Source organism: Massilia pseudoviolaceinigra (assembly GCF_030846505.1).
GTDB lineage: Bacteria > Pseudomonadota > Gammaproteobacteria > Burkholderiales > Burkholderiaceae_D > Telluria_A > Telluria_A violaceinigra.
In genome coordinates this window covers 227,809-285,479 of the sequence record NZ_JAVCWL010000004.1, presented here as the reverse complement: position 1 = coordinate 285,479, position 57,671 = coordinate 227,809, and the positions used below count along the sequence as shown (strand labels likewise).

General features: G+C 63.5%; 50 protein-coding genes (2 of these 50 only partly in view). 21 read left to right on the top strand and 29 right to left on the bottom strand.

Features of this window, described 5'->3' with window-relative positions; all coding sequences use genetic code 11:
• On the top strand, positions 1-50 hold the end of the coding sequence (locus tag RBA40_RS06125; RefSeq protein WP_306646767.1) for a cation:proton antiporter domain-containing protein. Its footprint begins 1,732 nt before the window's first position; only the last 50 of its 1,782 coding nucleotides appear in the window; its start codon lies beyond the left edge, outside the window; its stop codon occupies positions 48-50.
• Here the strand turns inward: RBA40_RS06125 and RBA40_RS06120 are convergent.
• Positions 47-2,011 (bottom strand): AAA family ATPase, encoded by a 1,965-nt coding sequence (locus RBA40_RS06120; protein ID WP_306646765.1) that lies wholly within the window; start codon positions 2,009-2,011, stop codon positions 47-49. The genes RBA40_RS06125 and RBA40_RS06120 overlap by 4 nt on opposite strands.
• A 452-nt stretch (positions 2,012-2,463) precedes the next feature.
• Here RBA40_RS06120 and RBA40_RS06115 point away from each other — a divergent pair, with 452 nt between their 5' ends.
• On the top strand, positions 2,464-2,601 hold the full coding sequence (locus RBA40_RS06115; RefSeq protein WP_306646763.1) for a hypothetical protein: 138 nt from the start codon (positions 2,464-2,466) through the stop codon (positions 2,599-2,601).
• Between the two features lie 250 nt (positions 2,602-2,851).
• Entirely contained in the window at positions 2,852-3,115 is a 264-nt protein-coding gene (locus RBA40_RS06110) for a PEP-CTERM sorting domain-containing protein (protein ID WP_306646761.1), read from the top strand.
• Between the two features lie 61 nt (positions 3,116-3,176).
• Here RBA40_RS06110 and RBA40_RS06105 read toward each other — a convergent pair whose 3' ends face one another.
• From RBA40_RS06105 to RBA40_RS06095, 3 genes are all read right to left on the bottom strand, one after another.
• A complete protein-coding gene (locus RBA40_RS06105) occupies positions 3,177-3,731 on the bottom strand; it encodes a DUF1697 domain-containing protein (RefSeq protein WP_306646760.1) in 555 nt (184 codons plus the stop codon).
• A gap of 3 nt (positions 3,732-3,734) precedes the next feature.
• Complete coding sequence (gene gstA / locus RBA40_RS06100; RefSeq protein WP_306646758.1) at positions 3,735-4,343, bottom strand: glutathione transferase GstA; 609 nt, start codon at positions 4,341-4,343, stop codon at positions 3,735-3,737.
• A gap of 189 nt (positions 4,344-4,532) precedes the next feature.
• On the bottom strand, positions 4,533-6,161 hold the full coding sequence (locus RBA40_RS06095; RefSeq protein WP_306646757.1) for a sensor histidine kinase: 1,629 nt from the start codon (positions 6,159-6,161) through the stop codon (positions 4,533-4,535).
• A 170-nt stretch (positions 6,162-6,331) separates the two neighbouring features.
• Here RBA40_RS06095 and RBA40_RS06090 point away from each other — a divergent pair, with 170 nt between their 5' ends.
• Both RBA40_RS06090 and RBA40_RS06085 read left to right on the top strand, forming a co-directional pair.
• Positions 6,332-6,685, top strand: coding sequence for a hypothetical protein (locus tag RBA40_RS06090; RefSeq protein WP_306646756.1), 354 nt, complete (start codon positions 6,332-6,334; stop codon positions 6,683-6,685).
• A complete protein-coding gene (locus tag RBA40_RS06085) occupies positions 6,682-7,524 on the top strand; it encodes an HDOD domain-containing protein (RefSeq protein ID WP_306646755.1) in 843 nt (280 codons plus the stop codon). Before RBA40_RS06090 ends, RBA40_RS06085 begins: the two co-directional genes overlap by 4 nt.
• 81 nt (positions 7,525-7,605) lie before the next feature.
• Here the strand turns inward: RBA40_RS06085 and RBA40_RS06080 are convergent, their stop codons facing one another.
• Positions 7,606-7,947, bottom strand: a complete 342-nt coding sequence (locus RBA40_RS06080) for a hypothetical protein (RefSeq protein ID WP_099875234.1) — start codon at positions 7,945-7,947, stop codon at positions 7,606-7,608.
• 605 nt (positions 7,948-8,552) lie between these two features.
• Between RBA40_RS06080 and miaB the strand changes: the two genes are divergently transcribed.
• The 12 genes from miaB (at position 8,553) to RBA40_RS06020 (ending at position 23,898) form a co-directional block, all read left to right on the top strand.
• Positions 8,553-9,914 carry a tRNA (N6-isopentenyl adenosine(37)-C2)-methylthiotransferase MiaB gene (miaB, locus tag RBA40_RS06075; RefSeq protein WP_306646753.1) on the top strand — a complete coding sequence of 454 codons (1,362 nt, stop codon included), beginning with the start codon at positions 8,553-8,555 and terminating at the stop codon, positions 9,912-9,914.
• A complete protein-coding gene (locus RBA40_RS06070; RefSeq protein ID WP_306646751.1) occupies positions 9,911-10,960 on the top strand; it encodes a PhoH family protein in 1,050 nt (349 codons plus the stop codon). The genes miaB and RBA40_RS06070 overlap by 4 nt, the downstream gene beginning before the upstream one ends.
• Entirely contained in the window at positions 10,944-11,408 is a 465-nt protein-coding gene (gene ybeY / locus RBA40_RS06065) for an rRNA maturation RNase YbeY (RefSeq protein WP_306646749.1), read from the top strand. The genes RBA40_RS06070 and ybeY overlap by 17 nt, the downstream gene beginning before the upstream one ends.
• Positions 11,409-11,670: 262 nt before the next feature.
• Positions 11,671-14,007 carry a hypothetical protein gene (locus tag RBA40_RS06060; protein ID WP_306646747.1) on the top strand — a complete coding sequence of 779 codons (2,337 nt, stop codon included), beginning with the start codon at positions 11,671-11,673 and terminating at the stop codon, positions 14,005-14,007.
• Between the two features lie 176 nt (positions 14,008-14,183).
• Positions 14,184-15,788: an FAD-dependent oxidoreductase gene (locus tag RBA40_RS06055; protein ID WP_306646746.1), complete on the top strand. Its 1,605-nt coding sequence runs from the start codon at positions 14,184-14,186 to the stop codon at positions 15,786-15,788.
• 244 nt (positions 15,789-16,032) lie between these two features.
• Positions 16,033-16,911 (top strand): CorC family transporter, encoded by an 879-nt coding sequence (locus tag RBA40_RS06050; RefSeq protein ID WP_306646744.1) that lies wholly within the window; start codon positions 16,033-16,035, stop codon positions 16,909-16,911.
• The gene (lnt, locus tag RBA40_RS06045; protein WP_306646807.1) at positions 16,911-18,467 is read left to right on the top strand and encodes an apolipoprotein N-acyltransferase; all 1,557 of its coding nucleotides are present in this window, start codon (positions 16,911-16,913) and stop codon (positions 18,465-18,467) included. The genes RBA40_RS06050 and lnt overlap by 1 nt, the downstream gene beginning before the upstream one ends.
• Before the next feature lie 103 nt (positions 18,468-18,570).
• Positions 18,571-19,482: a glycine--tRNA ligase subunit alpha gene (gene glyQ / locus RBA40_RS06040; RefSeq protein WP_306646743.1), complete on the top strand. Its 912-nt coding sequence runs from the start codon at positions 18,571-18,573 to the stop codon at positions 19,480-19,482.
• 17 nt (positions 19,483-19,499) lie between these two features.
• Complete coding sequence (gene glyS / locus RBA40_RS06035) at positions 19,500-21,587, top strand: glycine--tRNA ligase subunit beta (protein ID WP_306646806.1); 2,088 nt, start codon at positions 19,500-19,502, stop codon at positions 21,585-21,587.
• A gap of 11 nt (positions 21,588-21,598) precedes the next feature.
• On the top strand, positions 21,599-22,162 hold the full coding sequence (gene gmhB / locus RBA40_RS06030; protein WP_306646742.1) for a D-glycero-beta-D-manno-heptose 1,7-bisphosphate 7-phosphatase: 564 nt from the start codon (positions 21,599-21,601) through the stop codon (positions 22,160-22,162).
• A gap of 96 nt (positions 22,163-22,258) precedes the next feature.
• Entirely contained in the window at positions 22,259-22,951 is a 693-nt protein-coding gene (locus RBA40_RS06025; RefSeq protein ID WP_374710459.1) for a lysophospholipid acyltransferase family protein, read from the top strand.
• Between the two features lie 14 nt (positions 22,952-22,965).
• The gene (locus tag RBA40_RS06020) at positions 22,966-23,898 is read left to right on the top strand and encodes a M48 family metallopeptidase (protein WP_306646805.1); all 933 of its coding nucleotides are present in this window, start codon (positions 22,966-22,968) and stop codon (positions 23,896-23,898) included.
• Between the two features lie 14 nt (positions 23,899-23,912).
• On the opposite strand, the gene RBA40_RS06015 is transcribed toward RBA40_RS06020, so the two are convergent.
• The 10 genes from RBA40_RS06015 to rfbB all read right to left on the bottom strand — a co-directional run bounded on the left by RBA40_RS06015 (position 23,913) and on the right by rfbB (position 33,475).
• On the bottom strand, positions 23,913-24,470 hold the full coding sequence (locus RBA40_RS06015; RefSeq protein WP_306646740.1) for a YcxB family protein: 558 nt from the start codon (positions 24,468-24,470) through the stop codon (positions 23,913-23,915).
• Positions 24,471-24,515: 45 nt separating this feature from the next.
• The gene (waaA, locus tag RBA40_RS06010; protein ID WP_306646738.1) at positions 24,516-25,808 is read right to left on the bottom strand and encodes a lipid IV(A) 3-deoxy-D-manno-octulosonic acid transferase; all 1,293 of its coding nucleotides are present in this window, start codon (positions 25,806-25,808) and stop codon (positions 24,516-24,518) included.
• Positions 25,808-26,788 carry a lipopolysaccharide heptosyltransferase I gene (waaC, locus tag RBA40_RS06005; RefSeq protein WP_306646803.1) on the bottom strand — a complete coding sequence of 327 codons (981 nt, stop codon included), beginning with the start codon at positions 26,786-26,788 and terminating at the stop codon, positions 25,808-25,810. The genes waaA and waaC overlap by 1 nt, the downstream gene beginning before the upstream one ends.
• 22 nt (positions 26,789-26,810) lie before the next feature.
• Positions 26,811-28,193: a phosphomannomutase/phosphoglucomutase gene (locus RBA40_RS06000; protein WP_306646736.1), complete on the bottom strand. Its 1,383-nt coding sequence runs from the start codon at positions 28,191-28,193 to the stop codon at positions 26,811-26,813.
• Between the two features lie 200 nt (positions 28,194-28,393).
• Entirely contained in the window at positions 28,394-28,702 is a 309-nt protein-coding gene (locus RBA40_RS05995; protein WP_099875222.1) for an H-NS histone family protein, read from the bottom strand.
• An 81-nt stretch (positions 28,703-28,783) separates the two neighbouring features.
• Complete coding sequence (locus RBA40_RS05990; protein WP_306621447.1) at positions 28,784-29,878, bottom strand: glycosyltransferase family 4 protein; 1,095 nt, start codon at positions 29,876-29,878, stop codon at positions 28,784-28,786.
• Positions 29,879-30,097: 219 nt separating this feature from the next.
• Positions 30,098-30,988, bottom strand: coding sequence for a dTDP-4-dehydrorhamnose reductase (gene rfbD / locus RBA40_RS05985; RefSeq protein WP_306646734.1), 891 nt, complete (start codon positions 30,986-30,988; stop codon positions 30,098-30,100).
• Positions 30,985-31,530 (bottom strand): dTDP-4-dehydrorhamnose 3,5-epimerase, encoded by a 546-nt coding sequence (gene rfbC, locus RBA40_RS05980; protein ID WP_306646733.1) that lies wholly within the window; start codon positions 31,528-31,530, stop codon positions 30,985-30,987. The genes rfbD and rfbC overlap by 4 nt, the downstream gene beginning before the upstream one ends.
• The gene (gene rfbA, locus RBA40_RS05975) at positions 31,530-32,411 is read right to left on the bottom strand and encodes a glucose-1-phosphate thymidylyltransferase RfbA (RefSeq protein WP_306646801.1); all 882 of its coding nucleotides are present in this window, start codon (positions 32,409-32,411) and stop codon (positions 31,530-31,532) included. Before rfbA ends, rfbC begins: the two co-directional genes overlap by 1 nt.
• 8 nt (positions 32,412-32,419) lie before the next feature.
• Positions 32,420-33,475, bottom strand: a complete 1,056-nt coding sequence (gene rfbB / locus RBA40_RS05970) for a dTDP-glucose 4,6-dehydratase (RefSeq protein WP_306646731.1) — start codon at positions 33,473-33,475, stop codon at positions 32,420-32,422.
• 69 nt (positions 33,476-33,544) lie between these two features.
• Here rfbB and RBA40_RS05965 point away from each other — a divergent pair, with 69 nt between their 5' ends.
• The gene (locus RBA40_RS05965; RefSeq protein ID WP_306646729.1) at positions 33,545-34,396 is read left to right on the top strand and encodes a symmetrical bis(5'-nucleosyl)-tetraphosphatase; all 852 of its coding nucleotides are present in this window, start codon (positions 33,545-33,547) and stop codon (positions 34,394-34,396) included.
• Here the strand turns inward: RBA40_RS05965 and RBA40_RS05960 are convergent.
• The 6 genes from RBA40_RS05960 to RBA40_RS05935 all read right to left on the bottom strand — a co-directional run bounded on the left by RBA40_RS05960 (position 34,393) and on the right by RBA40_RS05935 (position 39,097).
• On the bottom strand, positions 34,393-35,139 hold the full coding sequence (locus RBA40_RS05960) for a lysophospholipid acyltransferase family protein (protein WP_306646727.1): 747 nt from the start codon (positions 35,137-35,139) through the stop codon (positions 34,393-34,395). The genes RBA40_RS05965 and RBA40_RS05960 overlap by 4 nt on opposite strands.
• Positions 35,140-35,224: 85 nt before the next feature.
• The gene (locus RBA40_RS05955; RefSeq protein WP_306646726.1) at positions 35,225-36,547 is read right to left on the bottom strand and encodes a dihydroorotase; all 1,323 of its coding nucleotides are present in this window, start codon (positions 36,545-36,547) and stop codon (positions 35,225-35,227) included.
• The gene (locus tag RBA40_RS05950) at positions 36,544-37,509 is read right to left on the bottom strand and encodes an aspartate carbamoyltransferase catalytic subunit (protein ID WP_099875215.1); all 966 of its coding nucleotides are present in this window, start codon (positions 37,507-37,509) and stop codon (positions 36,544-36,546) included. Before RBA40_RS05950 ends, RBA40_RS05955 begins: the two co-directional genes overlap by 4 nt.
• A complete protein-coding gene (gene pyrR / locus RBA40_RS05945; protein ID WP_099875214.1) occupies positions 37,502-38,020 on the bottom strand; it encodes a bifunctional pyr operon transcriptional regulator/uracil phosphoribosyltransferase PyrR in 519 nt (172 codons plus the stop codon). Before pyrR ends, RBA40_RS05950 begins: the two co-directional genes overlap by 8 nt.
• Positions 38,004-38,345, bottom strand: a complete 342-nt coding sequence (gene ruvX, locus RBA40_RS05940) for a Holliday junction resolvase RuvX (RefSeq protein ID WP_306646799.1) — start codon at positions 38,343-38,345, stop codon at positions 38,004-38,006. Before ruvX ends, pyrR begins: the two co-directional genes overlap by 17 nt.
• A gap of 89 nt (positions 38,346-38,434) precedes the next feature.
• Positions 38,435-39,097, bottom strand: a complete 663-nt coding sequence (locus tag RBA40_RS05935; RefSeq protein WP_306646725.1) for a YqgE/AlgH family protein — start codon at positions 39,095-39,097, stop codon at positions 38,435-38,437.
• Positions 39,098-39,278: 181 nt separating this feature from the next.
• Here RBA40_RS05935 and RBA40_RS05930 point away from each other — a divergent pair, with 181 nt between their 5' ends.
• Positions 39,279-40,733, top strand: coding sequence for a cryptochrome/photolyase family protein (locus RBA40_RS05930; RefSeq protein ID WP_306646723.1), 1,455 nt, complete (start codon positions 39,279-39,281; stop codon positions 40,731-40,733).
• 90 nt (positions 40,734-40,823) lie between these two features.
• Here the strand turns inward: RBA40_RS05930 and RBA40_RS05925 are convergent, their stop codons facing one another.
• The 6 genes from RBA40_RS05925 to RBA40_RS05900 form a co-directional block, all read right to left on the bottom strand.
• Positions 40,824-46,802: a hybrid sensor histidine kinase/response regulator gene (locus RBA40_RS05925; RefSeq protein WP_306646722.1), complete on the bottom strand. Its 5,979-nt coding sequence runs from the start codon at positions 46,800-46,802 to the stop codon at positions 40,824-40,826.
• Positions 46,803-46,829: 27 nt separating this feature from the next.
• Positions 46,830-49,142, bottom strand: coding sequence for a methyl-accepting chemotaxis protein (locus RBA40_RS05920; protein ID WP_306646721.1), 2,313 nt, complete (start codon positions 49,140-49,142; stop codon positions 46,830-46,832).
• A 44-nt stretch (positions 49,143-49,186) separates the two neighbouring features.
• Positions 49,187-49,720: a chemotaxis protein CheW gene (locus RBA40_RS05915; RefSeq protein WP_229413365.1), complete on the bottom strand. Its 534-nt coding sequence runs from the start codon at positions 49,718-49,720 to the stop codon at positions 49,187-49,189.
• Between the two features lie 3 nt (positions 49,721-49,723).
• Positions 49,724-50,095: a response regulator transcription factor gene (locus tag RBA40_RS05910; protein ID WP_054268474.1), complete on the bottom strand. Its 372-nt coding sequence runs from the start codon at positions 50,093-50,095 to the stop codon at positions 49,724-49,726.
• 17 nt (positions 50,096-50,112) lie between these two features.
• Complete coding sequence (locus RBA40_RS05905; protein ID WP_306646719.1) at positions 50,113-50,514, bottom strand: response regulator; 402 nt, start codon at positions 50,512-50,514, stop codon at positions 50,113-50,115.
• 105 nt (positions 50,515-50,619) lie between these two features.
• Positions 50,620-50,823: a rubredoxin gene (locus RBA40_RS05900; RefSeq protein WP_370663816.1), complete on the bottom strand. Its 204-nt coding sequence runs from the start codon at positions 50,821-50,823 to the stop codon at positions 50,620-50,622.
• 56 nt (positions 50,824-50,879) lie between these two features.
• On the opposite strand from RBA40_RS05900, the gene thiD reads away from it, so the two are divergent.
• Positions 50,880-51,722, top strand: a complete 843-nt coding sequence (gene thiD, locus RBA40_RS05895; protein WP_306646717.1) for a bifunctional hydroxymethylpyrimidine kinase/phosphomethylpyrimidine kinase — start codon at positions 50,880-50,882, stop codon at positions 51,720-51,722.
• Entirely contained in the window at positions 51,719-53,008 is a 1,290-nt protein-coding gene (hemL, locus tag RBA40_RS05890; protein WP_306646716.1) for a glutamate-1-semialdehyde 2,1-aminomutase, read from the top strand. Before thiD ends, hemL begins: the two co-directional genes overlap by 4 nt.
• A 50-nt stretch (positions 53,009-53,058) precedes the next feature.
• Here hemL and RBA40_RS05885 read toward each other — a convergent pair whose 3' ends face one another.
• Both RBA40_RS05885 and RBA40_RS05880 read right to left on the bottom strand, forming a co-directional pair.
• On the bottom strand, positions 53,059-55,503 hold the full coding sequence (locus RBA40_RS05885) for a glycosyl hydrolase family 28-related protein (RefSeq protein WP_306646714.1): 2,445 nt from the start codon (positions 55,501-55,503) through the stop codon (positions 53,059-53,061).
• A gap of 131 nt (positions 55,504-55,634) precedes the next feature.
• Positions 55,635-57,671: the 3' portion of a glycosyl hydrolase family 28-related protein gene (locus tag RBA40_RS05880; RefSeq protein ID WP_306646713.1), read on the bottom strand. The gene runs 414 nt beyond the window's last position; 2,037 of the gene's 2,451 nt are visible here — the last part of the coding sequence; the start codon falls outside the window, past its right edge; its stop codon occupies positions 55,635-55,637.

Sequence of the window (57,671 nt, the reverse complement as noted above, 5' to 3'; positions counted from 1 at the left end):
CGTCGTTCCCGCGCAGGCGGGAACGACGGTTTACTGGTTGGTGGTATTAAACCGCGGCAGCCTCGGTACACAGCTTCAGATTACCCAGACGCTGGCTGGCGACGTGAAAGGCCAGCAGATCGCGGCGCTCTTCCAACAGCGCGAACACGGCATCCTTCGACAGCACGTACTGGTCGAGCAAGATATCCTTGATCGACTCGATCACGGCCTTGTAATCGCGGATCGCGCCCAGGGTGTAGCTGTACAACTCGTCCGATTTCTCTTCCACCTGGCGGATCGTGTGCTCGCCGCTGCCTTCGTTCTTCAACTGCGTGTAGTCGATCTTCGAGCGCGAATACATCGACAGGCGGTTGACCATCAGATTAAGCATCTTGGTGGCTTTCTCGATGTCGTTCTGGCTGCCCACGGAAATCCCGCGCGCCCCGTAAAACAGCTCCTCGGCCGCCACGCCGCCGTACAGCTGGATCACGTCCTGCTCCAGCTCTTCGAGCGTACGCAGGGACACATCATCGCCCGACTGCAGCACATACCCCAGCGCGCCGAGCTTGGACACCGACTCGGTGCTGATCTTGAGCAGGTGCGATTTTTCCTTGACCTCTGCCAAGGTCATACCCTGGCGCAGATACGGATCGATCTGCATGAAAAAGTGCCCCAGTTCGTGCAGCGCCACGCGCTCGCGCTGCTTGTGCTTTTCGGCCGTGGTGGCGCGGTCGGTCAGGCCCAGCGTGGCGCGCTCAAAAGCACGGAACATCAGATCGGTATTGATGATCGCCTTTTCCTGGATCGAGATCATGCTGGCGCGTTCGACCACGGTTTCCAGCAGCGCGGGACTGAGGTTAGCCGTCATTTCGGCAACCTGGCCCAGATCGAGATCGTTCCAGTCGACCAGGCCATCCTTCTTGCGGCACAAGAAGTTCTTGAGCAGCGCACCGCGCTCGCCCTTGTTCGGCAGGCGGAAGTTGATCTTGACCGAGAAGCGGCGCAGCATCGCTTCATCCATCTCGACCGAGGCGTCGTCGAAGTTCGAGGCCACGACCCAGATCACGCCGGCGCCCTTGTCGCTCTTGACGCCGTCGAGCAGGCCGAGAAGCGTGTTGGCGGTGTCGTCTTCCCACTTCTTCTCGCCGCGGCCGCGCGGCATGAACAGGGTTTGCGCTTCGTCCAGGAAGATGATGCAGCTGCCGCGCGCACAAGCCTTGCGGTACAGCGCATTGAGCGCCTTGGAGCCGCCACCCACGTAGCCCGATTCGAGCGCCGAACCGGAGGCCTGGATCAGCGGCACATTGAGTTTCTTGGCCAGGTAGCCAACCAGCTTGGTCTTGCCGGTGCCGGCGGGGCCGGTCAGCATCACGTTGAACGGCTTGTCGATGTTGTGCGACTTGTATTCGCTGCGGTTGCGGATCATGTCTTCGAGGTGCAGCACTTCCTGCTTGATGTCGTCCATGCCGATCAGGTCATCCATGCTGCCTTTGAGCTTGTCCGGCATGATGACGGCGGCGCTCATGCCCATGCCGGGGATGCCGAACTTGATCGCGTAGAGAATCAGGAGGATCAGGAAGATATCGAGCGCGTGGCGCTTGAGGAAGGCGAGCGCTTCGGCGCTGGCGACGTTCTGGCCTTCGTCGAGCAGGACCGCCTTGTGCGAGGCCAGGTAGTCTTCCTTGGCGATCGAATACGGAATGGCGTTCTTGAGCAGCACTTCACGCTCCAGGCTCAGGTGCGAGGTGCTCGGCACCTTGATCACGTGCAGCTGGGGCGCATCCTTGAACTTGAAGATGTAGCGCGGCGACTCCGACAGCGGCTTGGCCACCATCAGGTATTCCAGCTTGTCTTTCTGCGAGGCCAGCGCGGTGATGCGCGAAATGTCCTGCGAATGGACCAGTGGGCTGGTGTCCTGCTCGACGTCGGCGTTGTAGATAGCCAAACCGACGAGCAGGACGAACAGGAGTCCGGCGCCGATGCGCACGTAGACATTCTTGAGGGCGAGCTGGAGCTTGGCAAGATTGGGCATGTGGTTACTCTATGAATGGTGGCTGCGGACGGAATTACTATGCAAACATCGTTTCCTGCCGCGCGATGGTAAGGAGCGGCAGTGACAGCGACGTTCGATATCTGGACCATGAGAATTTCCGCAAACCATGTGGCCAATCGATGTCGCCTGACGGTACAGCTGCACGCCGGGCGACGTGGCACCGACATGCTCCTTTGCCATCAGTTTAATGCCTGATGGCAACAGGGATAGGGAACTATACCGCCAAAAAAAAGCCAGGTATACCTTGATCTGCTGAAAAAATTTTGCGACGCAACACCTCTGATCAACTCGACAATGCGTATTGTGGTGGACCTGACAAACATCAAGGCGCGCCCGGGAAATGTCCGTATGTTCGTAACATTTCGTATCAGCCCTTGATGGTAAATCGCGATCATTAGATGATCCTTAAAACCCACGAATGGATTAGTGACATGCGTCGACTCTTCGCTTACTTCGCCGGCCTGTTCGGCGCCCGCCCCCTTGTCGACGACGACCACCTTACCGGTGCGGTCGATCTGTCCGATTCCGCTTACTGCCTGGGATTGCTGTCGCGCGACCGCGAGCCTTAACTCCACGTCAACCCTCGTGTCCTTTTAACAGTTTTCTTGCATTTTGACGCAGTGCAGCATTTACCGAGAAATGTTAATTCCTCTGATCAATAAAACATCAAAAAAACGACGTTTATAGCGGAATGGCTTGGAAATCGGTGGTGAGCGTGGTTAAATACATAGCCCGATGATTCGCATTTACTGCTCATCTGGTTGCAATGCAGCATGAGTAATCCTGCGCTTGCGAAAACCAAAAAGAAGAGGAAACACCGTGAAAAAATACGCAGTCGCAGCAGCTTTCATGCTCGCCCTGGTTGCCACCGCACCGGCGAGCGCTATCGAAGTCGTGGACAATCCACAGGCGGCAGCCGCCCACATGGATTCCCACCCTCAGATGAGCGCCATGGACATGGCCGCGATGCCTGCCCCACAGATGTCGGAATTGCCCGAGCCTGAAGTGTTCGCGATGATGCTCCTGGGTCTGGTACTGATCGGATACCGCGCGCGCCGCGAAAGTGGCGAGAAGTTCCGCTAATTAAAGATTGCACGAAAAAAATCCCGCCGCGTGCGGGATTTTTTTTGCCTGCCGCGCCCCTTCAATCCTTGACGCTGTCGGCGCACAGCGCCTGGAGCTTGCAGACCGTATTCCAGTTGCGCGAGGTCATGCCATCGCCCAGCAGCTTGCCCATCGCCACGGCGATCTTGCTGTCGAGCACCCCAGCTGGACACCACAGGTAAGCGGCCAGATCGGCCACGGCCAGTTGCTCCGGCGCCCAGTCCTGCGCCGCCAGCGGCGCCAGCAAGGCCGGCGCGCCCGGGTCGCTGAACACGAATACCAGCAGGCGCGCATGGTCGTCCGCCACCGGCAGCAGCGGATTGGCGGCGACGATACGGTCGAGCTCGTCGCTGACGAGCACTATCACCCTTGCCGCCACGCCCAGCTTGACCACCAGCGCATCCTGGATCAGGGCCGCCAGCGCCGCCGGCGCCTGGCGCGGGGCATTGAACACCACGTTGCCGCTATTAAGCAGGGTGCGCACCCCGGTGCAGCCCAGTTCGCCGACGAGCTGGCGCAGGTCGGCCATGGCGATGCGCTTGGCGCGGCCGACGTTGATGCCGCGCAGCAGGGCAATATAGCGTTGCCGGGTCATGACTTACTTGAGCAAGCCTTCGTCGCGCAGCGCTTGCTGCACCATGGGACGCGCGCCCACGCGCTTGTGGAACGCTTGTATCAGCGGAAAGGCCGAGAGGTCGAACTTGACGATATTCGCCCAGTTCAGCACGGTAAACAGATAGGCATCGGCCACCGTGAACTGGGCGCCGGTCAGGTACTCGCGCCCGTCGAGCATGCGTTCGACATAGCCGAAGCGCAAGGTCAGGTTGGCGCGCGCATAGCTGGTCAGTTCTTCCCCCGCATTGGGACGGAACAGCGGGCTGAAGTTCTTGTGCAACTCGGTCGAAATGAAATTGAGCCACTCGGCCAGCACGTAGCGTTCCGGGGTGCCGGCGGCCGGCGCCAGTTTTTTCTCGGGAGCGAGGTCAGCCAGGTACTGGACGATGGCCGGGCCTTCCGTCAGCAGCATGCCCTGTTCGGTGTCGAGGGCGGGCACGTATCCCTTCGGATTGATGGCGCTGAAGTCGGCCCCGCTGGCAGTAACCTTCTTTCGCAAATCGACGCTTTCGGTCGTGAATGCCAGCCCTGCTTCGAGCAGGACGATGTGGGGAGAGAGGGAGCAGGCACCGGGACTGAAGTACAGTTTCATGATGGTCCTTTGAGAGGCAAATGGGCGCAGCCAGCATGCTAGGCGCGGGGATGAGGGCGGTACCCGGCACGGGCACGGCCAAAGAATGGCAAGCGTACAATAAAACGAGCGCTCGCGCTTGGGCACGCGCAAGGGTGGCGCTCAGCGCCTGCCGCGGCCGGGGCGACACTCATCCGCAGCAACCGGCTGTCAAGCCTGTACGCCGGGCTCCGCCGGAAGGGCTTCGGCATTGATTCCGTCCTCGGCCTTGGCCCCGGCTCTGGCCTCGGCCTCGCGATCGACCGGCGTCACGCGCGGGATGCGCAGGGTGAAATGGGTGCCCTGCCCCAGGGTGCTGCTCACGGCGATGGTGCCGATGAATTGCTTGACGATCAGGTTGTAGACGATATTGAGGCCCAGCCCGGTGCCGCCCTGGCCGCGCCGGGTGGTGAAAAAGGGGTCGAAGATGCGGTCGAGCGCCTCCGGGGCGATGCCCCTGCCGTCATCCTTGACGTGCAATTCGACCACGTCGCCGTCGAGGCGGGCGCTGATCATGATTTCGCCGGCGGTATCGACCTCGAACGCGTGCTCCACGCAATTGAGGGTCAGGTTGGTGATGACCTGGGCGAATGCCCCCGGATAGCTATCGAGCACGATCTCGTCGGGGCAATTGAGCACCAGCGTGATCGGGGTTTTCTTGAGCTTGGGCTGCAGACTGGAGACAATTTCTTCGATGTATTCGTGCAGGCCGAAGGGGCGGCGCGCCTCGCTGGTCTGGTCGACCGCGATCTGCTTGAAGCTGTGGATCAGGTGCGCCGCGCGGTAGGCATTGTTCATGATCAGGCGCGCGCTTTCGCTGGCCGTCTCGACGTAGCGCAGGATATCCGACTTTTTCAGGCCGGCGCCCTTGACGGCAATTTCCAGCTCGTCGGTGGCAGCCTTGAGCACCGAGGCGCTGGTCAGGGCGATGCCGACCGGGGTGTTGATTTCGTGCGCGACCCCGGCCACCAGGCTGCCGAGCGAGGCGAGCCGTTCAGCCTGGAGCAGGGATTCCTGGGTCTGGCGCAAGTCCTGCAGCGCCTGGGCGGTCTGCTGGGCCGAGCGGCGCGCCGCATCTTCGGCTTCGCGGATGCGGCCGATGGTCGATTTCAGGCGGCGCTGGATCTGGTTGAAGCCGCGGATCACGTCGCCGAGCTCGTCGCGCCGGTTCTCGGGCAATTCCTCGACGTCGTCGCTGCCGCGCGTGGCCAGGTCGAACAGGCCGTCGCGCAATTGCTTGAGCGGTTCGAACACGACCCGCAGCGACAGCGCCAGCGCCGCCACCAGGATCAGGTCGAGCACCAGCACGTCGATCACCTTGCGCATCAGCTCGGACGCGAGGGTCTGGTCGATCTGGGCGCGGCTGAAATTGATCACCACCCGCCCTACCGAGACCGGCTTGATCGAAGCGCTGGCCGAACCGCCCTCCAGAAACACCAGCGGGGCGTCGACCGCCTGGCCGCCCGGCTCCGGGGCGCGTTCGACCGCCACCAGCTTGCCGTCCGGCGCGCGCACCTTGCCCGCGAACAGGCCCACCGAACTGTCGTAGACGCGGATCGACACCACCTCGGGCGGCAGCATTTCGGCCTCGACGATGCTGTCGACCTTGGATTTGTCCAGGTCCCACAGGGCCGATGGAAGACTGATCTGCAAACGCGTGATCACGCCCTTGCGCAAGCGCTGGTTGCTTTCTTCCAGCGCCTTGCCCAGTGAATACTGGGTAAAGCTGCCGGAAATGCTCAGCACCAGGGTGACGATCACCACGAAGAGCAGTTTCAGCCGGCTTTGAATACTGAACATCCGATTCCTCCCGATCACCAGCGTACGCGCGCGATGCATCTCCGAATGTACGGTAAGCCCTTCCCCTTGGCAAGAAATTGAGGTGCATACCTGTGCAAACTAAGGTTTTTGCGTGGCGCACAGCCCCGATCAGCAATGGTAAGATCGTAGCATTACGAGGGAGGATGCCTATGAGCGCAGCTTACCAGCACCTGGCCCTGGCGGAAGTGGCGCCGGGAATGGTTTTGTCCGACGACCTGCTCGACCGCCAGGGGCAAGTCCTGCTGCCCAAGGGCGCCATCCTGACCGACCGCACCATCGCCTTGCTGCCGAGCCACGGCATCGATGCCGTGCCTGTGCTGCGCAGCGGCGCGGCGGTGCCGGCCCCGGCCGCGCCGCGTAGCGCGTCCGACCTGGCGGCCAGCGGGCAGCGCCTGGCCAGGCTGTTTCGCAAGCACCCGCCGGAAGACACGCACGACTGGGCCACCAGCGCCCTGCGCCGCTACGTGGAAGATTACCGCGCCGCGCGCGAGGTCGCCTTGTGAGCGCCATCGTGCTCGACGACGTGCTGCGGCGCCTGGCCGACCTGCCCTCGCTGCCGGCGGTGGTGATGGAACTGCTCACCAGCATCGACCAGGAAGACATCGACATCACGGTGCTGGCCAGAAAAGTCTCGCACGACCAGGCCCTCACGGCCAAGACCCTGCGCCTGGCCAATTCCTCGCTGTACGGCTTGCAGGTGCGCGTGACCACCATCCAGCAGGCGATTACCTATCTGGGCTTCCAGACCACGCGCAACCTGATCACGGCCTCGGCCCTGACCGGCTGCTTCGCCGAGGGCCGCTGCCCCGCCTTCGACCACAAAGCGTTCTGGCGCCACTCGATCGGCACCGCCTGCTGTGCCAAGGTGCTGGCGCGGCGCGTGCGTTTCAACCAGGATTACGCCTTCACGGCCGGGCTGCTGCACGACATCGGGCGTCTGGTGCTGGTGAGCAGCTATCCGGATTTGTATCAGCAGCTCATGCAGTTCCGCGCGGTCAACGACGTGTATGTGCAGGATGCAGAGATGGCGGTACTAGGTGTAGACCATGTACTGGCCGGCGTGGCGCTGGCCGAGCACTGGAATTTTTCGGATACGATGAAGATGGCGATCGCCTTTCATCATGATCCCGGCGCGCCTGATGCAGGCTTGCTGGCCACTATCGTACATGTGGCCAACGCCGTCGTGCATGCGCTCGACCTGGGGAGCGAAGACGACGATCTGGTGCCCGCGGTGTCGCCGGTCGCATGGACCGCATTGGGACTGAACGAAGAATGCTACCTGCAAGTGTTCCGCGAAACCGAACTGCAGTACGAAGAAATCACGATGATCCTGATGGGCTGACCGACCCGCCTCTGCGTGCAGAGGCGGAATCAGGCGCCCCGTTGCGCTGGCATGACAGCTGAAACCGCCATGCCGGAGGACTTAGTGCGCATAGTTACCGGACGTCGATGCGTCTGGTGGCGTGCTTTTTTCCTCGGTCGCCTTTGGACGGCCTTGGGCATCGGACAGGCGATACTTGGTGCGGCGGTCGCCCATCAGGTCGCGCAGGTCGCGAATGCTCATGCCGGTGACTTCGTGCATGCGGATCAGGAGCGAGGCGCCAACCGGCAGACGGTGGTGGCGGATCTTGCTGATGACCGGTGGCGCGACTTCGAGCATGCGCGACAGCGCAGCATCGTTTTTCAGTTGCATCTTGCCAAGCAGAATGTCGAGCAGATGGTTGGGGTTATAACTTTCCTGTGATGCCAGAGCATGGTGTGCCATGATTTACCTCGTGGTGAGTGGTTGAAATAATGCCGTTACGAACTATGTTAAAGACCCATACGCGTCTTAATAAGTTCCCGGAAAATCGCCCTTGAGCGTGATTAAACAGAATAAATCTGATAACTGGCTTAAAAGCACGTTTCCGGATCGTATGCGCTCTGCGCTACTCACTTCCAACGCACTTGAATTGCAAACTAATTATGAGACTCATATGCCTTTAGTACAACTTACCCGCGCATGGGTCTCATTGTTTGAAATCAAGGTATCCGCCGGAAAGCTTGTCACATAGTCATTTCAACACATGGGGATAAATTGTGGCGCACGCAAGAACATTTCTTGTGCTCAGTCCGTTGTTAGGATTCCATCGGAACTCATTGATTTACAAGAAGAAATAGGTAGTGTGCAATGAAGCAATTGTGAAAGATTATTGTGCGAAACTTTTCTCCGCGATACGCAAGAGTGACGGGTGGCTAGCTCGACCGTTGATCGTGCGCAATGAACGGCCCCGCGAAGCATGCGTGTCGCGGGAATGGCCGCCCCCGCTGATTTACGATAAACTGGCAACCCCGCCTGAAACCAGGCTGCAGCGCCACGTTGATCATTCCATGCAGAAAAAAGTCTTCATCAAAACCTTCGGTTGCCAAATGAACGAGTACGACTCGGACAAGATGGCCGACGTGCTCGGCGCTTCCGACGGCCTGGTACGCACCGACACGGCGGAAGACGCCGATGTGATTTTGCTCAATACCTGCTCGGTGCGCGAAAAAGCGCAAGAAAAGGTGTTTTCCGATCTCGGCCGCCTGCGCGAGCTCAAGCTGGCCCGTCCCGACCTGCTGATCGGCGTCGGCGGTTGCGTCGCCTCGCAGGAAGGCGCGGCCATCGTCAAGCGCGCGCCCTACGTCGACATGGTGTTCGGCCCGCAAACGCTGCACCGCCTGCCGCAGATGATGCGCGAGCGCCGCGCCAGCGGCGACGCCCAGGTCGACATCAGCTTTCCCGAAATCGAAAAATTCGATCACCTGCCGCCGGCCAAGGTCGACGGCGCCTCGGCCTTCGTGTCGATCATGGAAGGCTGCAGCAAATACTGCAGTTACTGCGTGGTGCCCTACACCCGCGGCGAGGAAGTCTCGCGCCGCTTCGAGGACGTTCTGACCGAAGTGGCCGGCCTTGCCGCCCAGGGCGTGAAAGAAATCACGCTGCTCGGCCAGAACGTGAACGCCTTCCGCGGCGTCATGGAAGGGGGCGAGATCGCCGACTTCGCCCTGCTGCTCGAATACGTGGCCGACATTCCCGGCATCGAGCGGATTCGCTTCGTCACCAGCCACCCGAAGGAATTCACCCAGCGCCTGATCGACGCCTACGCCAAGATCCCGCAGCTGGTCGACCACCTGTACCTGCCGGCCCAGCATGGCGCCGACAATGTCCTCGCCGCCATGAAGCGCGGCTACACCGGCCTCGAATACAAGTCGATCATCCGCCGCATCCGCGCGGTGCGCCCGAACATGTCGATTTCGTCCGACTTCATCGTCGGCTTCCCGGGCGAAACCCAGGCCGACTTCGACGCGATGATGAAACTGATTCTTGATGTCGGTTTCGATACCAGCTACAGCTTCATCTTCAGCAAGCGCCCCGGCACCCCGGCCGCCAACCTGGCCGACGACACCCCGCACGAGGTCAAGCTGGCGCGCCTGCAGCAGCTGCAGGCGGCGATCGACGCCAACACGCGCAAGTACAGCGCCGCCATGGTCGGCACGGTACAGCGCATCCTGGTCGAAGGCCCGTCCGTGAAGAACGCGGCCGAGCTGCAGGGCCGCACCGAAAACAACCGGGTCGTCAATTTTGAACCCGGCATCAATGCGAGCGCGCTGATCGGCCAGATGGCCGACGTGCGCATCACCGAGAGTTTTAACTACACCCTGCGCGGCGAACTCGTTGCGCGCGGTGACACTTTAGCCTGCGCCAGTTGAAAACCAAGACACCTATCCAGCCTCACTACTTCATTCCCGAGCCGCTCGACAACACGCGGCTGGCCCACCTGTGCGGCCCGCTCGACGAAAACCTGCGCCAGATTTCGTCCGCGCTCGACGTGACCATCTTCCGGCGCGGCGAAAAATTCATCGTCAGCGGCCATAACGCCGAACACGCGGTCCAGATCCTGGAGCGCTTCTACGAGGTCGCCAACAAGGTTGTTCCGATCGAGGAAGTGCAGCTGGCGCTGGTCGAACAGCGCTCCGGCCTGCACAGCCAGCACAGCCCGGACAACACGCCGACCGAAGCGCTGCCCGACATCGAAATCAACAGCCCGGTGCTGAAAACCCGCCGCCATGACCTGCGCGGACGCACTCCGCACCAGATCCAGTACCTGCGCTCGATCCTCGAACACGACATCAGCTTCGGCGTCGGTCCCGCCGGTACCGGCAAGACCTACCTGGCGGTGGCCTGCGCGGTCGACGCCTTGGAGCGCGACGCCGTCAAGCGCATCATCCTGACCCGCCCGGCGGTGGAAGCGGGCGAGCGCCTCGGCTTTTTGCCGGGCGACCTGACCCAGAAGATCGACCCGTACCTGCGCCCCCTGTACGACGCGCTGTACGACCTGCTCGGTTTCGACCGCACCCAGAAGATGTTCGAAAAACAGGTGATCGAGATCGCCCCGCTGGCCTACATGCGCGGGCGCACGCTCAATCACGCCTTCGTCATTCTCGACGAAGCCCAGAACACGACGGTCGAACAGATGAAGATGTTCCTGACCCGGATCGGCTTCGGCAGCAAGGCCGTGGTCACCGGCGACGTCACCCAGGTCGACCTGCACAAGACGCAAAAAAGCGGCTTGAGCGACGCCGTGCATGTGCTCAAGGACGTGCGCGGGATCGCCTTTACCCAATTCTCGAGTGCCGATGTGGTGCGTCACCCGCTGGTGGCGCGCATCGTCGATGCCTACGAGAGCGCCGCCTCGGTCGAAGACCTGGTCGCCTTGCCGAAACCCGCCGCAGCTAAAAATGTCCGCAAAAAATAAGCTTTCCCTCTCGGTCCAGTATCCGGACGCCCGCCTGCAGGAATCGATCACGCGCCAGAAAGTGCGGCGCTGGGTGCAGGCGGCGCTGCTGGCGCCGGCCGAACTGACCATCCGCTTCGTCGACGCCGAGGAAGGCCGCATCCTCAATCGCGACTACCGCGCCAAGGATTACGCCACCAATGTGCTGACCTTCGCCTACAACGAAGGCGAAGACATCGCCGAGGACGAGCCGACCCGCGCCGACATCATCCTGTGCACCGACGTGCTTGAAAAAGAGGCGCTGGAACAGAAGAAAACCGTGGAAGAGCACAGCGCCCACCTGATCGTGCACGGCGTGCTGCACGCGCAGGGCTACGACCACGATGACGACGACGAAGCGACCGAGATGGAGCAGCTCGAACGCGACATCCTCGCCACTCTCGGCTACCCCGACCCTTACGCGTCCTGATGGTCCGCGTGGGCACGCCGTGTCCACGCATTCCGGCCCTCGGCGCCCGCGCCCCAGCCGCGCGCCCCCTCCCTGCCCATTTGCACAGCCAGCACCTGCTTGCGGTTGCGGCAGCGCTTCCACAACGGCACGTGTCACTTTCATGCCACAATGCTAACACTTTGATGGACCCGGGACTGGCCTCTGAAGTACCATACGGAAAAATTCAAATCGTCAGTACGGCGGCGCTCTTGCGCGGCACAGCACCTTTTCCTGGACCTCCGTGACCACTTTTCTTTACCTGCAGCGATTCGCCAACGGCGAGCCCGCAGCCATGCCTTTCGATGTCCTGATCTCCATCCTCGCGCGCCACGGCAAACTGGGGCGCGGCTTGTACGACACTGAAATCACCTTCGCAGCCGGCCAGACGGCCGCCGGCGCCACCATCATCGGCGAGCGCACCGGCGGCGCGCTGTGCGTCGGCTTCGAACGTCCGCGTTTCGACGCGCCCCTGCGCGCGCTGGTATGGGAGTGCATGCGCGAATTGGGCTGCGCCGCCTTCGACGACGCGCTGGACATGGCCTACACGCCGCTGCACGGGGCCCCCGGCTTGCCGCCGTCGATCAGCGCCGCATGCGCCAACGGCGTGCGGCGCGTCGACAGCGCCCAGCAGCTCTGGCCCGACCAGCTCGAAGCGAGCCTGGCGGCCGTGGCCCGCCCCGGCCTGGCCTACGCCAACGCCAACCGCAACGGTCCGCACCTGCAGTTGTTCGACGAAGGCGACGCCGCCGCCAACGAGTTGACGATCGACCTGGCGACGCGGCCGGAGGCCTGCAATACGGCCACCCTGCGCGTGCTGCGCAACCTGGCCGCGCGCGTCGACGCCGCGATCGGCGCCAACCCCGGGCACCAGCCGTTCTACCGCTTCGCGCACGACGCAAGCTCGCTGCTGTTCCTCGAATCGGCGCAACTCGGCCCGCTGGCGCACAGCGCCACCATGGTCAGTCCCGGGCCGGGCCTGAGCGTGCATCTTCCCGGCTTTGCCAGCGACCGCGAAGTGTATGCCAGCGCCCACGCCGAACAGGCCAGGCTGGTCGCGCACGTGCACGACAAATACCGGATCGTCCTCGATGGCAGCGCCACCAGCATCACCGTGCTGGCCGGCCTGCTCGACAAGCTGCACGCCTTCTACGTGCAAGAACGCAGCAAGCAGCCGGCCAACGTCGCCTTCAGCAGCCCGATCGCCACCAGCTGGGCGATCCGCGCCGGCTGCTACCTCGGGTGCGTGATCGCCAGCCAGATCGGCGGCCAGTGGGGCTACGTCACGCGCGGCCAGCAGCGCCTGATGGTGGTGCGCACGCACCGCGCTCGCGTGTGCCACCCGCACCTGCAGGTGCTCGACCACATCGTCAACGGCGCGCGCGACAGCGTGGCGCGCTGGTATGCCCGGTTGGCCGTGAGCGACGCCAGCGCCTGCGCGCGCGTCGACGACATGGCTTGCCGCATCCCGCGCCTGTGCGCCATGCTGCTCGGACAAGACGCTTTCGCGGACGCCGCCGGCCTGCCGCTCGAAGCGCAGCTGCCACGCGAAAAACTCGACTACAGCTTCGCTTCGCTGCGCCCGCTCGAAGCCTGGCTGGGACAGGTGCGCCAGCGCCAGACGGCCGGAAAGGTCGCGGCGCCGCTGCTGGAGCGCCTGATCGACGCGGCCGGCGCCTATCTCGGTGAAGTCATCCGCAGCAATACACCCGATGCCGGCCAGTGGCAATGGATGAACTACGACGACATGGTGCGCGCCCATCCCGCCTTTGCGCGGCAGCGCCCGCGCGCGCGCGATTTCCTGGTTTTTCTCGACAGCGTCGAATACACCACCTACCCGCTGGCCACCATCAGCGCCTTGCTGACCGACGCGCGCGCCGAATCGCTGCAGGACTACGCGGGCAAGCTGCTGCCGCAGGGCGGCGACGGAGCCAACCCGCTGGCGCCGGGCGATATCGAACAATGGCCGGCCGAACCCAAGATGGACCTGGCGCTCGACCAGATCCGCAACGCCGTCATGAAGTGGCGCCGCGCGGCCACGCCGGCCGACTACGGCACGATGTACGCCGACAATCCGGGCTGGCTGGGCAACGACAGCCTGGCCGACATCTACCGCCGCCAGCACCTGCTGCTCGAACGAGGCATGGTGGTGTGGGCGTCGCTGGTACAAGCCAACAACGCTCTGTTCGCCGAAGGACCGCACGACATGCCGGCGCTGCTGGCGTACAGCCTCGATCGCCATTTTGAAGCGCGGCCGCAAGCCCTTCAGCGCGTCTCGCAAGAGCTGTTTGCGTACAAGAGCAAGGGCAAGGATGCACCGGCGCCGCTGCAGCACATCACCACGTGCCTGGCCAATGAACTGCAACGCCCGCAGGACCTGGCGGTGCCGGACATGCTCACGCGCCGCCGCGTGATGATCTCGGCTTTTCTGGCGATCCGCAAGCACATGCCGGCCGACGTGATGCAGGGCGCGTGGTTCCCGGTGCTCACCCATCCCGACACCTTGTGCCTGATGATCGCGCCGCGCCAGTTCTGGCCGCAGGAACTGGTCAGCGCGTGGAAGGGCGGCGCGATGGTGTAACTGGTGGCCGGTGCGGCAATGTAGTATTTCCCGCACTCGCGCGCGGCTTGCAGGCCTACATCAAAAGGTAAATCCGCTCACCCGGTTTTGTACGTCATCGCACTGTAGCAATTGGCGGGACAGGGTCTACTTGGTTTTCTCAAAAAGAGGAAAACCAAGACAGGAGGAACCTGCCAATGACAGCAGCAAAGACAGCCGCAGCAAACGACGTACACGGTACGACATCCGCATGGCTCGCCACGGCGAGCCTTCCCCGCTACTATCCCCTGACGAGCATTGAACGCGCCGATGTATGCGTGATCGGCGCCGGCATCGCGGGCTTGAGCACCGCCTACATGCTTCTGCGCGAAGGCAAATCGGTGGTGGTGCTCGACGCCTTCGGCGTAGGTGCCGGCGAAACCGGGCGCACCACCGCGCATTTTTTCCCGCCCGACGAACACTACTTCGACATCGAACGCAGCTTCGGCAGCGACAAGGCCGCGCTGGTGGCCGATTCCTACCGCAAGGCCACCGACTGCGTCGAGTCCATCGTCCGCACCGAGCATATCGACTGCGAATTCGAGCGGCTCGACGGCTACCTGTTCAATCCCGACGGCGTCTGGAACGATATTCTGGAACGCGAGTATGCGATCACCACGCGCCTCGGTTTGAACGTGCGCCGTTTCGAGCGCGTGCCGGGCCTGCACTTCGATACCGGTCCGTGCCTGCGCTTTGCGCGCCAGGGCCAGTTCCATCCGCTCAAATATCTCGACGGGCTGGCGCGCGCCATCGACCGCCTGGGTGGCCGCATCTACGACCGCACGCGCGCGCTCGACCTGCGCGGCGGGCAGGCGCGCCAGCGCGTCACGACCGGGCATGGACAGGTCGATGCGGCGGCCGTGGTAGTGGCGACCAATACGCCGTTCAACGAACGTGTTCTCATGCATACCAAGCAGGCCGCCTACCGCACCTACGTGGTGGCGCTGCGCGTGCCCAAGGATGCGCTGCCGCGCGTGCTGCTGTGGGACACGGGCGATCCGTATTACTACGTGCGCCTGGCGTCGGCGGGCAGCGGCGCCGACCATGAACTGCTGATCGTGGGCGGACAGGATCACAAGAGCGGGCAGGATGCGCATCCCCAGCATCGCTATGACGAGATCGAAGCGTGGACGCGCCAGCGCTTTCCGATTGCCGGCGAGGTGGCATACCGCTGGTCGGGCGAAGTGATGGAGCCGTCCGACGGCATCGCCTTTTTGGGCCGCAGCCGCGCCGGCCAGGAGAATGTGTATGTGATCGCTGGCGACTCCGGCAACGGCATGACGCACTGCACGGCCGGGGCGATTCTCGTGACGGACCTGATCGTCGGGCGCAGCAATGCGTGGGCCGAGCTGTATTCGCCGTCGCGCAAGATGCTGCACGGGCTGGGCGATTTCATTACCGAGCAAGCCAACACGCTGGCCCAGTACACCGACTGGCTGCGTGGCGGCGATGTGGAAAGCGCCGACCAGATTGCCAGCGGCGAAGGCGCGCTGCTGCGCGACGGCGGGCGATTGCTGGCGGTGTACCGCGGCGACGATGGCGGGCTGCAGGCGGTATCGGCGGCGTGCACGCACCTGGGCTGCGCGGTGCACTGGAACGCGGGCGAAAAGTCGTGGGACTGCCCATGCCATGGATCGCGCTTCGCGCCGGATGGGGAGGTGCTGCACGGGCCGGCGAAGCGCGCGCTGACGACGGCCACGCTGGAAGGAGAAACGGGTGCTGGGACGCATCCGGCAGCGGGGGAAGAGCGCAGGACTGATTGACGTTAACGTCGCCCCCGCACCAAGGCGGGGGCCCAAGTTCGCAGCTTAGCCGTCGGCTCCGGAGACAACTTGGGCCCCTGCCGAGTGCCGCCTTGGCGCGAGGGCGACGGGGAATCTGCACGGGAGCGACAGGGGTTAGACGAACACATCGCCCCCCACATGCATACCCCCACTCCGCTCAAAAAACAGGCAATTGCGCTTTTGGTGTATCCTACGCCTATCGCAACAACGGCTCACGCCAACTATGCCAGAGCACCCTTATGACGTCCGAACGGACGCCAAGACCCACCGGTCACTGTTTGAACGCCTGACCGCACTGATCTCTCCCGAGCCCGAAAACCGCGCCGAGCTGCTTGAAGTCCTGCACGACGCCCATGAACGCAACCTGATCGACGCCGATGCGCTGTCCATGATCGAAGGGGTGTTCCAGGTCTCGGACCTGTCCGCGCGCGACATCATGGTCCCGCGCTCGCAGATGGACGTCATCGACATCAGCAAGCCGATCGAGGAATGGATGCCGCAGGTGCTGGAAACAGCCCACTCGCGCTTCCCCGCCATCGAAGGCGAACGCGACAAGGTCATCGGCATCCTGCTGGCCAAGGACTTGCTGCGCTATTACGCCGAAGAAACTTTCGACGTGCGCGACATGCTGCGTCCGGCCATCTTCATCCCCGAATCGAAACGCCTCAATGTGCTGCTGCGCGATTTCCGCGCCAATCACAATCACATGGCCATCGTCGTCGACGAATACAGCGGCGTTGCCGGCCTGATCACGATCGAAGACGTGCTTGAGCAGATCGTCGGCGACATCGAAGACGAATACGATTTCGATGAAGAAGAAGACAACATTCTGTCGATCAAGGAAGGCCAGTTCGGCCCGCGCTGGCGCATCAAGGCGCTGACCGAGATCAGCCAGTTCAACGAAGAACTCGGCACCAGCCTGCCGGAAGACGACGTCGACACCATCGGCGGCCTCGTTGCCAGCCATCTCGGCCGCATGCCGCACAAGGGCGACGTGTTCGATGTCGCCAACCTGCGCTTCGAGGTGCTGCGCGCCGACGCGCGCCAGGTTCACGTCTTGCTGGTAGAAAAACTGCCACTGCCCGAAGACGAACACGATTGATGTTGCGCCGCTCGACCGTTCCGCTCGATCCAGCGCTGCGCGTCCCCCGCACCACGCTGCTGCCCATGCTGTTCGCCGCCCTCGCGGGCGCGACCAGCGTGCTGGCGTTCGCGCCCATCGGCTGGTGGCCGCTGCAAATCCTCGCGCTCGCCTTTTTGTTCTACCAGGTCGGGATGGACACCAATGTCCGCCGCAGCAGCCTGATCGGCTGGGCCTTCGGCTTCGGCTGGTCGGTTGCCGGCATGCACTGGCTGTACATCACCATGAATCGCTTCGGCAACATTCCGGGACCGATGGCGGTGGCGGCCGTGTGCCTGCTGGGCCTGTACATGGGCTTGTTCGGCGCCTTCGCCGCCGGTGTGTCCACCTGGCTGCGGCGGCGCTGGTCGCTGCCGGTCGCCAGTTTCCTGCTGCTGGTATTGCCGTTCGCCTGGGGCTTGTCGGACTGGATGCGCGGCTGGATCATGACCGGCTTCCCCTGGGTTGCCACCGGTTACGCCCATAACGCCAGCCCGCTCGGCGGCTACGCGCCCATCGTCGGCGTGTACGGCATCGGCGTGATCGCCGCCGTGTGCGCCAGTTGCATCGTCATGCTGACCCAGCGCGCGCGCTGGCCCGGCATGGGTTTGCTCGGCGCCATCCTCGCGGCCGGCTACGGCCTGACGTTTGTCGCCTGGACCGCAGCGCAAGGCCAGCCGATCAGCGTGCGCCTGATGCAAGGCAATGTCGAACAAAAGAAAAAGTTTGATCCAGAACATGTCATGCGCGCGCTGGAAATGTATCGGGGCATGATCACCGCCCAGCCGGCCGACCTGATCGCCCTGCCGGAAACGGCCGTCGCCAGCCTGCCTGAATACCTGCCGCCCGACTATTTGCCATCGCTCAAGAAATTTGCCGCCGAAAGCGGCAGCCACGTGCTGTTCGGCATCCCCATGTCGGACGGCCCCGGCAGCTATGCCAATAGCGCGGTCGGTTTCAGCCCCTCCGGACAATCTTACCGCTACGACAAGCACCACCTGGTGCCCTTCGGCGAATTCGTGCCGCTGGGTTTCCGCTGGTTCGTCGACATGATGCGCATTCCGCTGGGCGACATGAGCCGCGGCGCCGACGTGCAGAGCGCATTTGCCGTCAAGGACCAGCTGGTGTTGCCGAATGTCTGCTACGAAGACGTCTTTGGTGAAGAAATTGCCATGCAACTGCGCAACATGCCGCAACCGGCCACGATGCTGCTCAATGTCTCGAACCTGGCCTGGTTCGGCGAATCGGTGGCGATTCCCCAGCATGTGCAGATGTCGCAGATGCGTTCGCTCGAAACCGGCCGCCCGATGCTGCGCGCAACCAACACCGGCGCGACGGTCGTGATCGATGGCCGCGGCAAGATCGTCAATGCATTGCCGATGTACACGCACGGCACCTTGTCTGCCCAGGTGCAAGGGATGGGTGGCATGACGCCATTCATCCGCATGGGTAATTATCTGCTCCTCGCACTGGCGGCGCTGGCACTGGGTTTTGCCTGGTTTTCCGGTCGCGATTATGCAAAAACGCAGCAAACATGACATTGTCGTCACTTGCCCCCCAGCGTCCCGCTAAAACCCGCTAAAATTGGTCGTTTTAGCAAACTCATTCGTTCGCGCCGTCAGCCGCGCGACAGCCACCAAGATGCTCACATTTCAACAAATTATCCTGACCTTGCAAACCTACTGGGACAAGCAGGGCTGCGCCTTGCTCCAGCCATACGATATGGAAGTGGGCGCGGGCACCTTTCACACGGGCACTTTCCTGCGCGCGATCGGACCGGAACCCTGGCGCGCCGCCTACGTGCAGCCGTCGCGCCGCCCGAAAGATGGCCGCTATGGCGAAAACCCGAACCGCATGCAGCACTACTATCAGTATCAGGTAGTCCTGAAACCGGCGCCGGAGAATATTCTCGATCTGTACCTCGGCTCGCTCAGGGCGCTCGGCCTCGACCTGCAAAAGAACGATGTGCGCTTCGTCGAGGATGACTGGGAAAGCCCGACCCTGGGCGCCTGGGGCCTGGGCTGGGAAGTCTGGCTGAACGGCATGGAAGTGACGCAATTTACCTATTTCCAGCAAGTGGGCGGCCTGGACTGCAAGCCAGTGCTCGGCGAAATTACCTACGGCATCGAACGCCTGGCCATGTACCTGCAGGGCGTCGAGAATGTGTACGACCTGGTCTGGACCGAGTGGGAAGAAAACGGTACGACGAAGTCGCTCAGCTATGGCGACGTGTTCCATCAGAACGAAGTCGAGCAATCGACCTATAACTTCGAACACGCCAACACCGACCTGCTGTTCACCCAGTTCGCCAACCACGAATCGGAAGCCAAGCGCCTGATCGAACTCGAACTGACCCTGCCGGCCTACGAGCAGATCATGAAGGCCTCGCACAGCTTCAACATGCTCGACGCGCGTGGCGCCATTTCGGTCACCGAACGCGCCGCCTACATCGGGCGCGTGCGCACGCTGTCGCGCCTGGTCGCACAAGCCTATTACGACTCGCGCGAAAAGCTGGGATTCCCGATGGCTCCCAAAGCGCCGCTCGCCGCCTGAAAGATAAAATTAGAATGATGAACAACACCTTACTGGTCGAACTGCTGACCGAAGAACTGCCCCCGAAAGCGCTGGCCAAACTGGGCGCCGCTTTCGCCGCCGGCATCGCCAACGGCTTGAAATCGCGCGACTTCCTCGGCGACGACAGCGTGGCCACCGCCTACGCCTCGCCGCGCCGCCTGGCTGTCTCGATCACCGGCGTGCGCGCCATGTCGCCCGATAAATCGGTGCGTGAAAAAGTCCTGCCGGTCAGCGTCGCGCTCGATGCCGACGGCAAGGGCACCGCGCCGCTGGCCAAGAAGCTGGCCGCACTGGGCGTGCCGGACCTCGATATCAGCACGCTCGAACGCGCTGTGGACGGCAAGGCTGAAAGCCTGTTCTATACGCGCAGCGTGGCTGGCAGCGCGCTGCAAACCGGCCTGCAGGCCGCGCTGGAAGAGTCAGCTGCCCGCCTGCCGATCCCCAAATTAATGAGCTATCAGCGTCCGGACGGCACCACGGTGCAGTTCGTGCGTCCGGCCCACAAGCTGGTCGCCCTGCATGGCGAGGCCGTCGTGCCTTTGACCCTGCTTGGCCTGGCAGCCGGCAAGCAGACGCTAGGCCACCGCTTCCTGACCGACGGCGCGCCCCTTGCGATCGCGCATGCCGACCACTACGCGGCCACGCTCGAAGCGCAGGGCAAGGTCATCGCCAACATCGACGCGCGCAAGGAAAAAATCCGTAGCGCCCTGCTGCAAAAGGCTGGCGCCGATCAGGTCCTGATGCCCGAGTCGCTGTTGGACGAAGTGTCGGCGCTGGTCGAGTGGCCCGTGGTCTACGAATGCCACTTCGAGGAAGAATTCCTGGCCGTGCCGCAGGAATGCCTGATCCTCACCATGCAGACCAACCAGAAGTATTTTGCGCTGACCGATGCCGAGGGCAAGCTGCGTTCGCGCTTCCTGATCGTGTCCAACATCGAAACAAGCGATCCGCAGCACATCATCGGCGGCAACGAGCGCGTGGTGCGTCCGCGCCTGTCCGACGCCAAGTTCTTCTTCGAGCAGGATAAAAAGAAGACGCTCGAATCGCGCCTCCCGCTGCTGGCCAATGTGGTCTACCACAACAAGCTGGGCACCCAGGCCGCGCGCTCGCAGCGCGTGGTGGCCATCGCCACCGACATCGCCCACACCATGGGCTACAACGAACAGCTGGCCGCGCGCGGCGCGCAACTGTCCAAGGCCGACCTGCTGACCGACATGGTGGGCGAGTTCCCTGAGCTGCAAGGCATCATGGGCACCTACTACGCGCGTCACGACGGCGAGCCGGAAGAAGTGGCGCTGACCGCGACCGAACACTATCAGCCGCGCTTTGCCGGCGACACCCTGCCGTCGACCGACACCGGCACCGCCGTGGCGCTGGCCGACAAGCTCGAAACGCTGGTCGGCATCTGGGGCATCGGCCTGCAGCCAACCGGCGAAAAAGATCCGTTCGCACTGCGCCGCCACGCGCTGGGCGTGTTGCGCATGCTGGTCGAAAAGCGCATGGACGTGTCGATCATCGCGCTGCTCGGTTACGCCAACGCGCGCTTCGAAGGCATCGCCGGCTTCACCGATCCGGTGCTCGACGTGCGCGCCTTCATGTTCGACCGCCTGCGCGGCGTGCTGCGCGAGCGTGGCTTCTCCGCCAACGAAGTCGAAGCCGTGCTCACGTCGCACGTGGACCGCCTGCACGACATCGTCGAGCGCCTGGACGCGGTGAAAGCCTTTGCCGCCCTGCCGGAAAGCGTGACCCTGGCCGAAGCGAACAAGCGCATCACCAACATCCTCAAGAAAAATGGCGCCGTCACCGGCGAGCCATCCGAAGCGCTGCTCAAGGAAGACGCCGAACGCACCCTGTTCGCCGCCATTACGCGCGTGCGCCCGGAAATCGATGCGGCTTTTGCGGCGCGCGACTTTGCCGGCACGCTGAAAACCCTGGCCCAGCTGCGCGACGACGTCGCTAAATTCTTCGACGACGTGATGGTGATGGACGAGGATCTGGCGCTGCGCAACAACCGCCTGGCGCTGCTGTCGGTGCTGCACGGCATGATGAACCGCGTCGCCGACATTTCCAAGCTGGCGGCCTAGGAGAGAGCTGCATGAAGATGATCATCCTCGATCGAGACGGCGTCATCAACCACGATTCGCCGGCCTTTATCAAGTCGCCGGCGGAATGGATTCCGATTCCCGGCTCGCTCGAAGCGATCGCCCGCCTGAACCAGGCGGGTTATCGGGTGGTCATCGCCTCGAACCAGTCGGGCATTGCGCGCGAACTGTTCGACATGGCGATCCTCAACGCGATCCACCAGAAGATGCATGCCAGCGCGCAGCAGGTCGGCGCAGCCATCGACGCCATCTTCTTTTGTCCGCACGCGGCCATCGACAACTGCGACTGCCGCAAGCCGAAGCCCGGCATGTTCGATGAAATCTCCAAGCGCTTCAAAATCAGCCTGAAAGGCGTGCCGACCGTGGGCGACTCGCTGCGCGACCTGCAGGCCGGTTTCATCAGCGGCTGCACGCCCTACCTGGTCCTGACCGGCAAGGGCGAAAAAACGCGCGAAACCGGCGGCCTGCCGCCCGGCACCCCGGTCTTTCCCGACCTGGCGACGATGGTCAGCGCGCTGCTCAAGGTCAATGCCGCGGCAGCGCATATCCCCATCTGATTGTCGTATCCGACTCCCTCACCGACTCACGCATCCCCGGAGACTTCTTTGCTTCATACCATTCTGTTCCTGCGTTCCCTGCTGTTTACCGTGGTCATGGCAATCGCCACCATCGTGTGGGCCTGCGTGTGCTTCCTGGCCGCGCCGCTGCCGTATAACAAACGCTTCTGGGTCACCTCGCGCTGGAACGTGTTCGTGATCTGGTGCGCCAAGGTCATTTGCGGCATCCGCTATGAATTCAAGGGCTACGACAACCTGCCCGACGAACCGGCCATCGTGCTCTCCAAGCACCAGTCGGCGTGGGAGACGATTTTCCTGCTGCCGAACCTGACCCGTCCCCTGGTGTATGTTTTCAAGAAGGAGATTTTGTATATCCCCTTCTTCGGCTGGGGCATGGCGCTGTTGCGCATGATTCCGATCGACCGCAAGCAGGGCAAGAACGCCTTCAAGCACGTGGTGGCGCATGGCAAACGACGCCTGGCCGACGGCCAATGGATTATCATGTTCCCTGAAGGGACGCGCATTCCGGTCGGACAAAAAGGTAAATACAAAAGCGGCGGAACGCGCCTGGCGATCGAAACCAATGCGGTGGTGGTGCCGATCGCGCATAATTCAGGTGAATGCTGGCCCAAGAACTCTTTTCTGAAACGCCCCGGTGTGATCACGGTATCGATCGGCAAGCCGATTTCGCCGGACGGGCACACCCCTGACAGCTTGATGCAAGAGGTAGAAAATTGGATAGAATCCGAAATGCGCGTCATTTCGCCCCACGTCTACAGCGCTGGCTGAGTGGGGTCGGCGCCCTGATCCAGGCAGCGGCGCCGCAGCAGACCGAGTCTTCTCCAAAGATCAACGGCGACCAGCTCGAACTGTTCGCCCAGGATTTTTTTGCGGCGCTGGAACCGGCCGCAAAGCAGTCCATCGCGCCGCAGCCGCTGTTCAGGGCGCCGCCGGCCCCGCCCAAAGTCGTTTTCCCCACGCCGGTGCGCGCACCCGACGCGCCGCCGTTGCGGCGCATTCAGCTCGGTCCCCACAACCTCGAATTTGAATTGCGCCGCTCCAGCCGGCGTTCGATCGGTTTCATGATCGACGACCATGGCCTGCGCGTCACCGCGCCCAGGCGCATCACCCTGGCCGACATCGATAACGCCATCCGCGCCAAGCAGCGCTGGATCCTCACCAAGCTGCGCGAACGGGGCGAGCGGCGCGCGCTGCGCCAGGAACGCGCGCCCGTGGTGTGGGCCGACGGCGCCCAGCTGCCCTACCTGGGCGCGAACATCACGCTGCGCCTCGAAGACGCGCCGCGCAGCCGCTGCGAGTTCGATGCGGATGCGCGCGTGCTGACGGTGGGCGTGGTGGCGGGGTTGGCCGAATGGCAGTTGCAGGAGCGGGTGAAGATCTGGTTCCAGGCCGAGGCCAAGCGCCTGTTCGCCGAGCGGCTCGACCTGTATGGAGAAAAGCTGGGCGTGCGCCACACCTCGCTGACGCTGTCGTCGGCCGGCACACGCTGGGGTTCGTGCACGGTCGACGGCCATATCCGCCTGAACTGGCGCCTGATTCATTACGCGCTGCCGCTGGTCGACTACGTGGTGGCGCACGAGCTGGCGCACCTGATCGAAATGAACCACAGCGCGCGCTTCTGGGCCAGGGTGGAGTCGGTGTATCCCGATTACGACGGCGCCAAGACGGCGCTCAAGCTGCGCTCGCAGGAAATGCCGGTGGTGTTTACCGCCTGAGGCGCGGCGCGCTCTCAGAGCCGCGTGGCGGCCCGCACCGACTCGCCGAAGCGGGCCATGCTCTCGCCCTGCGCGGCGTTCAGGCAGCGGAACGGCACCGGCAGGGTGCCGCGCTTGAGGACCATCATGAAGCCGCGCGAATAGCGCCGGATCGAGCACACATCGCCCCACGGTACCAGGGTCACGCCGCTGCCGCTGGCTCGCACGATGCCGTGCGTGTCGATCGTGAATTCGTAGGTATTGCGGGAACGCCCCTGCGTGACGAAATGCAGCGCCGCGGACGACGTACTCTTGGTTTGCATCCAGTACGTAGCAAGAGTACCAATGCGGCGGCGGCGAATGATATATCCGGCATGCTGCCACATGAAGCTGACGTATTCCGGCAGCGAGTAACGCACCGAAAACTGCACCGTTTCAGGTGCGGCCGCCGGCACCAGGCCCGGTCCGAGAACCGGCAGCGGCATCAGCGGCGCGTCAATGGTGACGCGGCTCGCTGAATCGAGCCGTTCGCGTTGAACCAGCACGGCGACGGGTTTGCGGCTGCCCACCGGCTTTGGATGAATGAACCACATGCGTTTCCCCAGTTTTATTTTGTTGTGGTCACATGGTACCAAAGCCTAATAAATCAATCGTCGCAATAAACCAACTGTGCGCGCCGTCGCGCCGCGGTGGCGTTGTGCATATGCGGCGGCGTGCTGCCCCATGGCGGCGCGCGCGGAGGGGTCGGCCAGCAGGCACGCCGCTTCGCTGAGCAGCGCGGAGGCGTCCGGCACGCGGATGGCGCCGCCGTCGGCGATGGCGTCTTCGGTAGCCAGTGCAAAATTGAAGGTGTGCGGCCCGACCAGCACCGGTTTGCCGAGGGCGCATGGCTCGATCAGGTTTTGCCCGCCCAGCGGCAGCAGGCTGCCGCCCACGAAGGCGACGTCGCATGCGGCGTAGTAGGCGAACATCTCGCCCATCGAATCGCCCAACAGCACCTGGGTATCGATTAACTGAGTATCAATGAGCTGTGCGACACCCTCCTGCGCGATGGCGGAGCGGCGCCGCAGCGAAAAGCCGCGCTCCCTGACCAGCGCCGCCACGTCGTCGAAACGCTGCGGGTGGCGCGGCACGATCACCAGCAGCGGCGCAGGGCCGGCCGCCGGCGCCATCTTCTCGAAGGCGTCGAGGATCAGCGCTTCCTCGCCGTCGCGCGTGCTGGCGCACAGCAGCACCGGGCGCTCGCCGATCCGCGCGCGCAGCCAGGCGCCCGTCTCCAGCGCCGCATCGGGCACCACCACATCGAACTTGATGCTGCCGGTGACTTCCACGTTCGGCGCGCCGAACGAGCGCAGGCGCGCCGCGTCGGCCTCGGTCTGGGCGGCCACCAGCGCAATGCCACGGCCGGCATCGGTCATCAGCTTGCCGAAGCGCTGGCCGCGCCGCAGCGAGCGTTCCGACAGGCGCGCGTTGACCAGCGCGACCGGAATGCGCTCGCCACAGGTGGCGATCAGGTTCGGCCACACTTCGGTCTCCATCAGGATGCAGATGCGCGGCGTGAACTGGCGGATGAAACGGTTCACCATGCCCACGGTGTCGTACGGCAGATAGGCCTGGATCAGGCGCTCGCCATGCTTGGAAAACAGCGCGCGGCCGGTGGCGCGCCCGGTGGGGGTCATGTGGGTCAGCAGGATGCGGCTGTCGGGATAAGCCTGGACCAGGGCGTCGATCAGCGGTTCGGCGGCGCGCGTTTCGCCGACCGACACCGCATGCACCCAGATCGTATGCCAGCCGGCCACGCGGCCGCCGTAGAAGCCGAGCCGCTCGCGCCAGTGCTGGCGGTAGCCCGGCTCCTTGAAGCCGCGCCACCACAGGCGCCCCAGCACCAGCGGCAAGGCCAGGTACCACATGACGCTGTAGAAGGTGCGCATCAGGCCGCGCTCCGCAGCTGCTTGACGGCGGCCAGCACCTCGGCCACGGCGGGCGGTGCGCCCTTCTCGCCCAGGTTGATGATGTGCGGCGACCAGTTGCCTTCAGTCTTCCACTTGGGCGAGTCGCAATAGAGCTCGATCACGGGGCGCATGAAGGCGGCGGCGATGTGGGTCAGGCCCGTGTCGACGCCGATCGCCAGCGCCGCGTTGCGCGCCAGGCTGACCGCTTCATCCATCGACAGCTTGGGCAGTACGGTGGCATTCGGCAGGCTGGCCGCCAGCGTGTCGGCTTCGGCCTTCTCGACGGGCGAGCCCCAGGCCAGCAGCACCGGCATGGGGGCGAGCGCGCGGCCGGTGGCGATCCAGTTCTCGGGCGCCCATTTCTTGGCGTCGCGCGCGGTACCGTGAAAGAACACCGCGTAGTCCCCGGCCGGCATCCATGCCGGCCGGTTGGCGTGGTCGGGTCCCGGCAGGCCGAAGTCGGGCTGGGTATCGACCGCGTAGCCGAGCGCCGCGGCGGCCACCAGGCGTCCGCGCGCCACCGCGTGCGTGCGCGGATCGGTGGGAATGCTTTGCGTGTGGAAGATGCGCGAGATGCCTTCGTAGCCCGAGCCTTCGCTGCCGTTGGCCAGGCCGACCTTGTGTCCGCCCTTTTTCACGCGCGCCGCCCCCATGATGATGCCGGTCTTGAGCAAGCCCTGGGTGTCGAACACGTAGTCGTACTGCTCTTCGCGCACGGCCTTGAAGAAGCCGCGAATTTCCATGCGCGTCTCCTTCTTGCCGAGGCTCTTGCGCCAGCGCCGCAAGGCGAACGGAATGATGCGGCGCACGTGCGGGTTCAGGCGCACCAGGCTGACATAGCCCTCCTCCACCACCCAGTCGATATTGGCATCGGGATGGCGGCGCAGGATGTCGGCCACCATCGGCAGGTTGTGCAGCACGTCGCCCAGGGACGACACGCGCACCAGCAGGATGTTCAGGCGCGCCAAGCGTGGCTCGCGCTCAGAACGGCAGTTCGGCGTCGGGCCGTACGGCCACGATCACGCGCCTAAATTCGCTCTGGATGCGGCGCAGCGCTTCCGGCGTTTCCGCTTCAAAGCGCATCACCACCACCGGGGTGGTGTTGGACGAACGCGCCAGGCCAAAACCGTCCAGATACTCGACGCGCAGGCCGTCGATGTCGATGATGCGCTCGGAGCCGGGGAACGTGGCTTCATTGCGCAGGCGCTCGATCAGGGCCACGTTCTCGCCTTCGGCCAGGTGCAGGTGCAGTTCGGGCGTGCTGTCGGACTGCGGCAGCGCGTTCATCATGGCCGACGGATCGCTCTCTTTCGTGAGCAGTTCGAGCAGGCGCGCGCCGGAATACAGGCCGTCGTCAAAACCGTACCAGCGGTCCTTGAAGAAGATATGGCCGCTCATTTCGCCGCCCAGCGGGGCGCCGGTTTCGCGCAGCTTGGCCTTGACCAGCGAGTGGCCGGTCTTCCACATCAGGGGACGGCCGCCATGCTTGGAAATCCACGGCGCCAGATGGCGCGTGCACTTGACGTCGTACAGGATCTCGGCGCCCGGATTGCGCGACAGGACATCGGCCGCGAACAGCATCATCTGGCGGTCCGGATAGATGATCTGGCCATCCTTGGTGACCACGCCCAGGCGGTCGCCGTCGCCGTCGAAAGCGATGCCGATTTCGGCGTCGGTCTCCTGCAGGCAGCGGATCAGGTCTTGCAGGTTTTCCGGGTGGGCCGGATCGGGATGGTGGTTCGGGAAGGTGCCGTCCACTTCGCAGAACAGTTCGATCACTTCGCAGCCCATGCCGCGATACAGGTCGCCGGCAAAGGCGCCGGCCACGCCGTTGCCGCAGTCGACCGCGATTTTCATCGGGCGCGCCAGCTTGACGTCGCCGATGATGCGTTCCAGGTAAGCGGCGCGGATGTCGTGGGTGCTGTAGGCGCCGGGCTTGAGGGCCGAGGTTCCGTCATGGGCGGCAATGCTGTGATACAGCGCCTGGATGGTCTCGCCGTGAATCGCTTCACCGGCCAGCACCATCTTGAAGCCGTTGTAGTTGGGCGGATTGTGGCTGCCCGTGACCATGATGCCCGAGGCCGCGCCCAGCACGTTGGTGCCGAAATAAACCATCGGCGTGGCCACCACGCCCAGGTCGATCACATCGACGCCGGACGCCTGCAAGCCTTCTGCCAGCGCTGCCGTCAGCTCCGGACCGGATAGGCGTCCGTCGCGGCCGATCACGACGGTGCGTTCGCCCTTGGCCAGCGCGGCCGTGCCGAACGCCTGGCCGATCTGGCGCGCGATGCCGGCGTCGAGCGTGCTGCCGATGACCCCGCGAATGTCGTAGGCTTTGAAGATCGTCTTGGAAAGTGGAAGCATGGGATAGAAACCTTAGGAAAGTCGCGGCGCGGCAGGATGCTGGCGTGCGCCATGCAGGAACAGGCGGTACCGGGCTTGCAAACAGGGCGTCGGGATGAATGAGGGGGAAAGCGGTTAAAAGAACGTGGTTGATATTGTAGCGGCAAGCGGGGCTGTTGGGAATTGCCGGCCCGCCGATCCTGCCGCTACATGGAAAACGACTAGACGCGCAGTTTGTCGATCGATTTGCCGCCGTCGATCCATTCCTTTACCCATTTCGGCTGGCGGCCGCGGCCGGTCCATTGTTGGGCTGCATTGTCCGGATGACGATAACGCACGGCCACGCTGCCGGTCTTGGCGCGGATGCCGGTACCAATCAGGTCCTTTAGTGGCACACCAACGCTCTGTGCAATTGCCAGAATCTGCTCGCGCGCCTTGGCGACTTCCTGGTGCTCGCGCTTCTTCATTTCTTGCTTGATTTGATCCTGCAGGTTGCGCAGGTCACCAACGGACATATTTGACAGATCCATCATCGTTCCTTCAAAGTGGGTTGAAACAAATTAAGTGAAATCTCACCAATTGTCGCAATATACTACATCCGTGTATTAATGCTAGTCCTTCTTGCGAAGTATGAGCCAGCGGGGTGACTTAAATCGAACAATACGCGCATACAGCCACACATAACTGACGACGAACAATAAACAGAAAAAAATCAATACCCCCGTGTCTTTCCAGAACACCGTGGCCGGGATTACCGCCATCAGGGAAAACATCCAGAGGTACGGCGATGTTAACGAATTGCGGCGCATCAGGGCGCGCGCTTCTTTGCGTCCGACCGCCCATTGCACGATGCGCCGGAAAATCAGGCTGTGCAGGTGAATTCCATCGGGCATCGCGGGTGATTTGCCGCGCAAGAACATGCGGCGATAGGCGGAGAAAATCGTTTCAAAGGCCGGATATATCAACAGCAACGCCGCGTACCAGGTCGATACTTCGGGGTTGCGCATTACCAGCAGCAGCGCCAGTTCGCCCAGCATGAAGCCGATAAAATACGCGCCGCCGTCGCCCAGGAATATCAGGCCGACCGGGTAATTCCAGATCAGGAAGCCGGCCGTGGCACCGGCCACCATCAGCGCCGCCACCAGTACGAACACATCGCCGACCTGCCATGCCACATAACCAAGCGAGATGAGCATACAAATGGTTACCACGCTGGCCAGACCATTAAAACCGTCGATGATATTAATCGCATTGGCGATCCCGGCCACCGCCAGCACGGTCAGCGGTACCGCCACCCAGATATACATGATGCGCCACGAGCTGAAGGGAAAGTCAATACGGTCGAGTTTGGCGTCGAGCAAGAAATAACCGAGCAAGGCGGCCGCCATGGTCAACACCAGGCGGCGCAGGGCGCTGACATTGCCGGTATAGTCTTCGACGATGCCGCCGACAAATGCAACGCCGGCGCACATCATCAGCGACATCAGCCAGCCGGCCATGGCCGGCACGCGCCAGATGGAAATAAGCGCGCTGATGACGACCGCCATGAAAATCGGCAGCCCGCCAATGCGCGCCACGGTATGCGAGTGGACTTTTTGGACGCCGAAGAAATCGGCATCGAGCGCGGGGCCATGCAGCCTGGCCTGCTTGATCACAAGCAGGGTCAGCAAGGCGGAAGCGACAAAACTCACGAGAAATGAAAACATTATTATTTATATATGCAAAAACGCGGGCAGGCTCGTGCCCTACCCGGCGGACCAACGCATGCGGTGAGTGTTGCCGTCGCCATGATCTGGTGTGAAGGTAATCCGTGATTGTACCGGATTACCTGCCCCTTAATTACGCCACAATGGGGGCCTGCGCCCGACGATGCGCAGGTTTTATGCAAAAAAGAGCGCCATCGGCGCCTGTTGCGGCGCTTTTGCTCAATCCTGCGCGAGAGCGCCGCTTGCGGCCGCTGTCGCCAGGCAATCGGCCAGGGCTGCGCGCCAGTCCGGCAATGGACCGCACAGCGCCATCAATTTGGCGGAATCCAAGAGGGAATTGGCGGGCCGGCGCGCGCTGGCGCCGTACTCGGCGGCGGTAATCGGGATCACCTGGCAGCTGGACCCGGTACCGGCAAAAATTGCGTCGGCAAAGCCGGCCCAGCTGGTCTGGCCCTGGCTGCTGAGGTGGTACAGGCCGCCGTGCCGCTCCCACCACGGCGCGCCGCCCGCCAGCGCCAGGCCCAGCAAACGGGCGCTGGACGCGGCCACCGTGCGGCTCCAGGTGGGTGCGCCATGCTGGTCGGCGACGATGCGCAACTGCGCGCGTTCACGTGCCAGGCGCAGCATGGTCAGCAGAAAATTATTTCCACGCATGCCATACAGCCAGCTGGTGCGCAAAATCAGGTGCGGAATCCCGGCGGCGGCAATCGCCTGCTCGCCGGCAAGCTTGCTCTGCCCATAAACATTCAGCGGCGCCGGCGTATCGGTTTCGGCGTAAGCGCGGCCGCTGCCGCCGTCGAACACATAATCGGTGGAATAATGCAGCAGCGCGGCGCCCAGCGCGCGGGCTTCCTGCGCCATCAGGGCCGGCGCATCGGCATTGATGCGCATCGCCAGCGCGCCCTCGCCTTCGGCACGGTCCACGGCCGTGTAGGCGGCCGCGTTGACGATCAGCCCTGGCCGCACGGCGCGCAGCAGCGCGCGCAGCTGGTCCAGATCGGCCAGGTCGCACTCGCTGCGCCCGGGCGTGACCAGTTCGCCCAGCGGCAGCAGGCTGCGCGCCAGTTCATGCCCGACCTGCCCGCTTGCGCCGGTGAGTAAAATCCTCATGGAAACACGTCGGACTGCGCCAGCAGCGCACCCTTGCTATCCTTGCCCGATAACATGGGCAGCCCGCGCAGGGGCCACTCGATTCCGATATCCGGATCGTTCCAGAGGATTACCCGTTCCAGCTCGGGCGCCCAGTAATCGGTGGTTTTGTACTGCACTTCGGCGCTCTCGCTGGTGACCATGAAGCCGTGCGCGAAGCCGGGCGGCACCCACAGCTGACGCTGGTTTTCGGCCGACAGATCGAGCCCGATCCAGCGCCCGAAAAAGGCCGACGATTGACGCAAATCGACCACCACGTCATAGACGGCGCCCGCGCTCACGCGCACCAGTTTGCCTTGCGGCTGGCTGATCTGATAATGCAGGCCGCGCAACACATTCCTGGCCGATTTGGAATGGTTATCCTGGACAAAATGGGCGGCGACACCGGTCAGCTGCTCGAATTTGCGTTCGTTAAAACTCTCGAAGAAAAATCCCCGGTCGTCGCCGAACACGCGCGGCTCCAGGATCAGCACTTCGGGAATGGCGGTGGGCGTGACTTTCATCAGAAAATCCTATCATTTAAGACTTGCAGCAAATACTGCCCGTAAGCATTATCTTTTATCGGCTGGGCCAGCGCTTCCAGGTCGGCGGCGCTGATAAAACCCTTGCGGTAAGCAATTTCCTCGGGGACCGCGACTTTCAAACCCTGGCGCTTCTCGATGGTGGCAATAAATTGCGAGGCGTCCAATAGCGATTCATGGGTGCCGGTATCGAGCCAGGCCAGTCCACGTCCCATCACTTCCACCCGCAATTGCCCGGCGGCCAGATAGGCACGGTTAACATCGGTAATCTCCAGTTCGCCGCGTGCGGAAGGCCGGATCGATGCGGCGATGTCGCACACCTGCTTGTCGTAAAAATACAGACCGGTCACCGCGTAATGCGATTTCGGCAGCCGCGGCTTTTCCTCGATCGACAGCGCATTCTGGTCCCGGTCGAATTCCACCACCCCGTAACGCTCCGGATCGTGCACGTGATACGCAAATACCGTGGCGCCATCGGCGCCGGTATTGGCCATGCTCAATTTATGATCAAGTCCATGACCGTAATAAATGTTGTCGCCCAAAATCAACGCCGAAGGCTGCGCCCCGACAAAATCGCGCCCGATAATGAACGCTTGCGCCAGGCCATCGGGCGACGGCTGCACCGCGTAGCGCAGGTTAATGCCCCAGGCGCTGCCGTCGCCCAGCAACGCCTGGAAACGCGGCGTATCCTGCGGGGTCGAAATGATCAGGATATCGCGCATCCCGGCCAGCATCAGGGTCGTGAGCGGATAATAAATCATCGGCTTGTCGTACACCGGCAGCAATTGCTTGGAGACGCTGGTGGTGACCGGATACAGGCGCGATCCCGAGCCGCCCGCCAGGATAATGCCCTTGCGCGCCAGCGCCGCCGTCATGCCCCCGCTCCCGCATCCGCAAGCCCATTCCGATAAGCGCCCGAAGCGATATCGGCCGCCCATGCGCGGTGCTCCAGGTACCAGCGCACCGTATTGGCAATACCGCTGCCGAACGTCTCGGCCGGGGCCCAGCCCAATTCGCGCTGCAGCTTGCCGGCATCGACGGCATAACGCCGGTCGTGGCCCGGACGGTCCGCCACCTGCGCGATCTGGCTGCGATAACTGGCCGCGCGCGGCAGCGCGGCGTCGAGCAGATCGCACAGGGTGTGTATCACATCGATATTTTTCATTTCATTGCAGCCGCCGACGTTATACACCTCGCCCGGCCGCCCGCACGCCAGAATGCGGCGCAGCGCCGCACAATGGTCGCCCACATACAGCCAGTCGCGCACCTGCTGCCCGTCGCCGTACACGGGCAGCGGCTTTCCGGCCAGCGCATTGGCAATCATCAGGGGAATCAGCTTTTCGGGGAACTGGTAGGGACCATAGTTGTTCGAGCAATTGCTGGTCAGGGTCGGCAAGCCGTAGGTGTGATGGCAGGCCCGCACCAGATGGTCCGACGCCGCCTTGGAAGCCGCATACGGGCTGTTTGGCGCATAGGCAGTATGTTCGGTAAACGCCGGATCGTCCGGTCCCAGGGTGCCATACACTTCATCGGTCGACACGTGCAGGAAGCGAAACGCGCTTTTCTGCGCGCTGGCCAGGTCCTGCCAGTACGCGCGCGCCGCCTCGAGCAGCGCGAAGGTGCCATTGATATTGGTGGCGATGAAGTCGCCCGGAGCGTCGATCGAGCGGTCCACATGGCTCTCGGCGGCGAAATGGACCAGCGCGCGCGGACGGTGGCGCTCGAGCAGCTGCGTCACCAGCGCGCGGTTGCCGATGTCGCCCCGCACGAACAGGTGGCGCGGGTCGTCCTTGAGCCGCGCGAGATTATTCAGATTGCCTGCATACGTCAGTTTATCGAGATTCAATACCGGCTCGTCGCCGAGCGCGAGCCAGTCGAGGATGAAATTGGATCCGATAAAACCGGCACCACCGGTTACAAAAATCATTTAGTATCCGCGGAGGTCGGAAATTTGAAACCACGATTTTATGTGAAACCCGCCAGTACTGGAATTGAATTGTTAAGAACTTACGTAATTGGCGACCTGCAAGGGTGCGCCCACGAAGCCGCCGTCCTGCTCAAACGGATCGAGGAAGATGCGGCGGGACAGGCGCGCGTGCTGTTCGTGGGTGACCTGATCAACCGCGGCCCGGGCTCGCTCGACGCCTTGCGCCAGGTGGCGGCGCTCGCGCGCGCCAGCGGCGGCAAGAGCGACGCCCTGCTCGGCAACCACGACCTGCACCTGCTGGCCGTCGCCGTGGGCGCGCAAAAGATGTCGAAGTCCGATACGCTTAGCGCCATCCTGGCCGCGCCCGAGCGCGATGACTTGATCGACTGGCTGCGTCATCGACCGCTGGCGATGATGGCCGACGGCCACCTGCTGGTGCATGCCGGCGTGGCGCCCCAGTGGGATGCGGCGCAGACCATGGCGCTGGCGGCGGAAGTCGAAGCGGTGCTGCGCGGGCCCGGCTGGATCGATTTTTTGCGCGACATGTACGGCAACGAGCCGGCGCGCTGGGACGATTCGCTCACCGGCCTGGCGCGCCTGCGCTGCATCGTCAACGCGCTCACGCGCATGCGCCTGTGCGCGCCGGACGGCACCATGGATTTCAAGGAAAAGGAAAGCGCGGGCGCGCCGCCGGGGTCAGGCTTGCTGCCGTGGTTCGACGTGCCTGGCCGCCGCATTGCCGGCACCGCGGTGGTGTTCGGCCACTGGTCGGCCCTCGGCCTGCTGCTGCGCCCGGACGTCATCGGCCTCGATAGCGGCTGCGTGTGGGGCGGCAAACTGACGGCGCTGTGCCTGAACGACCGCAGCCTGCTGCAGGTCGACTGCCCCGAGTACAAGCAGCCCGGCAAGCAGAAAACCTAGCGACCGACGATTTCCTGGGACAGCGCCGCGCCCACCGCAGCATGCGCGGCGGCGCACACGTCGCGCCGGTGCGCGCCGGCGGCGTCGATCGGCGTCGAACACACAAGGCGCGCGAATACCGGCGGGCCGGACAAAATCGCCACCAGGCTCTGGGCGAAGGTCATATCGCCGATAAATTCGATCGATGGGTGCAGCCTGTGCGCCTCGTCCACATAGCACACCGCATACGGCTGCACCATCACCTTGGCGTCCACCGCCGCTTCGAACAGATTGGCATGGAAGGGCATCAGGCTGCCCTGCTGCGCCGTGGTCCCTTCGGGGAAGAAGGCGACGCGCTCGCCCTGCTCCAGCTTGAGCACCAGGCCCTTGAAAATCTGGCGCAGGTCGCGCCGGTTGCCACGCGCGAGGAATACCGTGCCGGCCTTATCCGCCAGCCAGCCAAGCACCGGCCACTCGCGGATTTCCGACTTGGCCACGAAGCGGCACGGGTACAGCGCATTGATCACGAAGATATCGAGCCACGAGACGTGGTTGGCCACCACCATGGCGTGCGCCAGCGCCGGCACGCCGGTCGACGGTATCACAGTCACGCCACAGATGCGCACCAGACGGCGCGACCAGCTCTGGGTCACGCGGTCGCGCAGCCGGTGACTGGCCCACGGGAACACGAATGCGCACGCGGACAGGCCGGTCAACAGATGGAAAAACACGCGGCACAGCCGGAAATAGAGCTTGATCTTCACATGACACCAAAGGGACGGAAATGCCGGGTGCATGCATGCCACCCGGTGTGCATGCGGCGTCGCGCGCCGCATGCCACTTTAAGCGCTAAACCTGGCGCTGAAACGCGATGCGTCCGCCCACGATGGTCGCCTTCACCTGCCCGGCCAGTTCGTAGCCGAGGAAAGGCGTGTGCTTGCCCTGGCTGGCCAGCGCCGACGCTTCGACCGTCCAGCGCGCGGCCGGATCGAACACCACCACATCGGCGGCAGCGCCTGGCGCAAGCTGGCCGACCGTGAGGCCGGCGATACGCGCCGCGTCGGTTGTGATCTTGGCGATGGCGCGCGACAGCGGGGAGCTTGACCCGGCCGCGCCATGCTGCATGCCGGCGTAATCGTCGGCCCACTTGATCGCCAGCGACAGCAGCAGTTCCAGCCCGGTGGCGCCGGGGGATGCTTCGCCGAACGGCAGCAGCTTCTCGTCGTCGTCGACCGGGGTGTGGTCGGAGCAGATCGCGTCGATGGTGCCGTCGTACAGGGCGGCGCGGATCGCATCGCGGTCGCGCTGGCTGCGAAACGGCGGCGTGACGCGCGCGTTGGAATCGAAAAAGCCGATGTCGGCGTCGGTCATGTGCACATGGTGCACCGCCACGTCGCAGGTGACCGGCAAGCCTTCCTTCTTGGCCGCCTTCACCAGTTCCAGCCCGGCGGCGGACGACATGCGGCACAGGTGCACGCGCGCGCCGGTGGCGCGCACCAGTTCGAACACGGTGTGCAGCGCGATCGTCTCGGACATGACCGGCACCCCGGCCAGGCCGAGGCGCGACGCCAGCGGCCCGCTGTGGGCAATGCCGCCGCGACCGATGTGCGCATCCTGCGGACGCACCCACACGGTAAAGCCGAACGTTTTGGCGTACTGCAGGGCGCGCAGCAGCACCGTGGTGTCTTCGATGACTTCCTCGGCCTGCGAAAAGCCGATGCAGCCCGCCTCCGTCAGCTCCATCATTTCGGTCAGGGCCTTGCCCTTCAGGCCCATGGTCAGTGCGCCGAGCGGGTGCACGTGCGCCTGCTGCAGCTTGCCGGCGCGGTACTTGAGCATTTCGACCAGGCCCGGTTCGTCCAGCACCGGGTCGGTATCGGGCGGGCAAATCAGGCTGGTCACGCCGCCCTGCATCGCCGCCTGCATCTCGGACTTGAGGGTGGCCTTGTATTCGTAGCCCGGCTCGCGCAGGCGCGCCGACAGGTCGACCAGGCCGGGAGCGACCACCAGGCCCGTGGCGTCGATGCTGTTGCCGGCATTGAATCCCGCCGGCGCCGTGCCGGTCGAGGCGACCTTGCCGTCGACGATAAACAAATCCGTTACAGCGTCGATGCCGTTGGCCGGGTCGATCAGGCGCCCGTTCTTGATATGAAGATGGTTGTTCACGTTCACCCTTGCGCTCCTGCCAGAATACTCATTACCGCCATCCGTACCGCGATCCCGAACGTCACCTGCGGCAAAATCACCGCCTGCGCGCCATCGGCCACCGCCGAATCGATTTCCACGCCACGGTTCATCGGGCCCGGATGCATGACGATCGCATCGGGCTTGGCCAGCGCCAGCCGCTCGGGCGTGAGGCCGTAGCTCTTGAAATACTCCTGCGCCGACGGCAGCAGCGCGCCGCTCATGCGCTCGTTTTGCAGGCGCAGCATGATGATGACGTCGACGTCTTTGAGGCCCTCGTCCATGTTGGTGAACACGCGCACGCCCATCTGTTCCAGCCCGCCCGGCAGCAGCGTGTGCGGGCCGATGGCGCGCACTTCCGGCACGCCCAGGGTGGTCAGGGCATGGATGTCGGAACGCGCCACGCGGCTGTGCAGGATGTCGCCCACGATGGCCACGCGCAGGTTGGTGAAGTCCTTCTTGTAGTGGCGGATCGTGTACATGTCGAGCAAGCCCTGGGTCGGGTGCGCATGGCGGCCATCGCCCGCGTTGACTACGTGGACGTGCGACTGCTTCGTATCGATCAGGTGCTTGGCGATCAGGTAGGGCGCGCCCGACTGCGCGTGGCGCACCACGAACATATCGGCGTGCATTGCCGACAGGTTGTCGATGGTGTCGAGCAGCGACTCGCCCTTGCTGGCCGACGACGCCTGGATATTGAGGTTGATCACGTCGGCCGAAAGGCGCTTGGATGCGATCTCGAAGGTGGTGCGGGTGCGCGTGGAGTTTTCGAAGAACAGGTTGAACACGCTCTTGCCGCGCATGAGCGGCACCTTCTTCACTTCACGGTCGGAGATGCCGACAAAGCTCGACGCCGTGTCGAGGATATGATTGACGATCGATTTGGGCAGCCCTTCGATGCTTAACAGGTGCTGCAGTTCGCCATTTTTATTCAGTTGCGGATTAAGCATGGTCTTCTTCTATGGTGAGCGAAAATTGCCCGTCGCCGGCACGCGCCAGCGCAAGCGACTGATTGGCTTCCAGCGCCACCGAAGTGGCGACGAAATCGGCCGCCACCGGCAGCTCGCGCCCGCCGCGGTCGGCCAATGCCGCCAGCATGATGCGCGCCGGACGGCCATAGTCGAACAGCACATTGATGGCCGCGCGCGTGGTGCGCCCGGTGTAGAGCACGTCGTCCACCAGCACGATGTGAGCGCGGTCGACGTTGAACAGGATGTGGGTCGGCTTCACGTCCGGATGCAGGCCCTTCTTGGCAAAGTCGTCGCGGTAGAACGAAACGTCGATGAAGCCCAGGCGGTCCTTCAGGCCCAGATCGGCCGCGAGGCGTTCGGCCAGCCAGGCGCCGCCCGAGTGAATGCCGATGATCGCCGCGTCCTGCACCCCGTGCAAGCCGTCGCGCACCTGGCCGAGCAGCGTCTGGTACAGCGCCTCGGCGTCGAACTGCTTAGTTGTTGTTGGCATGGTCGTCAAAGTATTGTTGCAAAATGATGGAGGCGGCTTGGTCATCGATGATCTGGCCGCGTTTGGCGTGGATCACGGCCGACGAATAGCGTTCGTCGACCAGCGTGACCGGCAGGTTGAAGCGCCCGTGCAGCTGGTTGGCGAAGCGGCGGCAGCGCAGGGTCATGTCGTGTTCCGTGCCGTCGGGGTGGCGCGGTTCGCCCACCACCAGGCGGGCCGGGGCCCAGGCGGCGATCAGCTCGCCGATCTGCTTGAAGCGGGCCGCGTTGTCGATGGCGTTGACCACCGCGAGCGGCTGCGCCTGACCGGTCAGGGTGTTCCCCATCGCGATCCCAATACGCTTGATGCCGAAATCGAAGCCGAGTACGAGTTCAATCACCGCTTCAGCCACGCGCGCGGTTCCCGTGGTGCTGGTCAAGCATGGCCGGCCTCGGAGGCGAGCATCAGCGGGTCGATGCCAAGCAGTTTGATGGCGGCGTTGTAGCGCTCTTCGATCGGCAAGTCGAACAGCACGTGGGCGTCGGCGCCCACCGTCAGCCAGCCATTGCGGCCGATTTCATCTTCCAGCTGGCCGGGGCTCCAGCCGGCGTAGCCGATGGAGACCAGCAGGCGCTGGGGACCATCGCCGTTGGCCACCGCTTCGAGCACGTCGATCGAGGTGGTGAAGGCCACGTCCTCGGTCACCGTCAGCGACGACGAATAGCGAGCGCCGGGCGTGTGCAGCACGAAGCCGCGGTCGTCCTGCACCGGGCCGCCGAACATGATCGGTTCGTTGACAACGGCCGTGCGCAGGCCGTCGGCCAGTTTCAGGTCGATACGCTCGAACAGCACTTCCATGGTCATGTCGGTCGGCTTGTTGATGACGACACCAAGCACGCCTTTGTCGTTGTGCTCGCAGATGTAGACCACGGTGCCGCCGAAAATCGGGTCTTGCATCGAGGGCATCGCTATCAGGAAATGATTTGCCAGGTTCAAGGTGGACGCCGATGCCACGGCGTTGCCCTCGTCGAGACGAACCTCGTCGTCCTGCGACATGCCGGGCACGGGCAGAGTTTTGCCGATTTTGCTTTTCTTCATACGCGTCACTCTCTCTGCTCGCTCTCTGATGTTTACTGCTAGTATCCGGGCTTGCAAACGATGGAATTTTCGATAGTTTACACTGATTTGCGGACTCCACCACCGGAAGCGCCATCACGCGCGCAGCTAACTGCGATGGTAGCCGATAATTCCCCTTCCTTTCTTGACACCGAACACCATCATGACATTGAGTAAATCGCTCGTCTGGTTCCGCCGCGACTTGCGCGCCTTCGATCACGCCGCATTGCATCATGCACTAACGTCGTCGAACAGCGTTTATTGCGTGTTCATTTACGATAACACAATCCTCGACAGTTTACCGCGCGCGGACCGCCGGGTCGAGTTCATTCATGCCAGCCTGGCCGAACTCGATGCGGAATTACGTCAATTGGGCGGCTATCTGATCGTACGCCATGCCGACGCGGCGCAGGCAATTCCAACACTTGCCGCGCAATTGGGCGTGGACGCGGTGTTCGTCAACGGCGACTACGAGCCGCAGGCGATCGCGCGCGATGCCGCCGTGGCCAGCCGCCTGGAGGCCGAAGGCCGGCGCTTTTTCAGCTACAAGGACCAGGTCATTTTCGAGAAAAGCGAGGTGCTCACGCTGGCGGGCCAGAACTTCTCGGTGTTCACGCCGTACAAGAACGCCTGGCTCAAACGCATGGCGGCCGAACCGGATTGCGTGGTGCCCTATTCGGTCGAGCCGCATGCGGCGCGCCTTGCGCCTCCCACGGACGATGCGCCCTTGCCGACGCTGCGCGAGATCGGTTTCGAGCCGACCAATCTGTCGGCCTTGTCGATCCCCACCGGCATGAGCGGCGCGGCGCGGCTGTTCGAGGACTTCATCGGGCGCATCGCCGATTACGGAGAGGCGCGCAACTATCCTGCGGTCAAGGGGCCGTCGTATCTGTCGGTGCATCTGCGCTTCGGCACCCTGTCGCTGCGCCATCTGGTGCGCACGGTGACGGAGCTGATCGCGCGCGGGGCCGGCGGCGAAGGCGCACCGGTGTGGCTGTCGGAACTGATCTGGCGCGATTTCTACGCCATGATTCTGTTTAACCATCCGCACGTCGTCGAACGCGCGTTCAAGCCGGCCTACGATGCGATCGCGTTCGAAACCGGACCCGAGGCCGACGAAGCGTTCGCCGCGTGGTGCGAGGGCCGTACCGGCTATCCGCTGGTCGATGCGGCCATGGCGCAGTTGAACCAGACCGGCTACATGCACAACCGGCTGCGCATGGTCACGGCCTGTTTTCTGATCAAGGACCTGGGCATCGACTGGCGCCGCGGAGAAGCATATTTCGCGCTGCACCTGAACGACTACGATCTGTCGTCGAACAATGGGGGATGGCAGTGGGCGTCGTCGTCGGGATGCGATGCGCAGCCCTATTTCAGGATTTTTAATCCGGTGACGCAGTCGGAGAAGTTTGACGCGAAGGGGAAGTTCATCCGGCGCTATCTGCCGCAGCTCGATGGCTTGTCGGACAAGGAGATTCACGCGCCGTGGACCGTGCCGCCGATGGTGCTGGCGCAAAAGAAGGTCGTGCTGGGGCAGGATTATCCGGCGCCGATTGTCAGGCATGACGAGGCGCGGGCGAAGACGCTGGAGCGGTATGCGGTGGTGAAGGTCAACTAACCTCGTTCCCGCGCCAAGGGTAGCAAAAATAAAAAAACGCCCTGCACCAATCGAATGGTGCAGGGCGTTTTTGTTTGTGCCGCCTACCGCTTAATGCGCAACCGGCATTTCGCGATTGAGCAAACCGGCAATCGCCGCCAGCAGCATATCTTCCTGGAACGGCTTACCGAAGTAGGCATTCACACCCAGATCCAGCGCATAGTTGCGGTGCTTGTCCGCGGTACGCGAGGTGATCATGATGATCGGGATCTCGTTGGTGCCGCTGTTGCCGCGAATGTTCCGGGTCAGATCGAAACCATCCATGCGCGGCATCTCGATATCGACCAGCATCAGGTGCGGCACCGTCTCTTGCAGATGTTCGAGCGCATCGACGCCGTCCTTGGCCAGCACCACCTGGTAACCCTCGCGCTCGAGCAAACGCTGGGTCACTTTACGCACCGTCAGCGAATCGTCGACCACCATGATGACAAAGTCGGCTGCCCGCGTCTCCGGCACCGCCGCCGTCGTTTCCACGACAATGCGCTGACGCATTTGCGGATGATGGTCGAGGTGATGCGACAAGGCCACCGGATTAAGAATGAGCACGATATCGCCCGAACCGAGCACCGTCGCACCGGAAATGCCGATCATGCGCGACAACTGCGGTCCGATATTCTTAATAACGACCTCGCGGTTACCCTGGATATCGTCAACCTGCACCGCCAGGCGGTCGGCGCCGCTCTTGAGCACCATCACCGGGCAGGAACGCTGCGACAACGGACGCGCTTCGGCATCGCCCAGCAAAGTCGGCAGATAATGCAGTGCCACCTTCTGGCCCTGGAACTCCACGAAACCTTCGGCGTGCGCGGCGTTGACGGCCGCTTCTTTCATCTGCAGTACCTGCTCCACCAGAATCGATGGCAGTGCAAACGTCTTGGAACCGCTGGTTGTCAGCACGACCTGGGTGACCGCAAGCGTGAGCGGCAGGTGAATCGTGAAGCGCGCGCCCTTGCCTGCCTCGGTGGCAATCGCCACCCGGCCGCCAAGCGCTTGCGCTTGCGAGCGCACCACGTCCATACCCACCCCGCGGCCGGCCAGTTCGGTCAGCGCATCGGCGGTCGAGAAGCCCGGTTCGAAAATCAGGTCGGCCGCTTCGGCGTCGGTGACGATGGCATTCGGCGCCAGCAGGCCGTTTTCACGTGCCTTGGTACGAATACGCGACAGGTCGAGACCTGCGCCGTCATCGTTGAACTGGATGACCACCTCGTTACCCTGCTGGCTGACCTGGATCAGCAGCTCGCCCGTTTCGGCCTTGCCGGCCGCACCACGGCGTGCACGCGATTCGATACCGTGCACGATGGCGTTACGCAGCAAGTGCTCGAACGGCGCGGCCATCTGCTCCAGAACGCTGCGGTCGATTTCGACCGTGCCACCCCGGATATCCAGGTTGACCCGTTTGTCGATTTCTTTTGCCGTCTGGCGCGCCACGCGGAACAGACGCTCCGACAGGCTGGCAAACTGCACCATCCGCACCCGCATCAGATCCTGCTGCAGATCGCGCGTCAGGCGCGACTGCACGTTCAAGTCGTCGGTGGCGCCGTCGACCGTGCGCGTGAGGCTTTCGTGGAACGACGCAACGTCGTTCACCGATTCGGCCATCATCCGCGTCAATTCCTGCAGACGGGTAAAGCGGTCGAATTCGAGCGGATCGAATTCGCGTTCGCTGGAAATCGACATACGCGACGAAATCTGCGATTCGGCCTGCATCTCGACTTCGCGCAGCTGGCGGCGCAAGCGTCCCAGATTGTCCGAGAAGTCGCTCAGCGAGGCCTTCAGGGTCGATACCTGGCTTTCCAGCTTCGAACGCGTGATCGACACTTCACCGGCCTGGTTGACCAGGCGGTCCAGAATGTCGGCGCGCACACGCACCAGCGGCGTACGGGTCTGGGCGGCGTGAGCATCGTCCACGCTGCCGGCGGCCGCCGCGGCCAGGCCTGGCACCGGCACGACGCCGAGGGCAGGCTGCTGCAATTGTTCGAACAGCAGAAGCGCGTGATCGTAGTTGGCCATCAGTTCATCGAACGCGGCTGGCGTCGACGTTCCGGCGTGGACCATGTTCTCGATCTGCGTTTCGATCTCGTGGGTGTGCTGACCGAGGCGCATCGCACCGGCCATCCGTGCACTGCCCTTGACCGTGTGCAGCGTACGCAGAAGCTGCTGAACCGGGGTGGTATCGGACGGATTCTGCTGCCACTTGCGCAGGTTGTTGCCGATTTCCGGCAACAGGTCGGTACCCTCTTCCAGGAACACTGGCAGCAGGTCGACGTCAAGGTCATCGGCGAAGGCCGTTTCGGCCACCGCAGGCACGGCGGCTGGCGTGTCCGATTCCGGCTGCAACAAGGCTTCGAGCAGCGGCACATGCGCCGTCATCGGCTGCATCGGCACGACCGCTGCCGGTTCCGCTTCGACGACCGGCTCGGCTTCGGCTACAGGTTCTTCGATCACCGGCTCGGCTTCGAGCACGGCTTCTTCGATCACCGGTTCTGCTTCAAGCACAGCTTCTTCGGCCACTGGCTCTTGAACCAGCAACTCGGCTTCAAGCGCAGCTTCTTCGATCAGCTGCTCTTCAAGCACTGGCTCGGCTTCAAGCACAGGCTCCTCGGCCACCGGCTCTTCAACCAGCAGTTCGGCTTCAAGCGCTGCTTCGTCGATCAGCTGCTCTTCAAGCACTGGCTCGGCTTCAAGCACAGGCTCCTCGGCTACCGGCTCTTCAACCAGCAGCTCGGCTTCAAGCGCAGCTTCGTCGATCAGCTGCTCTTCAAGCACTGGCTCGGCTTCAAGAACCAGATCTTCGGCCACCGGTTCGGCTTCGATCACTGCTTCGGCTTCGATCACCGGCTCGTCGAACACCGGTTCGGCTTCGATCACCGGCTCGGCGTCGAGCAGTGCATCCTGGTGTTCCTGCACCATCGGCTGCGCCGGTTCCGGATTGTCCAGCAGCGGCACATCGAACGGATCTTCCTCGCCGAACAGGGCGTCGATCGCGTCGACTTCCGGCTCGGACGGGGTCTGCGCCACGGCCGATTCGCGTTCCGGCATCGCTGGCGGCTCCGCCACCAGGCTGTCGAGCGTCTCGGCAAACAGGCCATCGAGACGGCGTGCCAGGTCTTCGTCGGCGCCGGCGAACACGGCAGCCGCTTCCTGTGCCGCGAGCTGCTCGCGCAGGACGTGCAGGCGTGCCACCAGATCCGGTTCGGCCGGTGCCAGTTCGCCGAGCGCGAAGCGCTGCAGCATCTGGCGCACGCGGTCGATGGTTTCGTCGAGCAGGTCGCGCTGGGCTTCGTCGAAGACCGGTGCGGGGCTCTTGAGCACCATCTCGACTTCGTAGGCGATTTCGCGCAGGGCGTGGAAGCCCACCGTGGCCGAGGTGCCGGCCAGGGTATGCGCGGCTTTTTCAGCTTCCGGCGTGACCTGGCGCTGCGGCTCGTGACGCCATTCGGCGAAGTCCTGGCTCAGCAAGCGAACCAGTTCGTCGGTCTCGGCCAGGTAAATGTTATACAGCGGCAGCGGGATTTCGAGTTCGCCAATGCGCTTGGTGTTGTCGTCGGCCGCGGCCAGGGTGCCCGGTACCGGGAAGTCGATGACATTGCCCGGCGCCGCGCTCTCCGTCGCCGGCAGGGCGATGATGTCGTCCAGGATCATCGGCTCGAACGAGTCGTCGATCGCGAAGTGTTCGTCGTGATGCTCGTCCAGCGGCGTTGCTGCCTGCACCGGCTCGTCGGCCACGATCGGCGTGGCCTCGGCCGGCGCGGCATCCATGGAGAATGCTTCGCCATGCTGCACGCGTTCGGCGGCGGCGACCAGCGCTTCGCTGGTGCGCTGCGAGCTGCCGGTGGTAGCGAGCTGCTCGACCCAGACGGTCATGTCGGCGGTGGCGCGGGTAAGGAGCGAGAGCAGGTTGGCGTCGGCTGCGCGTTCTTCCGACAACCACAGGTTCATCACTTTTTCGACGGCGGCGGCGCCTTCGGCGAAATTGTTCAGGCCGACCATGCGGCCGCTGCCCTTGAGCGTGTGGAAGGAGCGCCGCAGCATCGTCAGCGTTTCCATATTGGTCGGCATGCTTTGCGCCGCCGGCAGGGTCGAGCCGACAAAGGCCAGCACTTCCTGCGCTTCGGAGATGAAAATTTCGAGCAGTTCGGCTTCGATTTCGTCGTCGCCCGGCGGCGCGGCAGCTGCCACAACCACCGGCGCCTTGATTTGTTCCTCGACCACCACCGGCGCCGCTGGCGCAGGCGCCTCGGCTACTGGTGCGGTCTCGATCTCGAGCACCGGTTCCTGGTCGAATTGGGATTCGCCGTGCGCCGGTTTTTCGAACGGTACTGCGCGCAGCATGCCGTCGTTGCTGTCGAACGTGAAGCGCTCGCGCGCCTCGTCGACGTTCTTGGCCAGCATGTCGACAAAAAAGCCCAGCGCGCCGACGTTTTGCGCGATGTTCTGCAGCGACGCGGCTTCGAGGTCGGCATTGCCTTCGGCCGCGGCGAGCGTGCGTACCGCATCCTTGACGTGCAGGGCGGCGCGCATCGCGTCTTCCTGGTCGAGGATGGCGACGGCGCCCTGCAGCTGGTGCAGCACCGGATCGATCTGGGCTAGGGTGGCGCGCTTGCTGGTGTCGGAGTAGTAATCGTCGAGGACTTTTTCGACCTGGCGCAAGCCGTTTTTCATTTCGGCGGCCAGCACGGCGACGGTCTGCTCGTGCTGGATGCGGCGCGACAGCTCGCCCTGCCATTGCGGCGCTTCCGGCGGAGTTTCGCCGGCGCCGAGCGCCAGCAGACGCGCGCCGATGACTTCGGCGTGGGCATCGAAATCGTCCGGCAGCTGACGGATCTTGTCGAGGCTATTCTCGACGAACAGCATGGCGGTCGCCATTTCGAGGCTGAAGACGCTGTTGCGCTTGGAGGCGGCGGAATCTTTGGTGACGCGCACCATCTGGTGCTGCAGGCGCGCCAGCGCCGGGGCGCCCAGCTTGTCGCCTGCCTCGGCCAGGGTGGCCAGCAGTTCTTCAAATTCGGTTTCCAGCGCCGGCAACGGTTCGACCGAGAGTCGGTCCCAGTTGCTCTTGGCCTTGGCCAGCGCTTCCTTGGCGGTCTTGAGCGCCTCGGCGTCGATGCGGCCATAGCGGCGCGTATCGTAATCGGCCGGCACCATGCCATCGAGGTGATAGGCACGGCGCAGGGCCAGCGCCGTCGGCGGCGGATTGGGTACGGCGGCCATGAAGAACAGGGCGTCGCGCAGCATCGTTTCGGGCAGGCTGACCTGGCCTTGCGAGAGGCGGCGGATCTGCAGATTGATCAGGCCGAAGAGCTGCTTGACATACAGGTCGCTGGCCAGATGGCCTTCGGCCACCAGTTCGGCAAAGCCCTGCATCGCCATCCAGAAGGTGCGCGGCAAGGGCTGGTCCTGGGCGTCGGCCACATGGGCGATCGCCTCGAGCAGTACTTGCGCATGCTGACGCTGGCCCGCCTGGTCGGCGCTTTTCAGGAACGGCAACAGCGCTTTTTCAAAGCGCGTGCGACAGGCCGCGTAGTCCGGCGCGCTGTCGGGCGCCACGTGGCGCTTGAGCGACACCGGCGCCGACAGGTCGGCGAAAAACAGGTCGGCCGGGTGAATCCGGTCGGCGCCCAGCATTTCCTTGAGCGCGCGGTAATAAGGGAACAGGCGCGCCGGCTGCTGTGGCGCGCCCGAAAGCAGTTCTTCGAGATACTCGATCACCGCCTGGTAAGCGTGGGCGATGATTTGCGCGCGCTCGGGCGTGCAGTCGAGCAGGCCATCCTTGAAGCGGTCCAGCGCGTTTTCCGCGGCCTCGGTCATGGCGCCGGCGCCATCGACATCGACCATCTGCAAGGCGCCATGCGCCTGGTGCAGATAGGCTTTCGCATGCTTGAGCGAACTTGCCTGGGCTTCCGCCGTATGCTCCGCCGCCTCTGCCAGCGCAGTATTGGAGCGGCCCAGCGCATCGCGGATCTCGCTCATGACCCAGGACAGCGGTCCTGTGTCGAACTGCGGTACGTGCGAATTGTCAGTAGTGGTCATGCTTACCTTGATAAATCAACCGGGTTCTCAAGCCACCACGCGGAAGCGCGATACCGAGTTTTTCAGTTCCTGCGCCAGCAGCGACAGCTGGCGAATCGATTGTGCGGTTTGCTGGGTACCGTCCTGGGTATTTTCGGTCACCGACAGGATGTGCTGAATGTTGTGCGCCACATCGTTCGCCGATGTCGCCTGCAGCTCCGTCGCAAACGAAATTCCCTGAATCAGTTCCGCAAGGCGGTTCGAAACGCGCGAAATGTCGGACAGTGCGGCACCCGCGGCATCGGACAGCCTGGCTCCCTCGACCACACCCTGCGTCGATTTTTCCATAGCGGCCACCGCGTCGTGGGTATCGGTCTGAATGGTACGCACCAGCGCGCCGATCTGTTTTGCCGCTTCCGCCGAACGTTCCGCCAGTCGCTGAACCTCTTCCGCAACCACCGAGAAGCCGCGTCCCGCTTCACCGGCCGATGCCGCCTGAATCGCCGCGTTCAGCGCCAGTACGTTGGTCTGTTCGGTAATGTCGGAAATCAGTTCCGTGATCTCGCCAATCTCCTGGGACGATTCGCCCAGTCGCTTGATTCGTTTCGAGGTTTCCTGGATCTGCTCGCGGATCTCGTGCATACCCTTGATCGAGTTTTCCACCGCCGTCGAACCTTGCAATGCCGCCGCAACCGACTGGCGCGCAACCTCTGCCGATTCATTCGCCGACTTCGATACGTCGGTAATTTCGTTCGCCATTTTCAGAACCGTCTCGGACGCTTCCTGAATCTCGCGCGACTGCTGCTCGGTCGCCGCCAGCAGGTCGGTCGAAATGTTCTGTGCGTTGGTCGATGCCGAGGTAACCTGCTCGGCCGTCGTCGTCACGCGTTCCACCAGACCGCGCAGCTCTTCCACCGTGTAGTTCACCGAGTCGGCAATCGCGCCGGTGATGTCTTCCGACACCGTTGCGTGCACGGTCAAGTCACCATCGGCCACTTCTTGAAGTTCGTTCATCAGGCGCAAAATAGCGGCCTGATTCTGGTCGTTGGTCGCTTTCGCTTCTTCTTCCTTCGACTGCGCCAGCTGGCGCATCGATTCCGCTTCCTGGCGACGCACATCGGCGCCGCGGGCACGGGTACGGGAGTCTTGCAGCATGACGCGGGCGATACTGACGCCGACGCCCAGCGTGAACATGGTGGCCAGGGCCATCACCCAGAACCAGGCGTTGTTCGAATCCTGCTCGGTACGAAAGCCCACCTGCACCTTGGTCAGCAGCGCCTTGACTTCTTCGTTCTCGTAGAAGATCGACTGTTCGGCGCCCTTGGCGGCCGTGAATTTCGGCAGGTTGTCGAGGATCGAGGCCACCAGTTTCTGGTAGGTGTCGAACTTCGATTTGATCAGTTCGAGCTTGACGCGCAGTTCCGCGTCTTTCGTGGCCGAGAGCTGCATCGTCTCGTTCCCGTTCAGGAAGCCTTCGACCGTGGTACGGAAGGTCGTGGTGTCGCGGCCCAGCTGGAACGCGGTTTCGGATCGGATACCGCCGGAGGTCAGGAATTCACTGGCGCTGCGCGAGAGGCGCTGGGTCAGCATCATCAGGCGCCCGATGGCGGCCAGTTCGCGTGGCGTGCCGCCGCGCTGGACTTTTTCGTTGAGCAGTTCTTCGGTCATCGACAACAGCTCTGGCGAGAGGGTGTCGAGCTGGCGCAGGGTCTTTTCAAAACCGGTCAGTTCCGGCTTCATGCGCAAGATGGTGCCTGCCGAATTGTCGGAGGTAACCCACTTGAGCTTCGCAGCGGCGATCAGCTTGTTCATGCTGGCCGGTGGCGTCGGCAGCTGCACGCCGCCGATCTTGCCGCCGCGCTGGAGCGCGTTCAGGTCGGCCGTCAGCTGGGCGCGGCTCTGCTCGAGCTGCACGAACGCTTCCTGGTTACCCTGAATCGCGTTAGGCGCCGCTTTACCGATACGCTGGGAGTGCATCAGCGCGTCGGACGCGATCTGCGTCTGGGCCGACGCGTCGGAGCTACTGGCCGCGTTGCGCCACAGCGCCACCACGGTCACCAGAATGCCGGCCACGAACACCATCAGCAAAATACGCAGCTGGCGCGGCAGCGACAGGTGGCCGATCAGCGGCAGGCGCGCTTCGCTACCGCCGTCGTCGTCGTCGCCGCCTCGCTTGCGGCCCATGATGTTGGCCAGGCGCAGCTCGTCGTGCTGATCGAGTTCGGCGCGCAGACTGTCGTCCACCACGTTCTGCGCAAGCGCGCTGTCGTCCTTGTTCAAGGCCGCAGCCTCCAGATCGGGACCGAATTCTGTATCCGGTACCGGCTCACCCTTTGGGGTACTCTTCCATGCAAATCCCATTCCAGCTCCCAGTTTCTTAAGGTATGGCCACTTCTGACTGCGGCTTAAAATCCAACGTGCAAAAACCGCGCATCGGTGACGAGGGCCGCCAGGTCGAGCGGGATCCATTCGTTTGCATCGGTATCGCGTAATCTGTCGCCGACAACTTCCATGTCGCCGGCGTGTCGCAGGCCGTACACCCGGGCCACCAGCAGGCCGCAGTTAAAGCCCAAGTGGGTGGCCAGGGTGACGATCCGGCTGTCCGGGCCGGTCACCGTTTCGGCGCCTCCCTGGAAGCGCGCGAAATCGATCAGACCGACCAGATTGCCCCGGATATTGGCCAGCCCCAGATACCAGGGCTGCGTCAGCGGCACCACCGTCACCGGCGGAATCGGCACGATTTCGCCGGCCTGGGTCAGGTCGAGCAGGAAGCGCTCGGCGCCGATCAGCACGCCCAGTTGGTTGACGCGCGCGCCGCTGTTGGTACGGGCCGCCTGCATCCGTTCGAGCAGCTGCACCTGGTACTGGCGCAAACGGGTGCGGCGTCCGGCGCCGTCCGACGGCGCGGAGGCGACTGGGGCGAAATCGACGTCGCTCACGGTTTAGGCGCCGCCGAGGGCGGCGATTTTCGCCAGCAGCAGTTCGGCGTCGACCGGCTTGACCATGTAGTCGCGCGCACCCTGGCGCAGGCCCCAGACGCGGTCGGTTTCCTGGTTCTTGCTGCTGCAAATGATGATCGGCACGTCACCGAGGTCCGGGTCGCGCGCGATGGTGCGGGTCACCTGGAAGCCATTGGCGCCAGGCATGACCACATCCATCAGGATCAGTTCAGGTTTGTCTTCCTTGATCTTGAGCAGCGCTTCCTCGCCGTTTTCGGCGGTGGTCACGGTGAAGCCGGCTTTGACCAGGATATCGGTCAGGTAGTAACGCTCGGTCGGGGAGTCGTCGACGATCAGGATTTTTTGTATGGCCACGGTAGGCTCCAGAAATATTATTTTGAGTCGGCGCCGGCAGTATGTTCGCGCACCGCGCTGAGCAGACTGTCTTTGCTGAAAGGTTTGGTAAGGTAGGCGGAAGAACCGACCATCAGGCCGCGGGCGCGGTCGAACAGGCCATCCTTCGATGAGAGCATCAGCACCGGGGTGGCATGAAAACGCGCGCTTCGCTTGATCAGCGCGCAGGTCTGGTAGCCATCGAGGCGTGGCATCAGGATGTCGCAGAAAATCAGCGACGGATGATGGTCGTTAATCTTGGCCAGGGCATCGAAACCATCTTCGGCCAGCACCACCTGATACCCAGCCTGGGTGAGAAAAATCTCGGCCGAACGACGAATCGTACTGCTGTCGTCGATCACCATGATTTTCAGTACGTTCGGTTGCGGCAATGTCGTCATTTTCAATTTCACTCAACATGAGCCTGAACGATATCATAGGGCAACCCTTTTGTCCCCTTAATGTTGCGGCCAGTCAACATGTGTCGGCAATAAGCCTCATGGTGATTAGATAACAGTCATTTCGAAGTCATCTTTACGGGCGCCGCACTCGGGACAGGTCCAGTTCATCGGCACATCGGCCCAGCGGGTGCCGGGGGCGATGCCTTCTTCAGGGATGCCGGCGGCCTCGTCGTACACCCAGCCGCAGATCAGGCACATCCAGGTCTGGAAAGCGGCGCCTGCTGCGCCGGTTGTTTCATTGCTGCTCACGTTGACTACCCTTCTATCTAGTAAAATGCCGAATCAGGCATCTTAATCTACCGGCCGTGCAAATCCAAACTTCTCCTCTGATCTTAACGTTCGGCGTGTCCGACCCCATTGGCGCCACCGGCATCCAGGCCGACCTGGCGTGTTTTTCAGCCCTCGGCTGCCACGGCCTGTCGGTCATGACCGGCATTCTTATTTCCGACACCGCGCGCGTCGAAGACGTGCAGGAAGTCGACGCCGACTGGGTTTGCGACCAGGCCCGCGTGGTGCTCGAAGACATGACGGTGGCCGCCTTCAAGGTGGGCGCGCTGACCAGCGTCGAACAAGCTTCGGCGATTGCCGAAATCGTGTCCGACTATCCGGACGTGCCGCTCATCCTCGACCCGTTCTTATCGAGCCTGCCCGATTCGGGCCTGGCCGACGACGACATGCTGATCGCGATCCGCCAGATCCTGGTGCCGCAGGCGACCGTGCTGCTGCTCACGCAGGTGGAACTGGCGCGCATGGCCGAGACCTGGCGCGATGGCGGCGGCGACATGCTCAAGGAAGACGTAGCCGAACTGACCAACATGGGCTGCGCGTATGTGCTGGTCAAATGCACCGCAACGAGCGGCAACGGCGCCGGCGCGCAGCTGGCCAACACCCTGTTCGACGAGAACGGCGTGGTCGGCACCTTCAACTGGCAGCATTTGCCGGGGCCGTTCGTGGGCGCCGGCAGCACCCTGTCGGGCGCGCTGGCGGCGCTGATGGCGCGCGGGATCGGCGACGATGCCGTCGACGCCATCCAGGCCGCCCAGGAATTCACCGTCGGCGCGCTGGCCAACGCGCAGCGCTTCGGCATGGGCAAACTGGTGCCCAACAAATTTTTCGCCCACCCTATTGCCTCATCGAGCAAGCCATGACCACAGAATCCCTGAATAACACGCTGTTCGCGCGCGCCCAGAAAACCACCCCGGGCGGCGTCAATTCGCCGGTGCGCGCCTTCAAATCGGTGGGCGGCACGCCGCGCTTCATCACCCGCGCCGAAGGCCCCTATTTCTGGGATGCCGACGGCAAGCGCTACATCGACTACATCGGTTCCTGGGGCCCGGCCATCGTCGGCCACGCCCATCCGGAAGTGGTGAAAGCGGTGCAGGACGCGGCCGCGCGCGGCCTCTCGTTCGGCGCCCCGACCGAAGGCGAAATCCTGATGGCCGAGGAAATCTGCCGCCTGGTGCCGTCGATCGAGCAGGTGCGCCTGGTCTCGTCGGGTACCGAAGCGACCATGAGCGCGCTGCGCCTGGCGCGCGGCGCCACCGGACGCGACAAGATCGTCAAGTTCGAGGGCTGCTACCACGGCCACGCCGATTCCCTGCTGGTGAAGGCCGGCAGCGGCTTGCTGACCTTCGGCAACCCGACCTCGGCCGGCGTGCCGGAAGACTTCGTCAAGCACACCCTGGTGCTCGACTATAACAATGTGGCCCAGCTGGAAGACGCGTTCGCATCGATGGGCGACACCATCGCCTGCGTGATCGTCGAACCGGTGGCCGGCAACATGAACCTGATCAAGGCCACGCCGGAATTTTTGCGCGCCATGCGCGAGCTGTGCACCAGGCATGGCGCGATCCTGATTTTCGACGAAGTCATGTGCGGCTTTCGCGTGGGCCTGGGCGGAGCGCAGGAACTGTACGACATCGTGCCGGACCTGACCGCGCTGGGCAAGGTCATCGGCGGCGGCATGCCGGTGGCGGCCTTCGGCGGGCGCGCCGAGCTGATGCAGAACATGGCGCCGATCGGGGCCGTGTACCAGGCCGGCACGCTGTCGGGCAATCCGGTGGCGGTGGCGGCGGGCATGACCACCCTCAAGCTGATCCAGGCGCCGGGTTTCTACGAGAAGCTCGGCGCCCAGACCGCCAAGCTGGTGGCCGGGCTGGCGCAAGCGGCGAAGGAGGCGGGCGTGCCTTTCTGCGCCGATTCGGTGGGCGGCATGTTCGGGATTTACTTCAGCGATGAAGTGCCGGGCAGCTATGCGGAAATGATGGCGGGCGACAAAACCCGCTTCAATGCGTTTTTCCACGCGATGCTGGACCAAGGCGTGTACTTTGCACCGGCCGCGTTCGAGGCGGGGTTTGTATCGGCGCAGCATGATGATGCGGTGATCGACGAGACCATCGCGGCGGCGCGCCGGGTGTTTGCCAAGCTGGCGTAAGCCCGGTGAGCGGGCGGCTACTGTGCAGCAGCCGCCCGCTACCGGCTGCATTACTGGCCGCTGATGTTGTAGCCGACCTTGGTTTCGATCGTGCGCACGCGGTAGAACAGGACGTCCGTCGCACCCGCCGGGATCGCCTTCGGAACCGTGTCCCAGGTCTGGGCACGCATCTGCGCCATGCCGGCCAGCACGGCGGCCTTGTCGAGGCCCTTGTTGGTGGCCTGGTCGGGCAGCGGCTGAACCCCGGTGTGCCGCATCAGGCGGAAACCGACCGTGCCGAAGCCGGCCCCGTAGGAGCGGCGGTAATAGGTGGTGCCGCCTTTATCGTTGGCCGACACGCCCATGAACAGCGCCTTGGTGGATGGCAATTCGTTCCTGACCTCGATGCCGTGTTCCGGCGACTGCATATCGTAAGACAAGCCCATGACCGTGAACTGACCGGCGAAGCCATCCACGAGGATGGATGCGCCAGCCGGCGTGGGCGGCGTCGTGTTGGCCGGGGTGAACACCGGCGGCGCAATATGTCCGCCGAGGTAGGTGAAATTGCCGGACGTTCCGCGCACCATCGGGTCGCTCGTGAGGTTGCTGTAGCCGGTTTCGAACCAGGTATCGGCCACCATGACGTTGCTGTTGTTGACGGTAAGCGGGCCGATCCCGCCTGAGCCCATCGCCAGCACGCTGGCGGCGCCGCTGGCGTTGAGCTTCCTGATACTGCTGCTGCGCTGGAACTCGACCTTGGTCGAGGCCAGTTTGGACAGGTTGACCACGCCGTTCATGCCGCCGTCAAACAGAATCCGCCCGCCGGCCTGGTCGGCATTGTCGAGCTCCACCGCCGTCACGGTGTAGCCGTTCGAAAACAGGCGCAACTCGCGGATGGTCGCCAGGCTCGGCCCGCGCAGGCGCAGCAGCGGCTGGTTGCCCAGTTTGCCTCCCGCCTTGAGGCGCGTGGCGATGCCGTCGCCGACGAGCTGGATGCGGCGGCCGGCCGGAATCTCGAGCGGCGCATCGATCGTGTACGTGGCGCGTCCGAAATGCACGATCGGGTTGGGGTCCGTGCTGGCGACCGCGTCCTTGATGACCGCCTGGATCGTCGCCGTCGTGGTCTCGTTGACGTGCGTGGTTGCGTTGGTCGTCACCGGCACCTCGAACACCGCGCGCGCCCTGTTCACGGCCGTGGGCGGCAGCACCGGCAGCGCGGTCGGGATGGTGTTGCGCTCGACCGTTGTCGTGTCGTAGAAGGCGAGCAGATTCGGCTGCGGGTGCGTCACCTTCACGTCCACTGGCGTGTGGGTGCCGGCGAACAGCTGCGCTCCGGCGGCGGCGACGGTGACCTTGTTGCCGACCAGGATGATGCCAGCGCCCGGGGTGCCGGTGTAATTATTGCTTTGCTGGATCAACGGTCCGCTGGCGTTCAGCGGGCTCAGGATCTGGTTGTCGATCATGACCAGGGGGCCGACGTTGCCGATGAAAATCGGCGATTTATCGGCCGAATGATTGAGAATGCGGTTGTTTTTCAGGATCAAGGCCTTGCCATTGTTGCCCGCCACGTCCGCTTGGAGGAAGCGCACCGAACCGACCGAGACGTTGTTGTGCATCGACTGCCACTGGACACGGCCAACATGAATGTCGGCGACCGTCGAGCCCCGGAACAGATTGCGGTAGACGTGAACGTTGCCGGCCCCCGATCTGCGCTCCAATGCGTTGGTGACGCCGCGTCCGCAGTCGGTGAACTCGGAATCCATGACCCACCAGTTGAGCGCGTTGGCGGATTCGGTGCTGACGCCGGCCACCGTGTTGCGGATGAACTTGGTACGTTTGACCGAGCCTTCCGAGTCCAGATCGCCGTACTCGCTGGCGACTCCCTCGCCGTCGGGGTGGCTGTCCGTGGTGCGGCTGGCGCCGCAGCAGCCTGCGACGATGCCCACGCCCATGTCGACGAAGACCTCGTCGACATGCTCCGGGCTGCCGCCGTATTGCGGCGTCTTCTTGTTCCACCAGTGGGCCACGCCGATGCCGGCCTTTTTTGTACTACCCTTCAACATGCCATTCCATGTCAGGCGCGCGTATTTGCCGCCGAAGACGCCGTCGGCGATCAGCATCGTGCCGCCCGCCGGGCCGTCCCAGACAATGGAGGTGTTGGCCGGGTTCTCGCCGACCAGGCTGGCGCCGTACTTGTTTTTAGAGACCAGCGTCCTGGTGATACGGTAGGTGCCGGCCGGGAAATACAGCACGGCCGGGGAACCGGACTTCTCGATGTTCCCTTCGTTGAGGTTCATGTCGTCCAGGGCGCTCTGCAACGCGGCCGTGTCGTCGGCCTTGCCGTCGCCGACGGCGTGATACTTTGTTTTCACGTTGCCCCAGCTGGCGAACGGGCCGACCGCTTCCTCGGCGGTGACGCTGACCGACAGTGCCGGGGCCCCGGCTGCAAGGGCCGCGGTGGGGCCGGCAAGCAATGCCGACGCAAGCGATAAAGAGAGTAAGGGAGTGATTTTCATTGTCAACCTATGGCAGAAATACAAGGGTCAGGATGGCGCGCGATAGCGGGCGTGAGTCCGCGCCGACCTGACATTGTTCAAGATCGACGCGGACGGGCCGGGCAGCGCCATGCCGCCCGGCGCCGGCGGTGTTACTGTCCGCTGATGTTGTAGCCGACCTTGGTTTCGATCGTGCGCACGCGGTAGAACAGCAGGTCCGTCGCGCCCGCCGGGATCACCTTCGGAACCGTGTCCCACGTCTGGGCACGTATCTGCGCCATGCCGGCCAGAACGGTGGCCTTGTCGAGGCCCTTGTTGGTGGCCTGGTCGGGCAGCGGCTGAACCCGGTCGTGCCGCATCAGGCTGAACCCGACCGTGCCGGAACCGACGCCGTAGGAGCGGCGGTAATAGGTGGTACCGCCTTTTTCGTTGGCCGACACGCCCATGAACAGCGCCTTGGTCGATGGCAGCTCGTTCCTGACCTCGATGCCGAGTGCCGGCGACGCCATTTCGTAGGATAAGCCAATGACCGTGAACTGACCGGCGAAGCTGTCCGCGATGATGGATGCGCCGGCCGGCGTGGGCGGTGTGGTATTGGCCGGGGTGAATTCCGGCGGCGCGATGTGTCCGCCGAGGTAGGTGAAGTTGCCGGACGTTCCGCGCACCATCGGGTCGCTTGTGAAGTTGTTGTAGCCGGTTTCGAACCAGGTATCGGCCAACATGACGTTGCTGTTGGTGACGGTAACCGGGCCGATCACCCCCGAACCCATCGCCAGCACGCTGGCGGCGCCGCTGGCGTTGATCTTCTTGATGCCTGTGCTATGCTGGAACTCGACCTTGGTCGAGGCCAGTTTGGACAGGTTGACCACGCCGTTCATGCCGCCATCAAACAGAATCCGCCCGCCGGCCTGGTCGGCATTGTCGAGCTCCACCGCCGTCACGTCGTAGCTGGTCGAATACAAGTTCAACTCACGGATGGTCGCCAGGCTCGGCCCTCTCAGGCGCAGCAGCGGCCTGTTGCCCAGTTTGTCCCCCGCCTTGAGGCGCGTGGCGATGCCATCGCCAACGAGCTGGATGCGGCGGCCGGCCGGAATCTCGAGCGGTGCATCGATCGTGTACGTGGCGCGTCCGAAATGCACGATCGGATTGGGGTCCGTGCTGGCGAGCGCCTGTTTGATGACGTCCTGGATCGTCGCCGTCGTGGTCTCGTTGACCTGCGTGGTTGCGTTGGTCGTCACCGGCACCTCGAACACCTTGCGCCCCATATTCACGGCCGTGTGCGGCAGCGCCGGCAGCGCGGTCGGGATGGCGCTGCGGGGAACCGTCGTCGTGTCGTAGAAGGTGAGCAGATTCGGCTGCTTGACCTTCACGTCCAATAGCGAGTGGGTGCCGGCGAACAGCGGCGCTCCCGCGTTGGCGACGGTGACCTGGTTGCCGACCAGGATAATGCCAGCGCCCGGGGCTTCGGCGTTATTACTTTGCTGAATCAGCGGTCCGGTGGCGCCCAGCGGGCTCAGGATCTGGTTGTCGATCATGACCAGGGGGCCGACGTTGCCGATGAAAATCGGCGATTTATCGACCGGATGATTGAGAATGCGGTTGTTTTTCAGGATCAGGGCGCGGCCATTTTTGCCCGCCAAGTCCGCATGGAGGAAGCGCTGCGAACCGACCGACACGTTGTTGTGCATCGAGTGCCACCGCACAGTACCTACATGGATGTCGGCGAACGTCGAGCGCTGGAACCGATTGCGGTAGACGTGAATATTGCCACCCCATCCCAATCGCCCCCCCAATGCATTGGTCACGCCGCGTTCGCAGTCGATGAACTCGGAATCCATGACCCACCAATCGAGCGCGTTGGCCGATTCGCTGCTGACGCCGGCCACCGTGTTGCGGATGAACCTGGTGCGCTTGACCGAACCTTCCGAGTCCATATTGTTGTACTCGCCGGCGACCCAGTCGGTGCCGGGGTGGCTGGCCGTGGTGCTGCTGGAGCCGCAGCAGCCGGCGACGATGCCCACCCCCATATCGACGAAGACCTCGTCGACGTGCTCCGGGCTGGCGCCGTATTGCGGCGTCTTCTTGTTCCACCAGTGGGCCACGCCGATGCCGGCCTTTTTTGTACTACCCTTCAACATGCCGTTCCATGTCAGGCGCGCGTATTTGCCGCCGAAGGCGCCGTCGGCGAT

What these genes read in the sequence shown, in the direction of transcription:
- RBA40_RS06120 (WP_306646765.1), bottom strand. Translation starts at nt 2,011, where the DNA reads ATGCCCAATCTTGCCAAGCTCCAGCTCGCCCTCAAGAATGTCTACGTG.
- RBA40_RS06115 (WP_306646763.1), top strand. Translation starts at nt 2,464, where the DNA reads ATGCGTCGACTCTTCGCTTACTTCGCCGGCCTGTTCGGCGCCCGCCCC.
- RBA40_RS06105 (WP_306646760.1), bottom strand. Translation starts at nt 3,731, where the DNA reads ATGACCCGGCAACGCTATATTGCCCTGCTGCGCGGCATCAACGTCGGC.
- gstA (WP_306646758.1), bottom strand. Translation starts at nt 4,343, where the DNA reads ATGAAACTGTACTTCAGTCCCGGTGCCTGCTCCCTCTCTCCCCACATC.
- RBA40_RS06095 (WP_306646757.1), bottom strand. Translation starts at nt 6,161, where the DNA reads ATGTTCAGTATTCAAAGCCGGCTGAAACTGCTCTTCGTGGTGATCGTC.
- RBA40_RS06090 (WP_306646756.1), top strand. Translation starts at nt 6,332, where the DNA reads ATGAGCGCAGCTTACCAGCACCTGGCCCTGGCGGAAGTGGCGCCGGGA.
- RBA40_RS06080 (WP_099875234.1), bottom strand. Translation starts at nt 7,947, where the DNA reads ATGGCACACCATGCTCTGGCATCACAGGAAAGTTATAACCCCAACCAT.
- miaB (WP_306646753.1), top strand. Translation starts at nt 8,553, where the DNA reads ATGCAGAAAAAAGTCTTCATCAAAACCTTCGGTTGCCAAATGAACGAG.
- ybeY (WP_306646749.1), top strand. Translation starts at nt 10,944, where the DNA reads ATGTCCGCAAAAAATAAGCTTTCCCTCTCGGTCCAGTATCCGGACGCC.
- RBA40_RS06055 (WP_306646746.1), top strand. Translation starts at nt 14,184, where the DNA reads ATGACAGCAGCAAAGACAGCCGCAGCAAACGACGTACACGGTACGACA.
- RBA40_RS06050 (WP_306646744.1), top strand. Translation starts at nt 16,033, where the DNA reads ATGCCAGAGCACCCTTATGACGTCCGAACGGACGCCAAGACCCACCGG.
- lnt (WP_306646807.1), top strand. Translation starts at nt 16,911, where the DNA reads ATGTTGCGCCGCTCGACCGTTCCGCTCGATCCAGCGCTGCGCGTCCCC.
- glyQ (WP_306646743.1), top strand. Translation starts at nt 18,571, where the DNA reads ATGCTCACATTTCAACAAATTATCCTGACCTTGCAAACCTACTGGGAC.
- glyS (WP_306646806.1), top strand. Translation starts at nt 19,500, where the DNA reads ATGAACAACACCTTACTGGTCGAACTGCTGACCGAAGAACTGCCCCCG.
- gmhB (WP_306646742.1), top strand. Translation starts at nt 21,599, where the DNA reads ATGAAGATGATCATCCTCGATCGAGACGGCGTCATCAACCACGATTCG.
- RBA40_RS06025 (WP_374710459.1), top strand. Translation starts at nt 22,259, where the DNA reads ATGGCAATCGCCACCATCGTGTGGGCCTGCGTGTGCTTCCTGGCCGCG.
- RBA40_RS06015 (WP_306646740.1), bottom strand. Translation starts at nt 24,470, where the DNA reads ATGTGGTTCATTCATCCAAAGCCGGTGGGCAGCCGCAAACCCGTCGCC.
- waaA (WP_306646738.1), bottom strand. Translation starts at nt 25,808, where the DNA reads ATGCGCACCTTCTACAGCGTCATGTGGTACCTGGCCTTGCCGCTGGTG.
- RBA40_RS06000 (WP_306646736.1), bottom strand. Translation starts at nt 28,193, where the DNA reads ATGCTTCCACTTTCCAAGACGATCTTCAAAGCCTACGACATTCGCGGG.
- RBA40_RS05995 (WP_099875222.1), bottom strand. Translation starts at nt 28,702, where the DNA reads ATGGATCTGTCAAATATGTCCGTTGGTGACCTGCGCAACCTGCAGGAT.
- RBA40_RS05990 (WP_306621447.1), bottom strand. Translation starts at nt 29,878, where the DNA reads ATGTTTTCATTTCTCGTGAGTTTTGTCGCTTCCGCCTTGCTGACCCTG.
- rfbD (WP_306646734.1), bottom strand. Translation starts at nt 30,988, where the DNA reads ATGAGGATTTTACTCACCGGCGCAAGCGGGCAGGTCGGGCATGAACTG.
- rfbC (WP_306646733.1), bottom strand. Translation starts at nt 31,530, where the DNA reads ATGAAAGTCACGCCCACCGCCATTCCCGAAGTGCTGATCCTGGAGCCG.
- rfbB (WP_306646731.1), bottom strand. Translation starts at nt 33,475, where the DNA reads ATGATTTTTGTAACCGGTGGTGCCGGTTTTATCGGATCCAATTTCATC.
- RBA40_RS05950 (WP_099875215.1), bottom strand. Translation starts at nt 37,509, where the DNA reads ATGCTTAATCCGCAACTGAATAAAAATGGCGAACTGCAGCACCTGTTA.
- pyrR (WP_099875214.1), bottom strand. Translation starts at nt 38,020, where the DNA reads ATGCCAACAACAACTAAGCAGTTCGACGCCGAGGCGCTGTACCAGACG.
- ruvX (WP_306646799.1), bottom strand. Translation starts at nt 38,345, where the DNA reads ATGGGGAACACCCTGACCGGTCAGGCGCAGCCGCTCGCGGTGGTCAAC.
- RBA40_RS05935 (WP_306646725.1), bottom strand. Translation starts at nt 39,097, where the DNA reads ATGAAGAAAAGCAAAATCGGCAAAACTCTGCCCGTGCCCGGCATGTCG.
- RBA40_RS05930 (WP_306646723.1), top strand. Translation starts at nt 39,279, where the DNA reads ATGACATTGAGTAAATCGCTCGTCTGGTTCCGCCGCGACTTGCGCGCC.
- RBA40_RS05925 (WP_306646722.1), bottom strand. Translation starts at nt 46,802, where the DNA reads ATGACCACTACTGACAATTCGCACGTACCGCAGTTCGACACAGGACCG.
- RBA40_RS05920 (WP_306646721.1), bottom strand. Translation starts at nt 49,142, where the DNA reads ATGGGATTTGCATGGAAGAGTACCCCAAAGGGTGAGCCGGTACCGGAT.
- RBA40_RS05905 (WP_306646719.1), bottom strand. Translation starts at nt 50,514, where the DNA reads ATGACGACATTGCCGCAACCGAACGTACTGAAAATCATGGTGATCGAC.
- hemL (WP_306646716.1), top strand. Translation starts at nt 51,719, where the DNA reads ATGACCACAGAATCCCTGAATAACACGCTGTTCGCGCGCGCCCAGAAA.
- RBA40_RS05885 (WP_306646714.1), bottom strand. Translation starts at nt 55,503, where the DNA reads ATGAAAATCACTCCCTTACTCTCTTTATCGCTTGCGTCGGCATTGCTT.